The following is a 57,671-nucleotide window of genomic DNA, read 5'->3' as shown; positions in this document are numbered from 1 at the left end:
GATCTGGATCGGCAAGACCCTGGTCGATCAGGTACTTAACACCATCATCCTTGTCGTCCTGCATGGCTAGTCCGTGCTCGCCAAAGCCGGCGTCAAAGTGCTTTTGTCCCCAACCGGTCGAGATCCGGTTTTGCGGGTAGAACACCATGTATCCTGCGCTGGCCAGCATCTGGCTCATTTCCGAATAGCCCTGCACCGCGTTCACGTGCGGCCCGCCATTGTGCTGTACGACCAGTGGGAACGGCCCCTCGCCTTTCGGAATGGTCACATAGCCAGGAATCTCTAGGCCGTCGCGGGCTTTGTACCGAATGTACTTCACTTCAGCGAGGTTCTGCTGAACCAGCTGGGGGTTTCGGCTGCCAAGCTTTACCATCTTTCCTTCTTTGATGAGCCAGAAGGAACCTGGATCCTGCGGACCGCTGTTCTGAACGATCATGGTGTTGCCATCCATAGAACGGCTTGTGATCGAGACCTGGTGCGCGAACGGAATCTGCTGCTCAAGCGCTTCGTAAAGCGCCTTCTCATCGTCGTCGAACCAGTGACGCTCATACTTCGCACCAGGATAGACCGCTGCAACCAGCTTTTCGTTGCCGGGGATCGAGTGCGTCATGATGTTCATCACGTCAGCGTTGGGGTTTTCGTAGAGTTTCTCTACATACTCGCCAGTGCGCGCGTTGAACTTCCACAAAGCGGCTTTGTCATCGCCATCGCGGTAGTCGAGCATGTAGACGATTTCAGGATCGGTGTCGGAAAAACCAACCGGACCCCAGGGGCCGCCGAGTGATTTGTACAGATCATCGTATTCGTCCTGATCAAATGAGATGCCGTGGTCACGCCACTGGCTCTCACCTGGAAGACGGAACTCAAGTGAGATTTCGTTGGTCGTCCCATTGAAGCTGGTGCGCACACGCGGATTGCCTTCATTGTCGAATGACATGCGTGGGTTGGACGTTGTACCCTTGGTCACCAGTTTACGAGTGCCTTTTTCAAGGTTGACTTCGTAGTAGCTGCGAGGGCGGAAAGCCTGGAAAGGATCGACTTCAGAGCTTTGCCCGGTAACGGCACGTCCCGTCGAAATCAGGATTGAATTCGGCTTGCCAGGCAAGCGATTTTCGAGCCCGAAGCTGCCGCGGATCTGGTTAAATTTGTTGGCTTCAAGATTGTAGGTCAAAAGGGCGTATTCACGCACATCATCTTCTGGCCCATTCACTTTCTTGCGCTTCACCTGCCACGCATTGCCGAGAATGACGTTGTTGCTGACCCATTGCGCGCCGATGATTTCCATCGGGTCTGCATTCAGAGTGCGGAAGGGCTTGCTCAGATCATCCGTCTTATAGATCATCAGAAGGTATTCACCTTCTTTTGACGGGTTGATGTGAACGAGGATGTGTTTCCCGTCGGGTGAGACTTGAACGGCGTTCACCACATTGCGCAGTGCCCATACGTCGACAGGAACAGGCGATTGACCAGCTTGCGCCTGAGTCTCTGAAGGAATGGCGACGCTGAGTCCAAGTGCGGACACCCCAGCCATTGCCGCCAACAAGGGAGCTTTAAAAATCTTCATAGGTGTGGACCTTGTGAGTTATTGAATTTCTGACCCAATGAACCGCGCGTCCTCCTCGCTCGGTTCACCTGTGCAGTAGATAAACAAAAAAGCGGCCTCTCGACAAGTGCGAGAGGCCGCCTTTTTTAGCTCAACTGAGCAGATCGTGCTCGCTTAGAAGCGGTAAAGCAGCTGAGCGAAGAATTCACGACCGTCGAGGTTGTAGCCGTTACCGATCGGAATGTTGTTGATGCCGAACACTTCGTTGGTGTCCACCAGTGGTGGAGCGGTGTCGAAGATGTTGGTCACACCAGCGATGATACGGATCGTGCCGTTGTCCCAGCGCACCGATGCGGTGTGCTCGAACCACTCATCTGCGAAACCTACGTCGCGGCAGAAGACACCGTCGCCAGTCACATTGGCGGAACCGCCACCCGTACAAGTATCGCCGATGAAGCCTGTTGGAGTGCCGTCAGGGCCGTTGCCGAACGCATCCGAAAGCGGATCGATACCGATCGGATCCTGCTCAACATCACCGACATAACGAGTCTGCCAGGTGAAGCGGAAATCTTCGTAATCGGCGGAGAAGGTGATCCGACCGGTCCAGCTTGGGAAACCGAATTCACCGGCAAAATCAGCGGTCGCAACTGAACCGTCATCGTTGGTAAACAGGCTTGAACGTTCGATCAGGTGATTAGCCCGAATGTTCAGGCCGAGATCAATCGTGCTGCTGCCAAGCTGCAGTGGATAGCCCATCGACGCGTTTATATCGATACCACGGACCGATTCCTGATCGAGGTTGAGGAAGCCCTGGAAGATGTCACTAACAAGGTTACGCTCACCACCGACCTGGATACGGTCACAGAATTGGCTGCGGGTCCCGTCCTGACGCGTGTAGCAGTCATTGACGATAAACTGTGCGCTCGGCTCGATGATCGAGTCCTTCAACAGGATGTCGTAGTAGTTGAAGTTAAACGCAAAATCGAAGCCACTCGGGAAGCTTTCTTCAAAAGCGAGGCCAGCTGTCAGCGAAGTCGACGTTTCAGGATCTAGTTCCAGGCCATTGGTGATCACACCGCCGGAGAAGACTTCGACACTTGGACTTTGGAGCGTACCGAGGCCTTGAGCGTCAACGCCGTCAGCAGTTGGGTCACGCCCTTCACGGATACAGTTCTGAAGTGTGACAGGATCACGCTGGTCAAGGTTCGGGTCATAGCCGCCTGCAAGCGAGTTGAACGCCACATCGGGAACTGCACAAGGGTCAAACACGCCGGTAAAGCCCGACTGACTGCCCAGGAAAAGTTCGCGAAGGTTTGGAGCGCGGAACGACGTACCGTAGCTGATCTTGAGAAGCAGTGACGGAACCGGACGCCAGCCACCCTTGATCGAGTAGGTACCATTGGTGCCATAGAACTCGTCATTGGTAAGACGACCCGAAACGTTGACGGTCAGCTCTTCCACCCAAGGCTTACCAGCCATCAGCGGAAGATCGACCTCGGCAAAGCCCTCGAAAATATCGCGCGAACCGGTTGCACCAGTGTCCGAGAAGAACGCGAACAGCAGGCCATTTGCCGCAGCAACGTTCGGTGTCGATTCAATCGTGTCATCACGATACTCAGCACCAAGCACGACACCAACCGGACCGGCAGGAAGTTCAAACAGATCGCCGGTTATGTACGCATTGATGACCGTCTGCTCGTAAGTCGTTTCAAAGCTACGCGTTCCGAACACATAGTCGCGTTCGGCCTGAGTGGCGAAGTCGCCAACGGCGCCGGTAAGCACGCTCGGAGCGAACGGGTTCACAGGAACACATTGATCCGCGTTCAGATCGGGGGCAGCTGCACCAGGGTTGGCAAGGCCAGCACCGTTACAAGCACCGATGTAAAGAGGGTTTCCGAAGAAGCCGAAGATGTTGGCGTTGGGATCGTAATCGTCCGCAACACCATCGCCGCTGTCGTCGAAGATACCGTCGCCGTCAAAATCGCCCGTAGGGTCAATACCCAAGGCAAGCGCAAGACGGTCTTCGCGGATCGCGTTACGGGTCGAAGTACCGACCGAACGCGAATAAACGCCCGAAATATCGAAGGTCCACGACGAGCCGATGAACGGCAGGTCGCCACGGACACCGAGCACACCGCGATACTGCTCTTGCAGGACTTCGAAGTTGTTACGGTCACCACGGATGGACGCAATCGGTTGAACCGGAAGCGGGAGACCGACGTTAGGGTTAAACGCGCCTCCTTGAAGTGCGTTATCCGCTGCCGGACAGTCAACACCAGTACCGGTCACAAAGTTACACGGGTTGAAGGCATTGAGATCGGGTACAGTAGGGAAGATCTGCGGGTTGCCGGCTTCCGGGTTGCGAATTTCAGCGCGGCTGTAGTTCGCTTCGAAATACGGCGTGATGTTCGCTTCGCCCGGGAAGGTGTATTCACCATAGGCAAAGACGTTGATCAGCTCCTGCTCGGAGATGATCGCACGACGCAACTCGTCAGGCGAACCGTTAACGTTCACGTTACGGAAGTCGACGTCGCGGATGCCGTCGTTGTTCGTATCGAGATCAACACCGAAAGCGTTGGTCGATTCGCCGAAGTTCAGACCCGGAATGTTGGCGATGTTGCCGTTAGCCGGGAAATAAACCGAACCAAGGTTGGTGAACGGAATGAAGACGCGGCCAGAAATACCGGCGACCTTACACTCGTCCTCGGCAACACTCACGCCTGGCGTACGGTTCTGAATAAACGCGTTGTCGGAACGGTCGGTCTGCAGGATATTGCCATTTTGATCGACTTCGTAGTGCGTGTTACAACGGTTAAAGAAGTCACGATCCTGCAATTGAACAAGGTCGCGGAAAGCGTATTCCGCGCCGATGCCGAAGAAGCCGCGGTCCGTGTTCAGGCCCCATGCGCCGCTAATCTGGTAGTCGTCGCCACCACCTTGCGGGTTGATGTTGCCGTTTACCTGAAGCTCAAGACCGTCAAAGTCCTTGCGCAGAACAAGGTTACCCACGCCAGCGACAGCGTCCGAACCGTAAACCGACGATGCACCGTCGAGCAGAAGGTCATAACGGTCAACGAGCGTCGACGGGATCAGGTTCAGCGACGGCACAGTCGGCGCGCCCTCCACACCCGAAGGTGCAAGGCGACGGCCGTTAAGAAGGAGCAGCGTGCGGTCTGCACCAAGGCCACGAAGGTTCAGCGTCTGCGAACCCGGGCCGTTGTCGAGCACGAAGCCCTGGAAGGTTGCGTCGATCTGCTGACCGGCGGCGCTTTCCGAGCGCTGAAGGATCTGCGCCGGGTCAAATGCACCAACCGACTGCTGGTTCTCGGTGCTGAGAACCTGAAGCGGTGAAATCGAGCTGTAGGTGTCACGAACAATACGCGAACCGGTAACGGTGATACCGCCCTGCTGCTGGTTGCCCGATGCATCGTTGGCGACTTCAACCTGCTCTTCGTCTTCATCGTCCTGGCCTTCTTCACCCTGATCTTGGGCGTGAGCCGGACCAGCAACGACAAAAGCCAGTGCCGAAGCGGAGAAGGCGAGCGCCTTCATAGAATTACTGTGAAACTTTTTCATGATCACTCCAGTTGCGACAACCGAAGCTCACCACACAAAATCCTCTAGCGCGACGTTTACAAATTGCTTTGCATAACCCCGGGCACCCCTAATGATTGCGCGGCAAACCCCTGTGGTAACGTTTCTCTGCAACGAGGCAGTGTCGATGTAAATGCGGCGTTCAGGAAAGCGGGCTGGAATGGGGGACTTTTCACCCTAGTGTTGCGTGAATCCCACATGCGGTTTTTTGCTTGAGAAATATGCACCGCCAGCCGCTATCGAAAAAGAATAAGGATCGCGTCTGCTGCGCAATAAATGACCGCGCCGCCAAATTGGGCGGCGCGAATCATTAAGAATCGGACTCAAGAGATGGTCATGTCGCGACTTCAATGATCAGCTCACCGTCGCCTTCCTCAATCTTGAGCGTTGCCCCATCGGAGACTGTTCCTTCGAGGAGCTTCTCAGCCAGCGGATCTTGAAGGTACCGCTGCACCGCCCGCTTTAAGGGCCGTGCGCCATAGACCGGATCGTAACCAACCCTGCCCAGCCAGCGCAGAGCCGCTTCGGACAGATCGAGCGTGATGTTGCGATCGTTCAACAGCTTTTGAACCCGCTTCACTTGGATCGCGACAATCGGCGCCATGTGCTCCATCGCCAGACGGTGGAACAGGATGATTTCGTCCAGACGGTTAAGAAATTCAGGCCGGAAATGTCCGCGGACAACATCCATCACCTGATTCTCTACATCGGCAACTTTGCCATCATCCGGCAGGTTGGCGAGGTGCTGGCTACCAAGGTTTGAGGTGAGGATAATGAGCGTGTTGGAGAAATCCACGATGCGCCCTTGACCGTCGGTCAGACGGCCATCGTCGAGCACCTGGAGCAGCACATTAAACACATCGGTGTGTGCCTTCTCGACCTCGTCGAACAGCACCACCTGATACGGACGACGCCGCACGCTTTCGGTCAGCACGCCGCCTTCGTCATAGCCGACATATCCCGGAGGTGCGCCGATCAAGCGGGCGACCGAGTGCTTCTCCATGAACTCCGACATATCGATGCGTACCATTGCCTGATCATCGTCGAACAGGAATTCAGCCAGCGCTTTAGTCAGTTCAGTTTTACCAACGCCCGTTGGGCCCAGGAACAGGAAGCTGCCGAGCGGACGGCCCGGGTCCTGCAATCCAGCACGTGCGCGGCGCACGGCTTTTGACACCGCTTCGATCGCAGGCTTTTGGCCAATGACGCGTTTGGAGAGCAGCTCTTCCATTTGAAGCAGCTTCTCGCGCTCGCCTTCCATCATTTTGTCGATGGGAATGCCGGTCCAACGTGAAACCACGCCAGCTATGTCCTCTTCGGTCACTTCCTCGCGCAGCAAAGCATCGTCGCTCAGCTCCTCAGCAGCGGCGAGCTGCTTCTCGAGCGCGGGAATGGTGCCGTATGAAAGCTCGCCCGCCTTGGCGAGATCGCCTTCACGCTGCGCCTGTTCCAATTCCAGCCGGGCAGCATCGAGCTCTTCCTTGATCTTACCCTCGGCTTCGATCTTGTCGCGCTCGTTCTGCCAGCGAGTGGTGAGTTCGGCGCTCTCCTGTTCAAGGTTCGCCAGCTCTTCGCGCAATGCGGTCAGGCGTTCTTTGGAAGCCTTGTCATCCTCTTTGGCGAGCGCCGATTCTTCGATCTTGAGCTGGATGATACGGCGGTCGAGTTCATCGATCTCTTCCGGCTTCGATTCCACTTCCATCCGGATGCGCGAAGCCGCTTCATCCATCAGGTCGATGGCCTTATCGGGCAGGAAGCGGTTCTGGATGTAGCGGTCAGACAAGCGCGCGGCGGCAACGATGCTGCCATCGGTAATGCGCACACCGTGGTGCAGCTCGTACTTGTCCTTGATCCCGCGCAGGATACTAATCGTGTCCTCTACGCTCGGCTCTTCGATATAGACTGGCTGGAAGCGTCGCTGCAGCGCAGGGTCTTTCTCAACATACTTTTGGTACTCATCGAGCGTGGTCGCACCAATACAGTGCAGCTCGCCGCGCGATAGAGCCGGCTTTAGGAGGTTGGACGCATCCATAGAGCCTTCGCTCGCCCCTGCCCCGATCAGCGTGTGCATCTCGTCAATGAACAGGATGATGTTGCCATCTGCATGGCGCACTTCATCGAGGATCGACTTAAGGCGCTCTTCAAATTCGCCGCGATACTTCGCGCCCGCAATCAGAGCGCCCATGTCGAGGCTCATCAGTGTGCGGCCTTTCAGACTGTCCGGTACATCGCCATTGGCAATGCGCAGCGCCAATCCTTCCGCAATCGCGGTCTTACCCGTTCCGGGCTCGCCGATGATTGCGGGGTTGTTCTTGGTCCGCCGAGCGAGGATCTGCACAGTGCGGCGGATTTCCTCATCACGGCCAATCACCGGATCGAGTTTGCCGTCACGCGCTGCCTGCGTCAGATCGCGGGCGAATTTCTCCATCGCATCATATGCGCTCTCGGCGCCTGCGCTGTCAGCCTTTCGGCCACCGCGAAGCTGATCGATCGCAGAGTTCAATGCCTGCGGCGTCACGCTTGCCGCCTTCATAGCATCGCCCGCCACGCCCGATGCGAGTGACAAGGCCACCAACATCATCTCGACGGTCACATAAGAATCGCCCGCTTTCTCGGCGAGCGTCTCTGCCTGATCCAGAACGCGGACCGTGTCGTTATCGAGGCCCGGCGTATCCTGCGCTCCGCCTCCTGTAACGACCGGGATCTTGCCAAGCCCAGCATCCACCGCACTCACAGCCAAAGCCGCCTCGCCGCCCGCGCGCTGGATCAATCCGGCAGCCATGCCTTCTTCATCCTCAAGCAGCGCTTTGAGCAAGTGCACCGGTGTAATCCGCTGGTGGTTCATGCGGATCGCAACCGTCTGTGCGCTTTGCAGGAACCCTTTGGCCCGGTCGGTGAATTTTTCGAGATTCATGCGTGACCCCATAAATGCGTGAATAGGTGTGTTACTCGACTAGGTGGGTTCGGCAAGCCTAAATGCCAAGGGGCATCCCCATCCAAGGCAAACTTGCCAAGTCTTCGCCCTCTGGGCATTGATCGCGGTCAAGAGAGTTCTGGAGAGACATCTGATGAAGTGGGTGAAGCGCGGCGCGTTTGCGCTGGTGATTGCGGTGATCGCGGCATTTGTGGGTTTGGCATCATGGGAACCGTTCTTCGCGAAAACCGGCGTTGCGCCAGACACCAAGGAATATAGCGCCGAGATTGTCCGCGATGAATTTGGCGTGCCTCATATCTACGGTAAGACCGATCCGGATGTCGCATTCGGTGTGGCGATCGCCCATGCCGAAGATGATTTCTTCACTCTGCAAGATGTGATCGCCATGTCGCGGGGCCGATATGGAGCAATCGCGGGGCAGGACGGGGCCACGTTTGATTATGTCTATCACCTGCTCGATGCGCGCGGCACGGCGGAGCGTGAGTATCCCAAGCTACCCGCTGACACGCGCGCTCTGTTTAACGCCTATGCCGCTGGCCTCAACCAATATGCGGCTGACAACGCGGATGAGGTGAAGCTCGGCAGTTTGTTTCCCGTGAACGGGGAGGACGTTGCCGCCGGCTTCGTGTTGCGTCAGCCGTTCTTCTATGGCCTCGGCAATGTCATCGGGCCGCTTGTGGCGGGTGATCCGCTGCCACGCGAATTTGGCGAGGATATTCCCGGCTTCCCGCGCGATGGCTCTGTTAAGCCGGAGAAGAAGGAAGATCAGGCCAACCTGCTGCATCCGCTGCCAATGGGAGAAGATGCAGCGCTTCTCGGCTCGAACGCCTTTGCGGTCACACCCGAAAAATCAGGCGGGCCGACCACTCTGATTTCGAACTCGCACCAGCCGCTGCGTGGCGGTGTCGCATGGTACGAATTCAGCGTAGAAAGCGAGGACGGATGGCACTTTACCGGCGCCAATTTCCCCGGTTCACCCTTCCCGTTCCTTGGTCACAATCGCAATCTGGGCTGGACCAACACGGTCAACCGACCCGACATGGCCGATGTCTATGAACTGGAGGTCAATGAAGCGGGCACCCAGTACAAACTTGATGGTGAATGGAAGGACCTTTCGCGCAAGACGGTAACTCTTCCGGTCAAGCTGGGCCCGATCACCCTGCCCATCAGCCGCGAGGTTCTTCGCAGCGAGCATGGACCTGTCATCCAGAATGACAATGGCTACTTCGCGGTCCGCTATGGCGGGATGGACAGCGTGGAACAGCTCGATGCCTATTATCGTCTGAACAAGACCACCAATTTGGAAGAATGGCAGGAGCAGATCGGTCGGCTCGCGATCCCGTCCACCAACTTCATCTATGCCGATGAAGCGGGCAACATCGCCTATGTCTATAACGCTGCGATCCCCGACCGGCCCGAAGATGTGAAAGCAAACTGGCGCGGCATTCTGGATGGTTCCCGCAGCGATCTGATCTGGAATGGCGCGGTCGAATATGGCGAGATCCCCAAGCTCATCAATCCGGCGAGCGGGTGGCTGTACAACTCGAACAATGAGCCCTTCACCGCTGCGGGCGAAGGCAGCGATTTGGCCCCGACCGATTTCTCGCCGGTGCTGGGCGTAGAGCGCAAGCAGACCAACCGTTCGGCCCGCGCTTACAAGCTGCTCAGCGAAGCAGGTTCGCTCGACCGGGAGACGCTGGAACGCATCAAGTATGACACCGGCTATGAGCGGGTGAACTATATCGAGAAGCTGTTCAGTGACCTCGAAGCGCTCGAAGGCGAAGGGCAACTCGCCGAAGCGCGTGACCTGTTGCTGTCGTGGGATTTCAACGCCGATAACAATGGTTCCGCTGATGCCATCGCCTATCTGATGATCCGCGATTACATGTCGGCGGAATACCAGAACAAAGGCTACCCCGATATTGCGGAGAAGCTGTCTGAGGCCGCCGATCACTTGATGACGCATTTCGGGCGTCTTGATCCGCCCGCATCGGAACTGATCCGGTTGCGTCAGGGTGATGTTGACCTGCCGCTGGATGGTGGTTCGGATACTTTGCGTGCAGCCACAACGTGGGAATTCCACGATGATGGACGTGCGTCCTTGGTCCACGGTGACAGCTTCATCCAGTGGGTCGAATGGGTGCGAGGCAAACGGGTCTCGTCACGCTCTATCCAGCCTTTTGGGTCAGCCATCACGCGGCCAGACAGCCCGCACTACACCGACCAGATGCAGTTGTTTGTCGAGAAGAAGTTGAAGCCAGTTTACTTTTGGCGCGACGACGTGATGGCTAACGCCAAGCGGCGTTACATCGTTACAAACAAGCGCTAAATTGCGCACAATCATTTGCCTTGCGTCGCATCGGCCGAACCCGCACGATGCGGGACACGTTCGTTATAGCCACTGGAGACTTCGCATGAGCTTTCGCACCGGCCGTTTTGCCGCCATCAGCCTCGCCGCAATGGGCGCAGCGCTTGCCGCCCCTACCGCCGCTCAGGCGCAGGAAATCCGCTTTGTCAGCATTCCAGTGGTGCAGCCGCTTCCCGGCGTTGAGAAAACCAACCCGCGCGCAGCCGATGTCAAAGTGCCGATGTCTGAAGTGGATGGCACCAGTGCGGAAACCGGCGATCTCGCTGATCTCGTTGCGCAGGTCGAAATACCCTTTGACGAATTCCAGCTGGAAAACGGCCTGACCGTTGTCGTGCATGAGGACCGCAAGGCCCCGATCGTCGGCGTTGCGGTCTGGTACAATGTCGGCTCCAAGGATGAGCCCGAAGGCAAGACCGGCTTTGCCCACCTGTTCGAGCACCTGATGTTCAACGGCTCTGAAAACGCCCCTGCGGATTACTTCAAGTATCTGCAGGAAATGGGCGCGACCGATTACAATGGCACCACCAACTTTGACCGCACCAACTACTTCCAGACGGTGCCCCGCCCCGCGCTCGAACGCGCTCTGTGGTTGGAGAGCGACCGTATGGGCTATCTCCTCGGCGCGGTGACGCAGGAAAAGCTCGATAACCAGCGCGGCGTTGTCCAGAACGAGAAGCGTCAGGGTGACAACCAACCCGGCGGCCTCGTCTTCTATGAGATCCTCGACAAGATGTTCCCTGAAGGCCACCCCTATGGCCACTCGGTGATCGGTTCGATGGCTGACCTCGACAGCGCCAGCATGGAAGATGTGCGCAACTGGTTCCGAGACAAATACGGCCCCAACAACGCGACTGTGGTGCTGGCGGGCGATATCTCGGCCGAAGAAGCCAAGCCGCTAATGGAAAAGTGGTTCGGCCCAATCGCGCGCGGTCCGGTCAACACACCGGCCGCCGCCGAAATCCCGACGCTAACAGAAAACAAGCGCACGGTGATGAAGGATCAGGTCGCTGCGACGACCATCACCAAGTACTGGCCTGCTCCAGGCATCACGAGTGCGGAATTGGCCGCGTTGAACATCGGCACCAGTATTCTTGGCGGCCTCGCCTCTTCGCGTCTTGATGAAGTGCTGGTGCGCGACGAACAGTCGGCTGTCGGTGTGGGCGCGTTCAACGCCGATTTCCAGCGCGTAGGCATTATGGGTGTCAGCGCCACATTGAAGCCGGGCGGCGATCTGGCGGCGCTTGAAAAGCGTCTCGACGAATTGGTAGCGGAATTCATCAGAACCGGCCCGACCGCCGAGGAAGTAAAGCGCGCAGCCACAAGCCAGCTGGCGGGCACTATTCGCGGCCTAGAGCAGGTCGGCGGCTTTGGTGGCAAGGCGGTTGCCCTTGCGCGCGGCGAAGTGCTTGCTGGCGATCCAGGCTTTTTCAAAACGCAGCTCGACACTCTCGCAACACTGACTCCGGCTGACGTGAAGGCAGCGATGGAAAAGTGGATGACCAAGCCGAGCTTCACTCTGGTTCTCGAACCAGGCGAGCGCGACAGCACTTATGAAGAAGCGGCCAGCGTCGCAGCAGAAGGCGCAGCCGAAGATGCAGCGCCCGCTGACAACACATTGACCGTTTCGCTGGAGCGCCCTGCCCCAGCGATCGACACGCTTGCAGCGCTCGATTTCCCAGACCTGCAACGCACCACACTCGCCAACGGCATGAAGCTGACTTACGCCATGCGTGATGCAGTGCCTGCGACTTACGTGACACTCTCGTTCAATGCGGGAAGCGCGGCCGATCCGGAAAGCAAACGTGGTCTGGAAGATCTGACCATGGCTCTGTTCGACGAAGGCACAGCCGACATGAGCAGCCAGCAAATCGCCGAGGCGCGCGAGAAGCTCGGTCTCTCGATCAGCACGGGTGGCGGTTCAGACCGTTCGACCTTCACGCTGTCGGCGCTTTCATCGAACCTGACGCCTTCGCTTGAACTGCTCAGCGATATCGTGCGCAAACCGGCATTCAATGAAAGTGATCTGGAGCGCGTTCGCACCCAGACGGTGACCGGCATCAAACAGCAGATGAAATCGCCGCAGGGTCTCGCTGGCCGTGCGATCGCACCGGAAATCTTCGGCGCCAATCACCCGTATGGCGGCTCCGCCACAGTGGCGAGTGTGACCTCGATCACCCGTGACGACTTGTTCGGCTTCAAAGACAGTTGGATCCGCCCGGACAACGGCGAGGTCTTTGTGATCTCTGACAAGCCGATGGGTGAAGTCGTCGCGTCGCTCAACAATGTGTTCGGTGAGTGGAGCGCGCCTGCGGCTGCCAAAGGCAGCAAGAGCTTTGCCACGGACGGTCAGGCATCTGCGGGCAATCGCATCATCCTGATCAACCGCCCGAACAGCCCGCAAAGCGTCATCGTCGGTGCGCAGCTGACCGGTCTGGATGCAAGCGATGACAATTACATCGACTTCACCAACGCCAACAACTCGCTGGGCGGCAACTTCCTCGCACGCCTCAACATGAACCTGCGCGAGACCAAAGGCTGGTCGTACGGCGTTCGCGGCGGACCGCAAGCGCGCGAGAACGCGGTTGTCTATGCCGTGTCGGGCGGCGTTCAGGCCGACCGCACCGGCGACTCGGTGAAAGAGATGATCCGCGAAGTGAGCGAATTCCTCTCCACAAACGGTGTCACCGATGAAGAGCTGGCGCGCAACGTCGCATCGGAAGTCGGCGAACTGCCGGGTCGCTTCGAAACCTCAGGCTCGGTGCTTGGCGCGATGCAGCGCATCGCCAATTACGGTCTGGCTGACGATCACTATGAAAAGCTGGTCCCGAAATATCAGGCTCAGACCAAGGAAAGCCTTGATGCCGCAGCCCGCGCCGCGCTCAAAACGGAGAACTTCGTCTGGGTGGTTGTGGGCGATGCCAGCAAGGTGAAGGAACAGCTCGACACAGTCGGCCTTCCGGTCGAAGTGCGCGAGATGCCGGCAGAAGACTGATCTTCTTACTAACCAATCGAAGGGGGCGAAGGTGCGCGTCAAAGCCACCTTTGCCCTTTTCATATGTGCCGTAACGGAAGGCTGGAATCCGCCTTGAACACCACTGACAGGCGTGTAAACAAGCATCACGAGTTTCGAGGGCGAGAGGCCCTGTCCCGCTCGATAAACCCGCCTTCATAATACGGGCGGAACACGTGACTAAGGAGTATGAGATGTCTGTAGCAGGTACTTACAACACCACCGTCAAAAGCCCGATGGGCGACCAGAGCGGCACCTTCACCGTTGAAGACAATGGCGACGGCACCTTCGGCGGCAACATGGCCGGCGGCATGGGTTCGATGGACGTCGAAGACGGCAAAGTCGACGGCAACACCATCACCTGGAAAATGAACATGACTGTCCCGATGCCGATGACGCTCGAATGCGAAGCGACGGTTGATGGCGACACGCTGACCGGCAACGTCAATGCTGGCGCATTTGGTGCGATGCCGTTCTCGGGCACCCGCGCTTAAGCGAACCGCTTACCGAACAAAAAAGGCCGTCGGAGTTCACGCTCTGGCGGCCTTTTTTGTTGGCCCAGACTGGACGCTATCCTGTTTCATGTTATCACTTGTTTCTAGAGGGTTGAGGGAAGCGTGACGTGGTCACGAACACATTGGACGATCGCAAAGGCGCAGGTTCTTCCCGCCGCGTTGTTTGCACACTTGCTTAAGGGACGCACCATGAAATTTTTGACCACTGTCGGTTTTGCCGCAGCGCTTGCGACGACCGCATCCGCTTCTGCGCAGGATGCCGCCGAAGCAGCAGCCGAGATGGCAGCCGAAGCTGCTGCAGCAACCGCTGAAGCCGCAGAACCGACCTGTTCGCTTCACGTCTGGCCAACCATCGAAGGTCAGGCGCAGAACTTCGGATTGCTCGGCCCGGGCCTGATCAACCAGGCAATCAACAGCGGCAAGAACATGACCAACGCCGAGTATATGCGCGAAGCCTTGAGCCCGCGTTTTCAGGTCGAAGCTTTCAAGACAATCGATCTGCCCGCGGAAGTCGGATTGCCCGCTGGCACCGAGGTGATCTTTGAAGTTCCCATCGCCGACCGCGATATCACGACCAAGGCAAAGACCCGCCTGAGCGAGAGCACAGAGGATTGCTATGCCGAGCTGATCGTGACGCAGAACCTCTATCAAAAGAAGATGATCTATGGCCGTTCGCTCAACAACCGTTTCATCTTCAAGGATTTCCGCGGTGGCAAGGAAAAGACGAAGATGATCAAAGGTCGCGGCGGCAATGGCATCAAGCACTTCCCGCCAAAAACGGTTGAAGATCGTCCGAAGGCGGATGCCGATCTCCAGCGTGCGTTCATTGAAAACTTCCAAGAATATGCCAAGCGTTTCAAGTAAGCGCAGCCGGCAGGCGTTTCGTCTGGCGCTCGGTCTTCTCGCTGCATGCAGCGTCCAACCTGCCCTCGCGCAGACGGAACGCTACATTGAAGTGGAAGACCGGGTGTCAGAGCCTACTCGCCCGATCGCAGTCATCGTTCCCCAAGAAGAGCTGGCGACCAGCATTGAATTAGGGCGCATCGTTCCCAATGAAGGCGGTTTGATCGGCGCCCTGATTGATCGTCGTCCGGAAAAGATGGCGCAGAACGCGGCGGCCAAGGCGTTTAACTTCGCCAAACCGTTGAAAGACGTCATGGCCGGGTTTGATGCCAATCCACTGGTGTTGTCTGCCATGGAGCAAGCGCTGTCCGAGGCTAGCTGGTTCGCGGCGCCCTCGCCGCAACTGCTGTCTGGCACTTCGATGGCGTTGACGACCGCGAATGAAGTCGCTTCCCGCGGCGATTCCACGGTCAGCATGACCTTCGAAATCGGCTATGTCGGCAATGAAGCTAATGACACGGTCGGCGCGCTCAACTGGAACAAGGAGCGCAACCGATTGGCGAAGGAATTTGTTGCCGCAAACTCCGGCTCTCGCGAAGTTGCGATCACCAGCTGGCGCTATCAAACCTCTGCCGACTTCACCAACATTCAGGTCATAATCGACATTGAGATGGGCGGCCCACGAGCCGAAGCGCCGAAATATCGGCAGCAGCTCATCAGCCTCGTAAAGCTACGCAGACCGACCTTTGTGCCGGAAGAGAACGTGGCGATCTGGGCGGCGAATGACGGCGCTTTGGCAAAACAGGCGCTCGAAATGGCCATTGCCCGCGCGGGCGAGGTGATGCCGGCAGTGCTTTCGCTCGATAAAGCCGGACTGAAAGACGCGACCAACAAGAAGAAGCGCAAACGCGCGACCGGTGGCAACTTCTCCGGCCCGCAATTGCTGCGCGATGAGAAAGGCCCAGTGCTCTATGCCAAAGATGGCGACCAGCGTCTGAAAGCCTTTGTCGCGGTGCAGACTATTCGGAACTAACTCGACTTGGCGGGAGGGCCGCTCACGCAATCCTCCCGCCAGTCTATTCTCTCGGCAACGAGTTACATCGCGATTCTTGCGCGACCCTTACCCTGGCCCTACCCTAAGTAACTGTACGTAGGTTATGTTTGGGCCATAGGTATGCTTCGCGCTACGTGTAGTGTTGTTGCTTGGCTGCTTGTCGCTTCATTGTGGGCGACGCAGCTTGCAGCGGCTCGGCTGGAGGCGGGAACATTTACCTCCCATGACACAATCAACGGAAGCCGAGCGCCAGCAACGGTAAACTTCCAGCAACCGTTTGACGTGCCTCCCATTGTTGTCGCTATCGCTTCAACACAGGGCAATAACTCAGCGACGATCAGAATTACCAATGTCACCACAACCGGGTTTGACGAGCTGGCCATAGAGCCAGACAACTGGGATGGCCGCCACATACCGATGACCATCCGATACATCGCGCTAGAGCCAGGGCGCCATACATTGCCCGATGGCACCGTGATTGAGGCTGGCTTTGTCACAACATCAGCGACCCAGTTCGGTTCGGGCTTCACGGGAGGCACTGCAAGCTGGCAACCCGTAAGCTTCATTGGACCGATTGGACCGGGCGCTACGGTCCTGCATCAGATTCTGACCGCTAACAGCGAAACCAATAACCCCGCCAATGGTCCATCACGGCCGCACATAACCTCTATCGTACAGTCGATAAGCGGTGCCGGGTTCCAGATTGCATTGGAACGGAGCCAAGCGAACAGCGGTCCGTTTCCCAGTGCAGAAACCATTGGTTGGATCGCCTTTCCCGCCGGCGCTTCGGGAACTTTGACCGACATAGCCTCAAACACTGTCACGTGGAGTTCGGTCAATACGAGTGCCAATGTGCGAGGGTGGGATGACGGCTGCTTCTCCAACAGTCTGGGGCAGACCAGCACGACAGTGGTTGCCGTCGCCAAGAAGATATCGCGCAACAACCCCGATGGCGGCTGGTTCCGTTATTGTGCGCTCAACAGCTCGAACATCACCTTGCGCGTTGACGAGGACCGTGACCAGGACAACGAACGCAGTGTTCCCGTTGCCAATGCAGAACAGGCATCCATTCTCTCGTTCTCACGTCCGTTCCACGCTGTGCTTCTTCGCCTTGTTGACCTTACGATCACAAAGACCAACACTCCTGGTGCGAATGGTGAAGTCGATCAAACGGGCGACACTGTCACGTTTGGATCAACGACGACTTACACACTCACGGTCACAAACAATGGCCCGTTATCTGTGAATGGCGCTCTGGTAAGCGATGTGCCGGGCGCAGGGCTAACCTGCCCTCCAGCCAATCCGGTAACCATCACAGGCGCGGGGCAACCTGTGGGCAGCTTTACCATCGCGGACCTGACGGGGTCAGGCATTGCTTTGGGCAATCTTTTGGTGGGTGAGTCCACAACGCTCACTTACAGCTGCACCGTCGGCTAACCGCAGATAAAGCAGGCCCAGCCCATCTTGGAGGATGTGGTTCAGAACCAGCAGGCTGGCCTTCGCCAAGTCACCCTTCCGGCAAAACCTCGAACTTCATCAGCAGCGTGCGTTGGTTCGATGAGAAGTTGTCGTCGCTGACGATGTATAGGAAGGTGCGCTCGCCTTTCTGGCGTACAGCAAGGCCTTCAAAGTTGTCGACGGATAGCGGAGGACGGAACGTGGCAAGCTCATAGCGCTTCATGTTGGCTCCAAACCTGACAATGGCCGCGCCATTCCCATCACTGCGCGACCAGCTCCGGAAAAGAACGTAAAGGCCCTCTCCGCTGCCCTTCGCGTCCTTGGTCAACAGAATGTCGAGATCGGTAGGCAGTCCGCCTAGTCTTGCGATTGTCTTTGGCGGAACCACAGGCATACCGCTTTCGTCAGCCGCACCGGCGAGCGTGATCACATGGCAATTTGGATTGTCCTCGGTGGCCATGCGCTCGGCACAAACAAACAGCGCACGCTCATCTCCTGCCATCCCTTCAACCCCACTGTTAGCTTCCATGTCTCCCAGATGGAGTTCCGGTTCGAAGATTGTCGTCTTGGGTTTCCCTGTCAGTTCCGGATAGCGCCAGATACGGTGATCGCGTTCGAAGCCGACCAACCAACCACCCTCCGCACTGCGTGTGAGGCTTTCGGAGTCACCTTGTGCTTTACCCGTCAGGGGCTCGCCATTCATTCCAAGCAGCGGGCCAACGTCCACCCCGCCAAGCCCAACGAGGCGCTCGTCCTCCTCGGTCGGGGTCATCCAAACCCAGCGTGCATCATCAGTGATCGCCAGAAGCCGCCCGCTTTCCGCGTCCCAGCGCAGGCCCGAGAGCCCGCCAATATTCTTGCCCATCGGCGGAATGTTGATCCCGCCCATGTAAACCAGATCGCCCACGCGCGTGCGCTCTGGGTCACTCTCGTCGAGCGGGACTTGGACGATATCGGTGTCGAACTGCTCGGCGCTGTGGGCGAGCATCGCGATTCCAAAGGCCAAAGCGGCCAGCGCAATCGCCACCGTTGTGGCGCGGGTTGTGCGCGCCATCCCCATGTCAGCCGAGTTTGTCTTTCAGGATCTGGTTGACCACCTGCGGGTTCGCCTTGCCCTGCATCGCCTTCATCGTCTGGCCGACGAAGAAGCCGAACAGCTTATCCTTGCCGCCACGATATTGTTCGACCTTGTCCTCGTTGTTGGCGAGGATGTCGTCGATCGCGGCTTCGATCGCGCCGGTGTCGCTGACTTGTTTGAGGCCCTTATCCTCGGCGATCGCTTCGGGTTCACCCTCGCCTTTCAGGACGAATTCGAAGATTTCCTTGGCCTGACCGCCAGAGATCTCACCCGCATCCTGCATCTTGAGGATCGCAGCCTGACGTTCAGCGGTGGCGTGGCTCGCATCGGCTTCATCGCCCAGCGACTTGATCACACCCGGAGCCACAGAGAGCGCCCAGTTGGCGACCTGAGTGGCGACCTTGGCTTCGCTCTTGCCGATGGCGCTCGCAGCAGCGGTGAGCAGCGTTTCAAACCGCGCGAAGGTCTCGACCTCGGCGGTCAGTTCGCGCGCGTTGTACGGCGTCAGACCCAGCTCAGTTTCATACCGCACCCGCTTGGCATCGGGCAGTTCGGGCAGGCTGGCGCGGCAGTCCTCAAGGAAGTCATCCTCCAGCACCAGCGGCAGCAGATCGGGATCGGGGAAGTAGCGATAGTCATGCGCGTCTTCCTTGCTGCGCATGGTGCGCGTGGTGCCTGTGCCCGGATCGAACAGGCGCGTTTCCTGATCGACCGTCCCGCCGCTTTCGATCACATCAACCTGACGGTTCGCTTCGTATTCGATCACCTGCATGACGAAGCGCACCGAGTTGACGTTCTTCGTCTCGGTCCGCGTGCCGAATTCCTCGCCCGGTTTGCGCACAGAGACGTTCACGTCCGCGCGCATCGAGCCTTCTTCCATGTTCCCGTCGCACGAACCGACATAGCGCAGAATGCTGCGCAGCTTGCGCACATAGGCCCCAGCTTCGGCGGGCGAACGCATATCTGGCATGGAGACAATCTCCATCAGCGCAACGCCGCTGCGGTTCAGATCGACATAGGACATGGTCGGATGCTGATCGTGCATCAGCTTACCCGCATCCTGCTCGACGTGAATGCGCTCGATGCCGATGGTCTTGTCTTCGGGAATACCGGTCTTTTCGTCCGCCTCGATCAGCAGCGAGCCCTCACCCACCAGCGGGTGATACAGCTGGCTGATTTGATAGCCCTGCGGCAGATCGGCGTAGAAGTAGTTCTTCCGGTCAAAGCGCGACCATTTGTTGATCTGCGCTTCAATCGCCATGCCAGTGCGCACGGCCTGACGGATGCACTCTTGGTTCGGGACAGGCAGCATCCCCGGCATCGCCGCATCGACAAGGCTGACCTGGGAGTTCGGCTCGGCGCCAAACGCGGTCGAAGCGCCGCTGAAAAGCTTGGAATTGCTCGTCACCTGCGCGTGGACTTCAAGGCCAATCACGACCTCCCATTCGCCCGTTGCGCCCTGAATGCGGTATGTCGATGTGTTGCTCATACCTGCCCTAATATGCTGACGTCTGCGCGCTGAAAAGAGCGAAAAGGCATCAATTTTTCTCTCCTCTTTTCGTAGAAATTAGATAGTATTTACCAAGTCTTGATTCGCCAAATGGCGTTTAAGCAACGCAGTTTCACAATGGTGCGCAAACAAATGGGGTGAAACAGTGGTAAAAAGCAAAGTCATTGTAACGTCGACGATCGCTCTTTCGGCACTAACGCTCTCTGCCTGCGGCGGCGACAATGTGGTGTGTGATGGGCCTTTTGATTGCGATCCCAAACCGGGGTTCGCCTGGAAAGATCCAGGCGGTCTTAGCTACGATGTCATTTGGTTGAAGGGAACGCGTCATCCATCTGTGCCAAATATCGCAGCGGCTGATACTCCTGGTCAGTGGACGCCCGATCGCGGGTTTGGCTGGGCCAGTGACGACATAAAAACGCTTAGCGTTGTTTGGAAGCCAGGATGGCGGTCTGAGCAATATCCCAATGTTTATGCAGCTGGCACACCGCGCAATTGGTTGCCTGATCCCGGCTATCGCATCACCGATGCGACTACTCTCGCCACACAGTGGGTTCCCGGGACACGACATCCTAGGCTCGCGCGAACGGTCGCCTCGGACAAGCCGGGGATGTGGGGCATGGAAGCTGGCTTTGTTCGGGACGGGACTACAGGCGCGCGCTGGTTGCCGGGCTTGCGGCATCCCAAAATTGCCAATCTAGTTGCCGGCCGTGATCTGGGTAAGTGGTCACCTGCTCCCGGATACCGTTTCGCCGCAGCTACGGGTTTGGATGTGGAGCGCATTCCGTCTCAGCCATTTGGATTCAGCAATACGGCTAATTCAAGTTCACAACTGACACCGGGCGAACGATTCGTGCGTGGCGCCGTCATCGCATTGGCCGGACAGCTGTTCAGTGTCGACGAGAAAGACGATAGCGCTGCTGCGACATTGGTAGGACGCCCTGTCGCCCGCGAGGTGCGCAACTATGGCCTTTCAGAAATGGGCAAGGCTATCACTGAGAACTAGATCACCATAGTCGACGCGAGGTTATGCCTCGCCGCCCTTATCATCATGGTCTTTGCGCGTTTCATCGTGCTGTGTTGTGTCAAACCGCGCTTCCCCGTGGTCGATCGTCTTGGAGAGATACATCACAACCCCTCCAAGGATCACGAACACGCACAGGAAGATGGTCGCGGCGAGCATCAGTGCGTCGCCTCACGGTGGCGCGTGCTGCGCTTTTGGGCTTCTTCGCTATCGAGCAGGTTGGCTTCCACCGCCTGCAATTCAGCGCGCATCACCTGATCGAATTTCTTGGTGCCTGTGATGCTGATCTCTTCCAGAAACAGCACGCTCAGGGTGCGGTATTCCGGGTAATTCTCCAGCTCGCGGACGGTTGCCGCGAACAGCGGGCCGTTCATCACTTTCTGGGTCTTGAAATCCATCTGCCCGTGCAGCGATTTGAGCAATTCGGCGTAAGCAAAGAAGCGCTTGTTCGGCTCTGGAGTTTGCGGCCTGCGCGCCGCTGTGATGGCTGCGTATGCGGCGACCCATGCGGGGATGACTACCCCAACGAAAACCATCACCAGAATGCCGATCTCGAAGGGGGTCACCACCACTTCTCCGGCGCGTGGTCGAATCCGGCACGCTGCTGGATCGCCAGACCTGCGTCGAGCACTGTCTGCTCGTCGAACGCTTTGCCGACCAATTGCAGGCCAAGCGGCAGGCCGTCGGCGGTCATCGTTGCGGGGACGCTCATGGCGGGCAGGCCAGCGAGCGAGGCTGGCACGGCGAAGACGTCGTTGAGATACATCGTCAGCGGGTCTTCGTTTAGGCTGCCTAGCGGGAAGGAGGCTGTTGGCGTCGTCGGGGCCAGGATCAGGTCACAATCAGCCCAAGCCTGCTCGAAATCGCGCGCCACCAGTGCGCGGACCTTTTGCGCCTGATTGTAATAGGCATCATAGAAGCCCGCGCTCAAAACGTAGGTGCCGATCAGGATGCGGCGCTTCACTTCATCGCCAAAGCCCTCTTCGCGGGTGGCGGCGTACATGTCCTGCAGGCCCGCACCCTCAGGCAGATCGCGCAATCCATACCGCACGCCGTCATAGCGTGCGAGGTTGGAGGACGCCTCTGCTGGGGCGATGATGTAATAGGCGGGCAGCGCGTATTTGGTGTGCGGCAGCGAGACATCGACGATCTCTGCACCCGCATCTTTTAGCCAAGCCTTGCCCTGCTCCCACGAGGCGAGAATTTCCTCGGAGGTGCCTTCCATGCGGTATTCTTTGGGGATGCCGACGCGCTTGCCTTTAAGGTCCGCGTTCAGCGCAGCTTCCCAATTGGGCACATCCATCTGCAGGCTGGTCGCGTCTTTCGGATCGAAACCGGCCATCGCTTCGAGCATGATCGCGCAATCTTCCACGCTGCGCGCCATCGGGCCCGCTTGGTCGAGCGAGCTGGCGAAGGCGACAACGCCCCAACGCGAGCAGCGGCCATAGGTCGGCTTGATCCCGCAAATGCCGGTGAAGGCGGCGGGCTGGCGGATCGAGCCGCCGGTATCGGTGCCGGTCGCAGCAGGCGCGATGCGCGCAGCCACGGCGCTGGACGAACCACCTGAAGATCCACCGGGCGACATGGCTGCGTTGGTGCCATCCTTGCGCCATGGCGAGGCGACATTGCCGAAATAGGACGTCTCGTTCGAGCTACCCATCGCAAACTGGTCAAGGTTCAGCTTGCCCAGCATCCCAGCACCCGCATCCCACAGATTCTGCGACACGGTGCTTTCGTATTGCGGCTTGAACCCTTCAAGGATGTGGCTGGCGGCAGTGGTCTGCACGTCATGAGTGGCGAACAGGTCCTTCATGCCAATCGGCACGCCGCCCATTTTGCCCAGATCTTCACCCTTCGCGCGCTTGGCATCGACCGCATCTGCGGCGGCAAGCGCGTGATCGGGGGTGGTGACGATAAAGGCGTTGAGGCTGGCCGCCTCGGCAACAGCCGCGTTGAAGTGTTCCGCCACTTCGCGCGCGGTGAAGTCACCGCCGGCAACACCGTCGCGAATGGCTTTGACACCGAGAGAGGTAAATTCGGTCATACTATTCAATCAGCCCTATTCGATCACTTTGGGCACACCGAAGAACCCATGCTCTGCAGCAGGCGCATTGGCGAGCACATCGTCGCGGCGGCCACCTCCCGTTTTCGGGTCGGCGTCAACCACGTCATCGCGCAGACGCAACGTGTTCGGGATCACCGCGCTCATCGGCTCGATCCCATCGACGTTCACTTCGCCCAACTGTTCGACCCAGTTGAGGATGTTGTTAAGCTCGGGCACCATCCGCTCAAGCTCTTCATCGCCCATATCGATGCGCGCGAGCTTGGAGATTTTCGCCACTGTTTCTTTATCGACAGACATGATGAGCGCGTTAGCGCTGCCTGCGAGGGGCTTCAAGCGGATGTTGGGCTAAAAACACCCGTTCTGACGCAGGCTTATGGGAAGGGATCGCCCATCGGCTCGCCATCGACGTAGATCTGGCGTCCGGTCCACTCGCGAACCTCGACTTCGGAGTCCTTGGTCAAAGCGCCTTTGGTCCGCTTGGGGTCTTCATAATCAGCTGCAACACCCTCTTCCGGATCGTCCAGATTGATGTCCCAGTTGGACACCCGTGTGCCTTCGATCAGCTTGACGCCTCTCAGACCATCCTGATCGAAGCCCATATCGATCGCAAAGCAGGGTTGATTGCAGTGCCAGTCGAGATCGGCGAAGTGATCGCGGATCCGCTTTTCCCACACTGGATCGTCCGACTGGACACGCATGTTTGCGCGCCGTTCGGATGCGGGGGATGTGTCGCGCCAGCGGCTTGGCATGTTTTTCTGGTCCAAAGCGGCCTGTGCCTCCTTGCCTACCACGCCTTCGCGCTTCGCCAACTCAGTCAAAGCAGCGCGTCCCGCATCGCCAAAGTCCCAACGCAAAGCGGCATAGTCGAAGTCTTCCGCGCTCACCGCGCCGCTATCGAGCCGTGCGATCTGGTTGCTCGCTGAAATTGCGCCGAAATTGAAGATCGGCAGCGCCAGCACCAACGCCACGCCGCATGTCACCACCGCCAGATGCAGGTTCGATTGGCGCAAAAATCGCGCCACCCGTCGCGCCGACCGCGGAGCGCAGAGATGAGATAGGCAAAGCCATATCCGACCGCGACGGCAATCGCGACGAGCGCCCAGAGGCGTTCCGGGCTGAGGCCGTGCTGAGCGATGCGGGTGCCCATCGAAATCGCGGCCATCACCGCGAGCCAGAATATCCCGATTGCCAGAACAAACCCCGCAAGCCGCAGCACTTGCGACTGACTGGCATCCTCATCGCTGTCGCGCACCACGGAGTTGGCGAGCACAAAGCACCCGACCGCTATCGCAAGCAGCAGCGGCGTCGCGCTGCGCGTGGCGTTCCACAGCACATCGAGGCCGGAGACCAACACCGCGAGCAGGAACAGAACCAGCGCAATCGCCAGCGGCACAGCGAGGATCGAGAGCACAAGCAGCACAACATTTTGGAGTGTGCCGATGATCTTCAACTGGTTGCGCAACACGCCCAGCGCCGCGCCGAACGCCGTGCCGGTGAAGACAAATCCGAACCAGTCGGTTTCAATCAAATCGCGCAGCAGATTGATCTCAATCGTTGCGAATAGCTCAGAAAGCAGCAGCAGGAGCGCCCATGAAAGGCCCGTAAACGCCAACGCTCCTCCGCCGGTGATCGCGTCGGTCCAGACATGGAAGTGGGTTTGCTTGTAGCTCGTGCCCCAGCGCAGCCGATGAAAGCCCGCCTGAAACAGCGGGAGCGACAGCGTCACCGCCAACACACCGGCGGCGACCCAGAATTGCTCGTCGGAGTAGCGATCAGCCGTGTCGGTTGCGCGCCATGCAATGCCCGCCATGACGAGCGCGACAATGCCGGAGAAAATGGCAGGGGCCTTCCAGCGATCTTCGCCAAAAGTGAACACCAGCGCCAATGGCCCAAACACCAGCGCAGCAGTGATCGCCATGCGCAGCGGACTGTCTTCGGCGTCGTGGGAGACGAGGTGCACCAACAATCCGGCGAAGCCCAGAATGCCTGCACAGATCCACGGTCGAAGGGACCATTCGTGCGGCGCGCTTTGATGATCTTCGAGAATGCTGGGCGTGTCGCCAGCGGGCTCTTCTAAGGCCTGATCTGTCATGCTCCCGATTGTCGCAGCTTTGCAGCCGCGATCAACCGTGAACGGATTTGAATGACCGGATTACTGCCCAGCGCCCGGAGGCGGACCACCCTGTCCACCCGGGCCGCCAGCGGCTTCTGCAGCTTCCTGTTGCTGTTGCATCGCAGCCGCCTGCTGGATTTGCATGTTACGTTCAAACTCGGCCTTCGGCATGATGTCGACGACTTCGACTTCAAAGATCAGGTCCGAATTGGCCGGAATCTTGATCTCGCCGGTCTGCTGATCGGGCTGATCCTGATCGCCGTAGCCCTTGTCCGACGGGATGTAGAGCTCATATGTGCCGCCCTTCTTCATCTGCTGAAGCCCTTCGAAGAAACCGGGGATTGTCGCGCCTTCTTCCACCGGAAACGGCGTGCCTTCTGGGAACATGTCAGCGACCGGCCAAGGGATCGGCTCGTATTCGTCAAACTGCTCTCCGTTGGAAGCAAGCGTGCCCGTGTATTTCACAAAGACGATATCGCCCACTTCCACTTGCTGGCCATCACTTGCGGTGATCGTGTCAACACTCAGCGATTTGGGCAGAGCCGACCAGGCCAGCGCGCCGCCGAGCAGAACGGCAACGATCACACCGAGCCACAATTTGGTCAGCGAGCCTTTGGCAATCGGCTTAAGCGGCACGCGGGTAACTTCGGTCATTGAAACTTCCTGATCGAGAGGATGCGCGATTCTGCGCTTTATGAAACGCAAAAGGGCGCGGAATTGAACCGCGCCCTAATGGCTTACCCCCGTGGGGGATTCAAGCTTTCAAACAAGCTTATTTAATGCCGTCGCGTTCCATACGCTTACGCTCAAGCTTGCGAGCGCGACGAACAGCAGCAGCCTTTTCACGGGCGCGCTTTTCGCTGGGCTTTTCATAGTGGCGACGCAGTTTCATTTCGCGATAAACGCCTTCACGCTGCAGCTTCTTCTTGAGCGCGCGGAGAGCTTGATCGACGTTGTTATCGCGAACCATGATTTGCATAAAAGACCACTACCTTATTCTATCTCAAAACGCCGTCGCCCCGCTGGTGCGATTCGCAGGGAAAGGCGCGTAAATTTGACGCTAAAAACGGCGCGATTCCCGCAGGAACGCGCTTCAACTGGGGCCCGCATAGCCACGCAAAGCCAAATTGGTAAGGGTTTGTGCGGGTTTGGTACGCCCCGGCGACCACCATCTGCGCTATGCAGAGGCACCCTTGCCCGCTAAAGCGCCTCGCATGGCCGGTGACCCCTCCCCCTAATTGCCACAGTGAACGTCGCGATTGGCGGCGCTATTGGCGCTGCGTGCCGGTATCAGCTCGGCCGCGCAGTGACGCATTGGGCTGGCGCTGGAATGAGCTTTCCCTGGGCTACACTGGCAGTCAACGTGCTTGGATGTTTTGCCATGGGCGTACTGTTTGGATGGCTCGCACGCGAGGGCGGTGGAACCGAAGCCACACGGCTGTTCATCGGTGTTGGTCTTCTCGGCGGCTTCACCACATTCAGTGCATTCGGGCTTGAGATGCTACAGTTGATCCAGCGCGGCTCTGCCGGTCTCGCAGTTCTCTATGCCGGCGTCTCTGTGCTTGCAGGTCTCGCCGCGCTTTACGCAGGGCTGCTCATCATGCGAGGGGCAGCGGCATGACGAACAGCACATCGGATGAAGTCCGGCAGTTTACCATTGCCGATGATGATGACGGCATCCGTCTGGACCGCTGGTTCAAACGCAACCTGCCGGCCATCGGTTTTGCGACCATCTCGCGCTGGGCCCGCACGGGTCAGGTGCGCGTCGATGGCAAACGCGCCAAGCCCGAAGATCGCCTGACCGCTGGGCAGGTCCTGCGTGTGCCGCCCGGCGGCAAACCGAGCGGCAAGCCCCAGCGCAAGCGCCGCGAACTAACCGCGGACGACATCGCTGAGGCGCGCTCGATGGTGATCCGCGAAACGCCGAGCGCATTGGTGCTGAACAAGCCGCCGGGCCTCGCCACACAAGGCGGCAGCAAGACCCATCGCCACGTCGATGGCTTGCTCGACGCGTTTGTTGATGATGACGAAACACCGCGCCCGCGCCTCGTCCACCGTCTCGACAAAGACACATCGGGCGTCCTTTTGATCGCCAAGACACCGGGAAGCGCCGCCTCCTATTCCAAACGCTTCAGCGGACGCAGCGCGCGCAAGATTTACTGGGCGCTCGTCGTTGGTCGCCCCGAAGTGTCCGAAGGCACAATCGATGCCCCTCTCGCCAAACAGCCGGGAACCGGCGGCGAGAAAATGCATGTCGATGAGGAGAACGGCCAGACCGCGAAGACGCGATATCGCGTGGTCGACCGCGCCGGTGACCGCGCCAGCTGGGTAGAGCTCGAGCCACTGACGGGGCGCACTCACCAATTGCGCGTCCATATGGCAGCCATTGGCCACCCAATTGTCGGCGACGGCAAATATGGCGGTCAGGATGCCTTCCTGACCGGTAGCGTAAGTCGCAAGATGCACCTCCACGCGCGTCGCCTGATTATCGGCACGCCGGAGAGCAAGGGGAATGCGGGTGGCAAGCTGGACGTGACCGCCGATCTGCCGCCGCACTTCGCCGCGAGCATGGAAGCGCTTGGCTTTGAAGAGAGCCAAAGCGACGCCTCCCCGATCCGCGACGATCCGGTCGAACGCACCCCTGCCGAGAAGAAGCAGGCCGCACGTCAGCACGCCAAGCAATACCGCAAGGACCGTCGGGGCGAACGCCGCACCCGCGCGACCTCCGCCTACACTGCCAAGAAAAAGGCCAAAGCCGCGAAGAAGAAGGGCGGAAAGCCTAAGGGCCGCAAGAAGTGACCCGACTTGCCGTGTTCGATTGTGATGGAACGCTTGTCGATTCCAGCGCGGATGTTGTCATCTCTATGGAGCAGGCGTTTCAGCGCGCAGGGCTACAGGCGCCGGATAGCAACGTGGTGCGTCGTATGGTCGGGCTGAGCCTGCCGGTGGCGGTGCGCCAGCTAGCGACCCAAGCCGAAGCCGAGCAGCAGCGCGAAGTGGTCGAATTCTACAAAGCGATTTTTCGAGGTCGGCGCGAAGACGGCCTGCTCGAAGAACCGCTTTACGATGGCATGGCGGACCTGCTTCGCACACTGCACGCCGATGGCTGGGCGCTGGCCGTCGCCACCGGCAAATCGGATCGCGGTCTTCAGGCATGCCTCGACGGGCACGGCCTAACCGATTTGTTTGTCTCTTTGCAGACCGCAGATCGCCATCCGTCGAAACCGCATCCGGCGATGCTGGAAGCGGCCTTGTTTGAAGCGGGCGCGCAGCCATCTGATACGGTGATGATTGGCGACACGACCTTCGATATTCACATGGCGAACGCCGCCAATGTGCGCAGCGTTGGAGTGGCATGGGGTTATCACGAGCCGTCCGAATTGACGCAGGCGGGCGCGCAGGCTGTGGCCGATACAATGGCCGATCTGGAGGCATTGCTGTGAGCGAAGTTCCCCCGCCCACACCCGAAGAAGTGCGCGATGCCGGGCGCTTCACCATGATGAACCTGGCCCGCATTCTCTCGCTCGGACTGGTGATCATCGGGATTGCGATCGCGAATGATCGTTTGCCCGCGCCCTATTGGCTGGGCGTTGTGCTGGCGGTCGCGGGCCTGTTTGGCTTTTTCTACGGCCCTCGGCTGCTTGTGCGGCGCTGGAAGGCGATTGACGCGGAGAGTGATCCGGAATGAAGCGCTTCTATAAGGATGTCGGTCGCCAGCAGGTTGGCGATGGCTGGCAGGTGACGCTCGATGGGCGCGGGATCAAGACGCAAGGCGGGAAACCGCAGATCGCGCCCAATGAAGCGCTTGTCTCCGCGCTCGCAAGTGAATGGATCGAACAGGACGAGGAGATTGATGCCGCCGCGTTCATCCTGCGCGATATGGTCGATTACGCTATCGATGTGGTCGCTCCGCATCCCGCTGGCGTCGCACATAAGCTCGTCGCCTATGCCGACACCGATACGCTGCTCTACCGCGCCGATCCGGACGAGCCACTCTATGCGCGCCAGCAAGAAGTGTGGGAGCCGATTGTCGCCGCCTTCGAGACGCGTGAAGGCGTGACGATGAAGCGGGTAAGTGGCGTGATGCACACCGCGCAGGACGAGGCTACGCTGGAGAAATTGCGCACACGTCTGGCCGCGCTGGATCCATTCTCCCTCGCGGGACTGGAGAGCCTATCCAGCATCGCCGCTTCGCTGATTACAGGGCTAACCGCGTTGGAGCCGGGGCAGAATGCTGACGCGTTGTATGACGCCGCGCATCTCGAGGAAGAGTGGCAGGCCGAACAGTGGGGCCGCGACGAGGAGGCGGAAGACCGCAAGCGCAAGCGGCAGCACGACTTCACCCTCGCGCACAACCTTACAAGGCTGGCGCACAGCGAAGGCTAATTCGCTTCTTCAGTTAGAGGTGTCGTCCATCACAGGCGGTACGGAAGGATCGATCCCCTGGCCAGTGGCCCACCGCGCGACATCGCTGGCCACCTTATTCGCCACGCGGTTCAGGGCCGGTCCGACCGCCGCCGTCTCAGCCAACACACCACTCTCGCGCGCTTCAAAGCGTTTGGTGATGACCGCGCCCTTCTCTCCCGTGCGCACCGCGTCAAAGCGGATCACCACCGAAGAGCTTTGCGCATCATAGCCGAGCTCCCGCAGCGTCCCGCGCAAACTCATATCAGCGAGCGTCGGCGTGTCATCGCTGTCGAGCACAAAAACCCCGCCCTGTGCACGCAGCGCCTCTCCCATCAGATTGCGGAACAGGCGCGCGGGCTTCTCGACCCAAACCGCCTCTTGCAAATATGCAATCTCGGTTTCGCTGACGGTCACAGGCACCCGAACGACATTCAGTTTTGCCGGCACTTCCGGCGTCAGAACAGCGATAGATTGCGGCGCGCTTTCGCCGCCTGTCGCCGCGCCCGATCCATTTGGAGCGGTCGTCTGCGGCGTCAGCGTCAGCAGGCTGGCGGGCGGTTCGCTGGTCAAATTGAGGCTGCATCCGCCCAAAGTCAGCGCCAGTGCGGCCACGGTGAGAGTGTTCAAACGCATCATCATCGCCTTCACTTCTTCGGCTCATATTCGGGCAAAGCATGTGTGCCAACGAGTGACCCGATGCCTTCGGTTTCAAGCCGCTCTGTGATCGCGCGCAGCGATCGGCTGGTTGTGCGCAGGTCCTGCAATGTTGCCTCGGCCGCTGGCAGCGTCTGCCCGTTCAGCTTGTCCACCGCAGGCGCGGTCTTTTCCAATGTCATGGTGAGCGAGTCAGCAGCCTTGTTGGCGCGCGCTAGAGAGCCTTTCAGCTCGGTCGTGATCGCCTTACTTTCCTGCGCGACAATGCCCTCAGTCGATTCAGCAAACTGCCTCAGCTGACCAAGGGTGGAGTTAAACTCCGCAATCGCGCCCCGGAATTCGGTGAAATTCGCGCGCAGCTCCGGCATGCCAGCCGCCAGCCCCGCACTCACCTCGTTCGAATTGCGCAGGATTGAGGAAAGCTGCGCCTGATTCTCATCGCCGAACACCTGGTTGAGCCGCTCTGTAACCGTGGCCAGCCGTTCAAGCACCAGAGGCGCATCAGCCACCAGCTTACCCAGAACGCCGGTGCCCGACGGAATAATCGGCGCACCATAGGTGCAGGCGGAATTCTCGCAGGAGACCTTTGGATTTCCCTTTTGCGATCCATCAAGCAGGATCGATGCGATGCCTGTAAAGCTCGCCTGAATGGTTGCGGTGGTGCCCACATTGATTGGCACCTCTTCCTCAATGCGAATGCGCACGCGGACAAATTCCGGATCGGACACGACAATGTCATCAACTTGACCAACCGGAACGCCAGCAAACGACACTTGGCTGCCCTTGGTCAAGCCGCCAACCGATTGCGCGTAGAGGATGTCATATTCCTCTTCCGGCCCCTGTTGCAGCTGCGCCATCCAGACAATGCCAGCCGCCAGCGCCGCCAGGAGCGCGAGGGTAACAATCCCGACCCACAGATGATTTGCGCGTGCTTCCATCGTCTTATCCTATGAACCTGCCGGTATATGCCTGTCTATGGGTTTGATTGCGGGGCGCCGTATCCATGGCTTTATTCCCCGCGTTCATGCGTGACCAACGCTGCCCGCCCACGCGGACCGTTGAAATACTCTTCGATCCAAGGATGACGGGTCTCCATCAGTTCCGGAATGGTCCCCACCGCAATCACGCGCTTATCCGCCAGCACCGCCACACGGTCACAGATTTCGTACAGGCTATCGAGGTCGTGGGTGATGAGAAACACGGTGAGGCCAAGCGTCTCTTTCAGCTCCTTGGTCTGCTTATCGAAAGCCGCAGCACCTATCGGGTCTAGGCCTGCCGTCGGCTCATCCAGAAACAGCAATTCCGGATCCAGTGCGAGCGCACGGGCAAGACCGGCGCGTTTTTTCATCCCGCCGGACAATTCGGACGGATACTTCGCTATCGCTTCTTCGGGCAGGCCAGAGAGCAGCACTTTGTACCGCGCAATTTGCGCGCGCAACTCGTCGCTAATCTCGGGGTAGAATTGCTTGAGCGGGACCTCGACATTCTCACCAACCGTCAAGGTCGAGAACAGCGCCCCGCCCTGAAACAGCACGCCCCAACGACAGCGCACGCCCACATCTTCATCGGGCGCGGCAGCTGTGATGTCTGATCCCAGCACCTCGATCCGACCGGCATCGGGCCTTTGCAACCCGATAATCGAGCGCATCAGCACCGATTTTCCGGTCCCCGATCCGCCGACAACACCGATAATCTCCCCGCGGCGGACTTTCAGGTCCAGCCCGTCATGCACGGCGTAATCGCCAAATTTGTTGACCAGCCCTTCGACCACGATCGGCGGGTCATCGCAAAAACGCTCGTGCTCGTGCGGCTGAATGGTGTCGTCGGGGCCCGTCATCGCCTCACCCCCAACCCACTTCAGTGAAGAACACCGCGAAGAACGCATCGAGCACGATCACCGCAAAGATTGCTGATACCACCGCCATGGTGGTGCGCAGGCCGACCTCTTCCGAGTTACCTTTCACCTGCATTCCGTGATAACAGCCCGCTAGCGCGACGATGAGGCCGAAGACCGGTGCCTTGATCAGGCCCACCCATACATCGTGCAGCGGCACCACCGCCTGTATCCGCTCAAGGAAGGTGAAAAACGGGATGCCAAGGAAATACTCGCCGACCACCGCGCCGCCGATGATGCCGACAACAGCGGAATAGAAGCCCAGCAGCACCATCATCAGCGTGCAGGCGATAATGCGCGGAATGACCAGCACTTCGATGGGAGAAATGCCGATTGTGCGCATCGCGTCGACCTCTTCGGTCAGCTTCATCGTCCCGATCTGCGCAGCAAAGGCGCTGCCCGATCGGCCCGCGACCATGATCGCTGTCATCAGCACACCGAGTTCACGAACCGTGATCCGCCCAACGAGATTGATCGTCAGCGTTTCCGCGCCAAACTGCTCCAACTGCACAGCGCCTTGCTGCGCAATCACGATGCCAATCAGGAAGCTCATCAGGCCAATGATCGGCAGGGCAGAGACACCCACCAGCTCCATCTGTCGCACCACAGCACGCATCGGAAAATGCGATGGATGACGGATGATATTACCAAAACCGATCAGGATCTGGCCGAAAAAGCCGATGCCGCCGATCACTCCCGTGCGCGCGGTATACACTTGATCGGCGACACCATGGGGCACACGCACCCAGACAGGGGGGCGCACCGGGGTGATATCGGCATCTGTCCAAGCCCGCTCCACCGCATCGAGCAGACGCTGCGCTTCGGGACTGGCACCGGTTATCTCGCACTCGTGTTCGGACGCGAGACGGCAGGTCACCCAAGCCCCAACCGTGTCGATGTCGTCAACGCCTGAGATATCGATTGTAGAGAAGGCATCATCGATGGCGCCGAGCTCGGCTTCAACCGTGCCGATGGTGGAAACGAGCATCGATCCGGACAGCGCCAGCGTGGCACCTCCTGAACCGTCTTCCTCGATCGAATAATGCGCGGACCCGTCCATCGCGGCAAACTATGCGGGGAAACCGGGAGGCAGACAAGCGCGGAAGTGAGGCAAGTTGACCGCTGGCCACAGATTGGGGCACGGATTGGCGCAATCATGGGAGGGGATCAGTGAGCAATTGCGAGAAGGAAATCCGTGGGGGGACGTTGGTCGTCGCACTCTCCAATCCGCCATACAACACATTCACCTCGGAAATTCTGGAAACACTCGCCGGTGAGTTCGAAGCGATTGGCGCGGATGCCCCGGAGAGCGGCGTGGTGCTGACAGGCGCCAATGGCGAATTCACGCGCGGGATGGACACCAAGGTCGCGAGCGCTTTTGACGAAGCGGGCCGCGAGCGCGCTCGCCAAGCGATCAACATCTTCTTCGCTGCGCTCCACCGCATGCCCTGCCCGCTCGTCTGCGCGATCAACGGCCATGCGATTGGCGCGGGCGGCATCGCGGCTTTGTGTTCGGATTGGGTGGTGGCTTCCGACACCGATCATCGCATCGGCCTGCCCGAAGCGAAAGCAGGTCTGCCCTTCCCTAGTGTGGCGCAAGCGGTGCTCGATCATGGGCTTGATCCCGTATGGCGGCGGCGATTGGCGCTGACGTCTGTGCTGCTCGACCGCGAAGAATCGCTGGAAGCGGGGCTGGTGGACGAGATTGTGCCTGCCGAAGATCTGGTCGCCAATGCCGTCATGCGCGCCGCCGATATGGCCGCGCAACCAGGCTTCGAAGCCTGCAAAGCGCAATTGCGGGCCAAGGCCAACGCGGAAATCGACGCGCTTCTCGCCTGAAACGCTCACAATTGTTGCGCTGCACCTAATGCCTTGGCATGGGCTTGGTTGATATGACGCAACAACTCGACACCACGTTTAACCCCGCCGATATTGAAACGCGGTGGTATGCCCACTGGGAAAGCACTGGCGGCTTCCGTCCAGAGCGCCCTGACGCGGAGCCGTTCACGATTGTGAATCCGCCACCCAACGTGACGGGCAGCCTGCATATCGGCCACGCGCTCGACAATACCTTGCAGGATATCGTGATCCGTTACGAACGCCTGCGCGGCAAGGATGCTTTGTGGGTGGTCGGCACCGATCACGCAGGCATTGCGACGCAGATGGTGGTCGAACGCCAGATGGAGGAGCGTCAGGACAAGCGCACCAACTATTCGCGCGAGGAATTCGTCGACAAGGTCTGGGAATGGAAGGCCGAAAGCGGTGGCAAGATCACGCACCAGCTGCGCCGGCTGGGCTGTTCGATGGACTGGTCACGCGAGCAGTTCACGATGGACCCGCACTTTACCAAAGCGGTGCTCAAGACTTTCGTAGACCTCTACAATGACGGCCTGATCTACCGCGACAAGCGGCTGGTGAACTGGGACCCGAAGCTCAAGACCGCGATCAGCGACCTTGAGGTCGAGCAGCAGACCATTCCGGGCAGCTTCTGGCACTTCAAATATCCGCTCGCCGACGGCGTGACGCTCGATAGCGGTCAGGACTACATCGAGGTTGCAACCACGCGGCCCGAGACCATGCTAGCCGATATGGCAGTTGCGGTTCACCCGTCGGACGAGCGCTATGCCAGCGTCGTCGGCAAGCACGTTGTCCTGCCAATCACCGGTCGCCGCATTCCTATCGTCGCAGACGAGCACGCTGATCCTGAACTGGGATCGGGCGCGGTGAAGATCACGCCGGGGCACGACTTTAACGACTTCGAGGTTGGCAAGCGCGCCGGCATCGCGGCGGGCGAGATGCTCAACATGCTCGATGGCAATGCCGATGTATGCCAAACGGCGGACGGGCTGGTGCCTGACGAGTTTATCGGCCTCCACCGCTTCAGGCGTGATGGCAAGGATGGCGCACGCGAATTGGTCGTGCAGCGTCTCAAGGAACAGGGCTACCTGATCCCGCACATTGCCAAGACCAAGAAGGGCGAAGAAGTCGAGCATGACGCCGAACCGCGCCAGATCGCGACGCCTTTCGGTGATCGAGGCGGCGTGGTGATCGAGCCTTGGCTGACCGACCAATGGTACGTCGATGCGGAAAAGCTTGCCGAAAAGCCGATCAAGGACGTGCGCGATGGCACGATCGAGATCGTCCCCAAGAGCTGGGAAAAGACCTTCTTCAACTGGATGGAAAACATCCAGCCATGGTGCGTCAGCCGCCAGCTGTGGTGGGGACACCGCATTCCGGCTTGGTTCGATGATGACGGTAACGTCTATGTCGCGCCGAGCGAGGAAGAAGCGCAGGCTCAGGCGGGCGAAGGCGTTGCGCTGACGCAGGACCCAGATGTCCTCGACACATGGTTCTCATCCGCGCTTTGGCCTTTCGCCACGCTCGGCTGGCCGGAGGACAATCAGCCCCTGCTCGACAAGCACTTCCCCAATTCGCTGCTCATCAGCGGGTTCGACATCCTGTTCTTCTGGGATGCGCGGATGATGATGATGGGGCAGTATAATATGGGTGAGGCCCCGTGGCCGCGACTGTATTTGCACGGCCTTGTCCGCGCCGCCGATGGCGCAAAGATGTCCAAGTCGAAGGGCAATGTCGTCGATCCGCTTGGTCTCATCGACCAATACGGCGCGGATGCGCTGCGCTTCTTCATGGCGGCGATGGAAAGCCAGGGCCGCGACATCAAAATGGATGAAAAGCGGGTCGAGGGGTATCGCAACTTCGCAACCAAGCTCTGGAACGCCACGCGCTTCTGCCAGTCCAACGGGATCGGCAAGAGCACGACGATTAAAGCTCCCGCAGCGCGTCTTGCGGCGAACCAATGGATCATTGGCGAGGTGCAGCAATGCGCTGCCGAGATCGAAGCGGCGATGACAGACCTGCGGTTCGATGCCGCAGCCAACGCGATCTATCAGTTCACATGGAGCAAGTTCTGCGACTGGTATCTGGAACTGATCAAGCCGGTCTTTGCCGGTGATGCAGACGCGATGCCCGCGGTTGAAACCCGTGAGGTAGCCGGTTGGGCGCTCGACCAGATCCTTGTCATGCTCCACCCATTCATGCCCTTCATCACCGAAGAGCTGTGGCACGCGCAGGGCGAACGATCCTATGACCTGATCACCGCGGCATGGCCCAATCCGCGCGCCGAAGTTTCGAAAGAGGCGACCGACGCGATTGATTGGGTTATCGACCTCACCACCAATGTCCGCAGCGCCAAGGCAGAGCTCGGCATCTCACCCGGCGCGAAGCTGGCGGCGTTTCTGCCCGAGGCTAGCGTTCTCGCGGCGAGCACTATCGAGCGCAGCAGCGCGGCCATCGAACGGCTTGCGCGCCTGACGCCAGTGACCGTTGGCGAAGCGCCTTCGGGCCCTGCGATGCAGGTCACCGCGATTGGCGATGTATTTATCATCCCGCTCGAAGGCGTGGTCGATATCGACGCCGAGAAGGCTCGCCTCGAAAAGGCGCTGGCAGCTTCCGAGAAAGAAGCGAAATCGCTCGAAGGGCGGCTGTCCAACGCCAACTTCGTCGAACGCGCAAAGCCCGAGGCGGTGGAGAAGGCCAAAGCAGACTTCGCCCACCATTCGGGCGAGGCACAGCGGTTGAAAGCAGCGCTGGAGCGGCTGGGTTGAGGCGCTGATTCCACCAGAGCAAGTCAACAAGACGGGTCTGGTTTCGTCGACTCCGTAAGGGAGGGGCAAAGACGTTTCTCGGGGGTGAAAGCGGACGTACTAAGTCAAACTTTGAGGCAGACGACCTGCTCTTGGCATTTAGGAAGGCAAATACGGCACCATGTCCAAAAATTGCCGGTGGCTAATCCTCCACGAATCGCCGATACTTGAGATAGAAAGCAAAGCGAATTGCTAGGGGATCGGAACGCATCAGAGGTTTGCCCAGACCGTGACAAGTGAAGATGAAGCACAGTTTCTAAAACTGCTGGAATCGCGTGAGCCGGACGAAGATCCTACGAGGTCAGAACGCAGAATGCTTGCTCGAAAGACCGTGCGGGCGCGGATTGACTACATCTTCACCTGGCATCTGAACCGCTACACGGTGTTCGAGGAGGAGACAGACGCCGCTCTTGTGAAACAGGGTGTGTTTTTTCGGCGCGTGGGCACAAGCGATGGTGCACGGCTGACCGAGAGTGAGATCGCGGCACACGAGGAGCGTCTCGGCGTTCGCCTGCCGCAACCATGGCGTTCGGTGTACCGCCACTTCAACGGAGGTTGGAGCAACAATCTGTTATGGGGAGACTTGGACGATCCGCGCTGGTCGGACATCGAACCGATCCCTCAGCACAGTCACGAATATCTTGCCCTCGAAGATGTCGTCCCTTTGCGAGAAATTATGGCAATCGAGATGGAAGGCTTCGATTGGCAGAGCCTTGACCCGCGCCTGATCGCAATTGCTTGCTCGGAAAACGAAGCGGTCATCCTCGACTACCGCGATGGAGATGATCCGCGCGTATGCTGCGCGTACTTCGATGACTGCTCGGAAAATCTCTTGCCCGATGGATGGGAGCGGGACGAATTCAACCACTGGTTTCCGAATATGAGGGTGTTCTTCCGCGGTTTATATCTGCAAGACCGTGTGAGATGATCAGGCGTAGAGCACCGATTCATCGTTTTAATGAGCCAGGCAGACTGCAGCTGATCGAACTTCCGACAATTGGGTCGAATTCGGATGGTCAGCTTTCGGTTCTCTTCAAAGCAAGGCGTCGACGTCACATGCTCCTGCGCGCGGACGATTTCCTACGGTCTTATTTGATGGCATAGGGAACGCATGTTTGCCTTCAAGCTCAGTTTTACCCACCACAATCGCCCAATTCGATCAGATGACGCACCTGTGATCAATTGGTTTTTGGGCTTGGACACTGTCTCACCTGTTTCAAGCGTGCTTGGCGAGCGACGAGATGAGCGAGGTGAGGTATGGCTGACCTGATTTGCGCCACCGACGATCATGGCGACGCGGAGGTCTTCGCATCGCTACAAGGCGAAGGCCCGAGCGCGGGCACGCCGGTTGCCTTTATCCGCCTGTCGCGCTGTAACCTCGCCTGCACTTGGTGCGACACCGCCTACACCTGGCGGTTCGAGGGTGACAATCGCCCTCACCGTGACGACACCACGTTCGAGCGTAAGGCCAATCAGGTTGCGCTGTCGCCTGAAAAGGCCGCCGCAAAGGTCGCCGCGCTGGGTCAGAGACGTCTGGTAATCACAGGCGGCGAGCCATTGATGCAATGCGGGCCTCTCGCAGACATGCTGGCGATCCTGCCCGAACTCGAGGTTGAGATTGAAACCAACGGCACGACCCAAGCCAGCGCCCATGTCGATATCCGTGTCGATCAGTACAATGTTAGCCCCAAGCTTGCCCATTCAGGCAACGTACCGGAGCTTGCTCTGATCGAGGAGCGGTTGGACTTCTACGCCAGCGACCCGCGCGCGTTCTTCAAATTCGTGATCGCCAGTCCGGGCGATGTGGACGAAGTGCTGGCGCTGCAACGCAAACACATGATCCGTGCCGACAAGATTTTCCTGATGCCCGAAGGCACGACCAGCGAAACGCTGCGGGAAAAGCAGGGATGGCTTTCAGACTTGTGCCTCAAGCACGGCTTCCGAATGTCGGACCGACTGCACATCCACCTTTATGGTGATGAACGCGGCACGTAAGATCAGATGCAAATGGGAGAAAGCAGATGCGAGCGAAAACAAGCGTAATGGCGATAACAGCCTCCTGTCTGATTCTGGCAGGTTGCAACGAACGGACGAGCGAGGCGGTTGAAGACGCAGACGTTCAAAGCCTGTCCGCTGATGACGGCGACAGCTTACCCGTGGAGAACACAGCAAACCCGCCTGCACCTCCGGCGCCAGTCGACACCACTGCCGCAGATGAGGCTGCGGCGCAGGCTTTCGTTCGAGAGGTTTTTGATCCCTATGTCGCCGACCGTTCGATCGACCTTTTTGGTAATCCCAACGAGTACTTTGACCCGGAATTGGCAGGGGCAATTGCGGCCCTGGGCTCTCAATCGGAGCGGACAGGCGAAATGCACGACGCCTTTAGCGCCGATCCTGTTTGTGGATGCCAAGACTTCGGCGACTTCACATACACGATCAACTCACTGACTGTGGACGGTACCCGCGCCGTAGCGAAAATTGGCATCAGCAATTTCGGCTCGCCAGACACGCGCACGCTAGAGCTCGCCAAGACAAACGAGGGTTGGCGTATCTACAACATCGATGGCGGCTTTAGAGGGATCGTCTTTTAGCCCCTTTTCAGAGGCTCAACCCTGCGATCTCCAGCGGAGCACGACGCGCTCGACCAACTCGTCTTCGCCGCCGCTCTTGTTCCATAGGTCGACGAAGCTGGGGTCTTCCGAAGCCGGGCGCTTGTGCTCTTCGAGGTTGTCAAAGCTGACACGGATCGGAATCGCGACACCCTCGCCGCAGACGATGCACTCTCGGTTGCGCAGGGCAGGAATGGAGTCGAGGAAGCCGCGCGAACCTTCCGGCATTGCGGATCGGACAAAGGCTTGGTCACGATCGTTGTTGAGACGCATCGAAATGATCGTACCGCACTGTGACAGCACGCCTTCGGCCAAGTCCGACGGACGCTGTGTGATCAGGCCAAGCGAGATGCCGTATTTACGACCTTCCTTGGCGATACGGCTGAGGATCTTGCCGACGGAAGAGCCGTCCGAGTTCTTCTCGTTCGGAACATAGCGGTGGGCTTCCTCGCATACGAGCAGGATCGGGCGCTGCTGTTCCTCGCGCCCCCAGATCGCAAAGTCGAACACGAGGCGGCTCAGAACCGCGACAACAGTGGAGGTGATGTCGGAAGGAACGCCAGAGACGTCGATGATCGAGATCGGTTTGCCGTCGCTGGGCATGCGGAACACTTTGGAGATGAAGTCCGACATCGAGTCCGCCACCAGCATGCCAGAGAACATGAACTGATAGCGCGGATCGGTTTTCAACTCTTCGAGCTTCTGCTTGATACGCATATAAGGCGCCGAGGACGTAGCCTTGTCGAGCTGACCCATCTCGTCCTGAAGTTTGGTCGACAGGTCGGAAAGGAGATACGGAATGGGCGAGTCGACTGTGATCTTGCCCATCGTCTCGGCCAACCGGTTCTTGCTGCGGGCATGCAGCAAACACTTGGCGAGGATGTCCATATCGACCTGACGCTCATTGCCGTCGCTGGTCAGGATGACTTCGCAATGCTCTTCGAAGTTCATCAGCCAGTACGGCATTTGCAGGTTCGAAACGTCGAGAATCTGACCGGTCTGCTTGAACGCTGCAGAATATTCGCCGTGCGGGTCAATCATCACGATGTGGCCCTGCGGGGCGGCTTCGCAGATGCGGTGCAGGATCAGCGCGGCGCTGGTCGATTTACCGGTACCGGTCGATCCCAGCAGAGCAAAGTGCTTGCCCAACATTGCGTCGATGTAGAGACCGGCGCGAATATCTTTGGTCGGGAAAACCTTGCCGATCTGAATGTTGGCGCGGCCATCACTGGCATAGATTTGTTCAAGGTCCCGAGTGGTGGCCGGATAGACCATCGCACCGGGGACGGGATAGCGTGTCACACCGCGCTTGAAGCCGTGAATACGGCCGGTCAGCTTTTCCTCGCTGCCCTCGCCGAGAAAGTCGATATTGGCGATAATGCCACCATTCGCACGGCGATCTTTGCGCTGGTCACGAACGTTGGCGAGCAGCCAAGCATTGCCAACGCGAATTTTGATCTGACTGCCAACTTGTCCCGCCAATTCAATTGAGGGATCAGAATCTTCCATGCATTCATTCAAGCGCTGCGGATCAAAGGCAACTTGAGAGCCCGAGCCAGAGATTTCGAGCACAACACCAATGGGCGCGCCCGCATTGTCGAGATCGTGTTCTGGCTCATGTGCCGGTGCAGGCGCGGCTTGCGGCGCATCGCTAACCGATGCTGCGCCAACCGGTGTGCCTTCGAAATTCTGGTTGCCCATATCGCCCATATGCGGCCTCTAGTCCCTTGTTCGAGCACGCCAGACCGATTTTCGATCCGGCTTTTTGCTTAATTCAGGACTGCCAGAGTTCGGTTAAGAACGCGTCAACGCTGTCAAGGACGCTGCGCCTTGCGAGGCTATTGGAAGCGGGCAAACAAACGGCCAGCGAGAAGTCCCATACTCACCGAAAGGAGGATGGCACCAAGACCATAGAACAAGGACCAGCGTTGGGATGCCGATACGACTTGACCCTCTAGACCAACCTTGACCACCTCAATCTCTGCCGTCGCACTGGCCAGCACGCGGCCGTTGGCGATTGCGAAAGTTTCTGCGGTGTATGGTCCGGTGGATACGTTTGAAGGCAGTGCAATCCGCGCCTGGTACAGCACCTTTTCCTTAATTCGGACGCCTTCGGGGTCTTGCTTGTAAAGCCCAAGGCGTTGCCGCAGATCGACCAGACCCGTTGCAAAACGGCGCTGTTCCTCGGTGTCGATCACGCCGCTGGGCGAGAGCTGAATGAAATCGGTGCCGAGCTCGTAAATTGCAGCGGTACGCTCGTCGACAATCTGGTCGATCGGGCTGGAGGAGGCGACGGCAAAAAAGGATGGGACGGATCGGAAATCGCTTGATGCCGCGTTCATCCAGATGCCGGCGATCCGCTCTTTCTCTCGCAAACGAATGGGCTCGGCAGGTCCTTTGAGCACCACGACAATATCGTACTCGGTCCCGTCGCTGTTGCTCAGCGGGTCAAACACTGCGCCATAGAGCAGCAGGTTGGCCCCCGTGAAGCCCTGCCGCACCTCAATCCGGGACTGGTTCACTTCGGGCACCAACACAGGCTCACGCTGCGCTGAACAAACCAACGCGGCAACAAGCACAAATGCGAGGCGCCAAGGTGATCTCACAGCGGTGTCACCGTGTAAATCTCATCGGGCTGAACCCCGAGCCCGTAAAGCATGCGCAGCGCCACCGCGAGGACAATGGCAGCCAAGACCAAACGCAAAATCTCTGGTTTCAGCTTGAGCGCAATCTGCGTGCCGAACTGCGCGCCCATCACAGAACCGAGCAGCAAGAGACCAGCAAGCACAATGTCCACCGCCTTGGTCGTCAGCGCGTGGGTCATCGTGGTGACCATGGTCACAAACAGGATCTGGAACAGCGAAGTGCCGACCACCACATTGCCGCTCATCCCGAACAGGTAGAGCATGGCTGGCACCAGAATGAAGCCACCGCCCACACCCATCAGCATGGTGAGGATGCCGACAATCACGCCAAGGATCAGCGGGGCCAAGGGTGAAATGTAGAGACCTGAGCCGTAGAATCTCCACCGGAACGGGAGGCTGGCCACCAACGGGTGATGCCTTCGCTTTCGCGGCTGCGCGGCCTTGGCGGCCATTGATGGCCGCAGCGCCTCTAGTGCTTCTTTGAGCATTAGTGAGCCAATCGAGCCCAGCAAGAGCACGTAGAGCACGTTGATGACAACATCGATCTGTCCGATGGATTGGAGCAGGCTGAAAAGACCCGCGCCCATCAGCGCACCGATTACACCGCCGCCCACAAGGACACCGCCCATGCGGAAATCGACCCCCTTCCGGCTCGAATGCGCGATCACGCCGGAGACGCTGGCGCCCGTCACCTGCGTCGCCGCAGAAGCCGCGGCGACGGTTGGCGGAATGCCATAGAAAATCAGCAGTGGTGTGGTCAGAAATCCGCCGCCAACGCCGAACAGACCGGAGAGAATTCCGGTCAGCACACCGAGCAGCACAATGAACAGACCATCCACCGAGAGATTCGCAATGGGGAGGTAAACGTCCATGATTTTGCGAGTAGCTTACCCTAGCGATGGATTAAAGGCACGGTCTGCGCTGAGTCCCCGTATTGGCGCTGGCTGTTGCGTCAGAAACGCGTTGATAGCGTGGCGGCGACACCGGACTCCGGAGCTGCATCGCCGACAACCTGCTCTCGCCAATCGACCGAGAGGCGTGCGGGGACTTTGCCAATGGTCAAATCCAGCCGCAGCGTCGGTCCCAAATCCATGCGGTTGGCATCTTTCTGAACCCCGCCCCAAGCGCCCGCGCCCACACTCAAACGAGCGCTCTTTGTGTCGGTGAGATCAAATTGCTTCACTTCGCGGGTCACGGCGACTTGGCCATCCGCGAATCCGGTCGCCGTATTGCCGCCAACATACCCGCCTTGCCCATACATCTCCGCCGTCAGGCCCAGGGGTAGGCGTTGGGGGGCGATTTCGGTGACGACAAAAGCCGCAGGGCGCACTTCTGTCCCGAAAGGTGTGCTGGTCAATCGCGCTTCCGTCTGTGCGCGTAGTGGAAGCGAGGGAACCGGTTTAAGCGATACGCCAACGGATACCTCGTTCTCACCACTGCGCACCAGAGCGCGGTAAGCACGCGCGTACAATCGCGGATCCCGGCGCGAGGACGGCGCGAGCCGGTATTGCAAGTTAGCACCCAGCTGGCTGGCTCCGTAAATAGGCACGCGCCCTTGCGAGATCAGCGAAGAATTGGAACCCTGACGCCAGAAAGCCCAGCTGTCGAGCGACCAGCGATCCGGATTTGGCCGATCAGGGGCAGTGCTGCTTTGCGGAGGCGCGAAAGGCGGCTGGAGAAGCCCGGGTTGGAACGTCGCCCGTTCAGATAAAGGGCCTCTCGGAGTGAATGAAAGGGCCTTCGACCACAGAAGGCTATGAGATGTTGCAATGCCTGGCGCCAGAATCGACGACCGTGCAGGCAGCTGTGCGAATGGCACCGAAGGTTTTGCTTTGGTAGCTCCAATCCTGAAGAAACCGCGCTGAACGGTAGGATAGGTGATTGAGGCTACCTGCTTCTCAGTTCTCGGAGATTGTGTTGCCGGTTGAGTGGGTTCTGAGGGAGCTTCCACCAATAGGCGGGGGAGGTTGTCGACAATCTCGGTAAACGGATTCTCCCAGACCGCCGCGCGGGTCCCAACCCATGCCAGCATGATGACCCCGATCACCAGCAAGGGGCTTCCGCGTCTCTTTGTGCTTTCGGTCACAGTCATACAGCTCCCGCAGGTAGCGCGTTCGCCTTGATCGGCTGCAGGCTGTGAGGTGTTTTGTCCCAGATGGTCGCGCCACCAAACAGCGTGCGCGCATAGGCCATGATCGCCCGGCGACCTGCCATGATTGCAATGGCGTTGGCTACCGGAATTCTCAGCAGCGCCCGAAATCCCTCCGCCACGCCGTAAACCCGAGCCGTGAATGCAAAACGCATCGCCACACGCCAAGCAAAAGCGGCGAGGTTGATCGTGAGCAAAGCAAAGAGCACCGGCGTAAGCGCAAGCGGCTCACCCGTCCCGATCGCCCGCGCCGTCCAGCCAAGAAGCGTTAGGGCGAGCAGAGTGTAGCCAACCACCAAGACCAGCGCCGTGAATGGCCCCCTCCGGTCCCGCGCACGCATCCACGCCTCGACCCAGCCTTTCGACCATCCGGTCCGATCCCAACCTTGAAGCGCGATGCCGTGAAGCCAGCGGGTTTTCTGACGGACCGCTAGATCAAGCCGATGCGGGAAGTGCGCGCGTGTGGCGATCAAGCGGCCATCCTCACCCTTGGCTCGGACAAAGCGGCACGTGCCGCCGGCTTCGGCCACAGCAAGGCCAAGCTCGTAATCCTCGGTCAGCGAATCTTCGGAGAACGGTTTATTGGTGGTGGTGCGACCGGCGAGTGACCGCAAAGCAGGGCGCGAAACGACGCAGCCTACGCCCGCCCCAGGCAGCCCCGCGCCCAGAGCATCACGGACCACCATGGTTTTGCCATGCGCCTCAGCAAATTCCTCGCAATAGTGGCTACCGATCCAGCGGCTGCGCGGTTGCGCAAACGGCTCCACCGGCAATTGCGCGAAGTCGACACCGTCGGCCACGGATTCAGCCAGCAGTCCAAGCGCAGCTGGGTCTACAACGTCTTCGGCGTCATGGAACACCACACCCGCAAACTGGCCGCCCATTCGCCGCTCATCATCGCGCATCGCCGCATACAACCGGTTAAGGCAATCGGCTTTGGTGGTGGGGCCATCGCGGTCATGGATCACCAACCGAATTCTCGCATCGCCTGCCGCCGCCGCGATAATGGCGGCCATTGTATCGGGATCATTGCGATAACACCCAACATAGAGGCGCATCGCAGATTGCGGCCATGTCTTGAGCATATGGGACACGGTAGAGCCAATGATCTTCGCCTCGTCCCATGCGGGAATGAAAACCGCCAAGGGCTTGGCCAATTCGTTGCTCTGAAGTGCATGCCGATTGAGAACGGGCGTTGCCGCTCGGCCCGAAGCTTTCAGCCACATCCAAATGCCATCCACCGCGATGTCATCCAGCGCGCCGATCAGGAAAAAGACCCCTGCAAACAACAGCATCTCGTGCTGAAGCAGCGATAGCCACTGCCACAAAGTGATATCCAAAATTGCCAAGGCGCCCCTATCCTTTGCAAAAAACAGGCTAGCGTGCCCGGATTGGACTTGCAACGGGGCAAACTTTTCTCAAAGACGCCCGACAACATGTCTGATCCGCTTTCTCCCCTTCCCCGCCCGATCCGTTCTATCTTTGCACCGGTGCGCGCGCTGTTTGTCGGCGATGCCTCGGCTGGTGTGCTGCTGATCATCGTTGCGGCTGCTGCGATGCTCGCTGCCAACTCGCCATTTTACGGCGAGTATCGCGAGCTTTTCTATGGCGAGTTGTCGTGGACGCCGATCGCGAAGCTCGATGATCTGCACCTTTGGATCAACGACGGCTTGATGGCGATTTTCTTCTTCGTCGTCGGGCTTGAAGTGAAGCGAGAGATGGTAAGCGGGCAGCTATCCGATCCATCCGCCCGCACATTGCCGATGGCAGCAGCTGCAGCGGGTATGGCGTTTCCAGCGCTCGTTTACATCGCTGTTTCAGGTGGTGGTGAATACTCAAATGGCTGGGCGATTCCAGCCGCGACCGACATTGCCTTTGCGATGGGTGTTCTAGGTCTGCTGGGCAACCGTGTGCCTGCGTCGCTGCGACTATTCCTGCTGACAGTTGCGATTGTCGATGACATCGGCGCGGTGTTGGTCATTGCAGTGTTCTACACACCGACGATCAAGCTCGCTTGGCTGATCGCTGCGATGGTCGTTCTGGCAGTGATGATCGGCCTCAACCGTGCGCGAGTGAGCATCTTCACGCCGTATATTCTGCTATCGCTGGTGCTGTGGTATTGTGTGCTCAACACTGGCGTGCACGCGACGATTGCCGGCGTGCTCGCGGCTCTCACTATTCCGCTGCACCGACGTGACGGTAATTCCATGCTTGAAAAGCTGGAGCACGGTTTGGCGCCTTGGAGCGCCTATCTGGTGGTGCCAGTCTTTGGCTTTGCCAATGCGGGCGTTTCACTGCAAGACATGGGTCTGGAGGCATTGCTTGACCCGCTTCCCTATGCGATCGCAGCTGGCCTTGTGGTCGGCAAACAGGTCGGCATCTTCACCACCGTATTCATGCTGGACAAAACCGGCCTGGCCAAACGCCCCGAAGGCGCGAGTTGGCCAGAGATTTGGGGCATTTCGATCCTCTGCGGCATCGGCTTCACCATGAGTCTGTTTATCGGCGGCTTGGCATTCCCGGATCAGCCAATGCTCGTTGAAGAGGCCAAGATCGGCATTCTTATGGGATCAGCAATCTCGGCGGTACTCGGCTTCATCGTCTTGCGTCTGACCACTTCGCATCCCGCTGAGGATTGCGATGATCAGGGCGTCCAGCCCAGCAACACCTAAGACTTGATTTGCGCGAGTAGCGCGATTTACCAGCTGCCGGAATTTTCCATGCTCGCCCATGGCTCCTGCGGTTCAAGATAGCCTTCCTGCAGCAGCTCGATTGAGACGCCATCGGGTGTTTTGACAAACGCCATATGGCCATCGCGCGGCGGGCGGTGGATCGTATGCCCAGCATCCGCAATCCGCTGGCATGTCTCGTAGATATTCTCGACCCGGTAGGCGAGGTGCCCAAAATTGCGACCGCCATCATAGTCTTCTGGCTCGCTGCCATCTTCGGGCGGCCAGTTGTAGGTCAGTTCAACCTCGGCCAGCCCCTCTTGCCCCGGCGCGGCGAGAAAGATGAGCGTGAATCGCCCTGCTTCAACATCGAAGCGGCGCACTTCCTCCAGCCCGATCAGTTTGAAAAAATTCACTGTCGCATCGGGATCGGTGACCCGGATCATGCTGTGGAGATATTTGACCATAGGGGAGCCTCGCAGATTTCGATTCGTAGATCCCATATCAGCCCAAGGGCCAATACGAAAAGGCGCGAGACTGACTAGCAGCCCCGCGCCCTGTTCCACCTGCTTCTACGGCAGGAAATCGTGCTTTTACTTAGAAGCTCGCTGAGACTGTCGCGACAAAAGCGTCACCGGTGAAGACTTCGCCCGGATCAATCAGAGGATCGCCATCCACACCCGTCACAGCGGCGCTGATTGTGAACGTGTCGTTGAGCGCGAGATCTGCGCTGATCGACCAGTCAACAGCGGTGCTGTCATTGGTGAAGGTCAGGAAACCTTCGGTGTAACCGAGGTGACCGTTAAGCGTGATCGGCGTGTTCGGAATGCCAACGCTGATATCGCCGTAAAGATACAGGTTGTCTGTACCGCCAAGCGAATCCTGGTCTGGTGCATAGGCGATGCCAGGCGTCAGCGAGACAGGACCAAGCGAGAATGACACCGAGCCATAGAACTCGACATAGTCAAAATCGCCAGGGCCAGCGTCCGGATACAGATATCCGATAACACCGACATCTGCCGAAAGACCGTCTGTCAGGTCACCGCTCCAGCCGCCATAAAGATCGACCTCGGTCGAGCCAAAACCTACAGTCGTTTCATCTAGGCTCGAAGCCCAGGTGCCGACGTAAAAGCCCGATGAGTGACTAAGGTCGAGACCGCCCTGAACAGCAAAACTGCTGTCACTCAGGGTGACACCGCGGAAGCGATAGTCGGTGGTGAAAGCCACGTTTGCCGAGAAAGAGAACGGGCCATCGCCGCCAACCGAGTTGGCTTCTTTGGAATCAACCGGCTTGGTTGCGCGATCGATTTCGGACGAAAGAACAATGGCCGCATCTTCGGATTTGGCATTGGTAAGAAGCGCTTCGGCTTCGATGAGTTCATTGCTTGGGGCAATAGTTTCCGACGATCTCGTCAGATGCAAATGCGGGCGCCGCTGAGAGGAACAGACCCGCCGAGAGTGTTGCGGCGGTGAGGCCGCGGATGGACGTGAGCATTACAACTTCCTTGTTTATGTTGTTGCTTCGTCCCGCCTGCGCGATCAGTGGTCGCCTTTTTTTGGTCGCGATCTCACTGATAACGAAACTTTCGTGCCCCCTGACCCTGTCAGACGCAAGAGAAATTCCGCGCCCGCACACAAATTCGTAATTCTATAGCTGGATTGTAACATTTTTGCTGCACTGCAGCGACCGGTTGCCGTTCACCTACAGCATTAGTATGGCGGTATGAAATTATCTCCGATTGTGCAGGCCATGCCAAACCCCCTCAGCAAACTCTTCAAGCCGAAAGCCAAGAAGAAGCGCATGCGCGCCTCTGTTCCTGAGGCTTCGCGCTATTACGTTATCGGCGACATTCATGGACGGCTCGACCTCTACAAGGCGCTGATCAAAGCCATTGAGAAGGACGATGCAGAGAGCGCTTCTGCAGACACGCAGGTGATCTTGCTGGGCGATCTGGTTGATCGGGGCCCGGATAGCGCTGGCGTCATTGCCAAAACGCGCAAATGGCAGAAATCGCGCGCTGTCAGAGTGCTTGCGGGGAACCATGAGGAAATGTTCCTCAGGTCCTTCGAAAAGACCGATGTATTGCGGCACTTCCTCAAGCATGGCGGGCGGGAGACAATCCTCAGCTACGGCATCACCAAGAAGGCGTTCAACGCGCTGACCTTGGAAGAACTGTTTGCGAAGCTGCCTGATCTTGTGCCGATGAAAGACCGCGAATACCTAGAGGCGTTCGAGGAAATGATCATCGCTGGTGACTATGCCTTCGTCCATGCGGGGATCGATCCGGCGGTGCCGATCGACACCCAGAAGCGCAGCGATCTGCTGTGGATCCGCGAGCGCTTTCTCGATCATGACGGGCCACTGGAAAAGGTCGTGGTGCATGGGCACACGATCTTTGACAAAGTCATCGACTGCGGAAACCGGATCGGGATTGATACGGGCGCATTTCGCTCCGGGGTTTTGTCGGCACTGGTTCTGGAAGGCGATACCCGCCGCGTTATCCAGGCTTGCGACAATGATGATGGCATAGAAATTCTGCAGAGCAATAGCGCGAGCTAGCTTCCAACAGTAAGACATGTCGGGGTGTAGACACGCGCCAATCCTCAGCGCAGTGTAACTGTCGGAGCGCCTGCTTCGTATTCGAGGCAACAGGCAATTTCGGGAGGACACGCCATGACCGCTATTCTTAACGGGCTAACCACGGCATTCATTTTTGTGGTCGGGCTTGCAGCGCTGGCGCTCGTCGTCCTCTTTTTCATTGATCGTTATCAGACCGCCGACACGGTGCGCCGCAACTATCCGGTGATCGGACGGATGCGGTACATCCTGAGCGAGCTGGGCGAGTTCTTCCGCCAGTATTTCTTCGCCATGGACCGCGAGGAAATGCCGTTTAACCGCGCACAGCGGGACTGGGTGAACGATGCGGCCAAGGCGCATTCGACCAATGTCGCGTTTGGCTCCACCCGCAATCTGGAACCGGTCGGCACACCAATCTTCGTCAATTGCCCTTGGCCGACATTGGAAAAGGATGCGGTTGATGCCGGACCGATGATGATTGGCGAAGGCGCAGCGCGCGTGCCTTATTACGCAACGTCGATCTTCAACATCTCCGGGATGAGTTATGGCGCGCTGTCGACGCCTGCCATCCGCGCTCTATCCAATGGCGCTGCCAAGGCCGGATGCTGGTTGAATACGGGTGAAGGCGGATTGGCCCCACACCATCTGGAGGGCGGTTGCGACATCGTTTTCCAGATCGGCACAGCCAAATACGGCGTGCGCGATGAGGCTGGCAATCTCTCAGACGAGAAGCTGCGCGAAGTCGCCGCACACGAACAGGTCCGCATGTTCGAGATCAAACTCTCACAAGGCGCGAAACCGGGTAAAGGCGGCATTCTGCCTGCTGCGAAGGTCAACGCAGAGATCGCCGCCATTCGCGGGATCAAGGAAGGCGAAGCCTCGATCTCGCCCAATCGCCACCCCGAAATCGGCAGCGTATCGGAGTTGCTCGATATGATTGCCCGTATTCGCCAGGTGACAGGTAAGCCGGTTGGAATGAAAACCGTCGTTGGCGCCTATGGCTGGCTTCAGGAGCTGTTTGCCGAGATCAACAAACGCGGCATCGAAAGCGCCCCTGATTTCATCACGGTCGATGGCGGCGATGGCGGGACCGGCGCCGCGCCTATGCCGCTAATCGACAATGTCGGTCTGACCTTGCGCGAGGCGCTGCCAATGCTTGTCGATCTGCGCGATGCAGCCGGACTCAAAGACCGCATCCGCGTCGTCGCCAGCGGCAAATTAGTCACGCCGAGCGAGGTGGCGTGGGCGCTTTGTGCAGGCGCCGACTTCGTGATTTCAGCACGCGGTTTCATGTTTGCGCTGGGCTGTATTCAGGCAATGAAGTGCAACAAGAACACCTGCCCAACTGGCATCACCACGCATGACCCATCGCTGCAACGCGGGCTTGACCCGGCGAACAAGGCAGTGCGGGTGGCCAACTTCGTCGAGCAGATGCGCAAGGAAGTGGGTGTGATCGCGCATAGCTGCGGCGTGCCCGAACCGCGTCGATTGAAGCGATACCACGTGCGGCTGGTATGCCCCGATGGCCGCTCGCGTCCCTTGGACGAACTTTATCCGCCCGCAACCGTCGCGGCCTAAACACCGATCCAGTGCTTGCGGTAATCAGCCTTTGACAGGCCCGAAAGCAGCGTAAGGATGACGAGCGCCGCGGCGGCGATGCAGGCATAGGCGATGCTCTGCGCCTCTTGTCCACCACGGAAATAGATCGCAAGCAACGCCCAGCAGAAAACCAGCGCGTACCAAGGGTTGCCCCGCGAACCCAAAACCGCAAGCGCCGCAATACCTCCGCCAACCGCGACCATCGCCGCCGTCCACATCGGATAGGCGAAGTCACCGCCGAAGCCGTGATAGACCAGTGCCGCCGACACATTGACGATGCTCGCGGCAGTGAGCCAAGCGGCCAGCGCGCTAAGCACAAGCGCCGCAAACCACCGCTCGCCGGAGCTGAGTTTTGATTGGCTAGACAGCGTGCGAAGACACATCAGAAGTCCGCCGAGCGATGTCAGGATGATCACCACAGACACCCAGGTCAGATTGTTGAACTGCGTGTAGATCGCCCAGACACCCTGCGCGGCCAAAGCGACTGCCGCGGGCCATGCGATGCGGTTGAGAAGCAGACTCTCCCGCTGCGCCGGAAGCGCCTGCCAGATCGCGAAGATCGCCGACCCCAAGAACAATGGCCCCCAGATCGCAAAGGCCCAACCAGAGGGTGTAATCAAAGTGCGTATACTGTCCGATCGTTCACCAATCGGATCACCCATCCCCAGAGCAGGAAGGAAGGTTGCACCGATCTGGACAAATACGGCGAGAACAATAGCTGCTCGCTGAAGCGGCGGGCGGGTGGCGAGGGAAGGTGATTTCATAAACAACCCAACTCACAGCTTCCCGCAAAGTTTCGCCGCCAATTCGGCCCTAAGGGAGCCGGGTGCCCGACCAGGATGCGGAAAACGAAAGCGTCAGGGGGCATCATAAGCCGGGTTCTGTCTCCGCAACCGGTATCTTGCGACCAGCGCTGCGGCGGCAGCCATTCGTCTAGGCGACCTGTTGCCAAGCCGCTCAAGCAGCCAACCCGGGTCTCTCGCGGCGAAGCGCCACTGCCTTTCGGCGCGAGACCCCTATTTGGCCTTGCTCCGGGTGGGGTTTGCCATGCGGGCGCTGTTACCAGAGCCCCGGTGCGCTTTTACCGCACCCTTTCACCCTTGCCTGTGAGCTTTAGGCTCCATCGGCGGTATACTCTCTGTGGCACTTTCCCTGAATGCATCTCCGAAGAGAAGCACCCGGCGGGCGTTACCCGCCACCCTTGCTTCGTGGAGCCCGGACTTTCCTCGGTATCCTAAGATAACGCGGCCGCCTCAGCCCCCTGACAATAGGTCACATATAGAAAGGGCCGGCATTAGGAAAGCCGGCCCTCTCGATTTCACATTGGCAGGTGGGGCTTACGCGCCGTCACCGCCGATATTGTCGATTGTCTCGTCGGGCGACAGAAGCAGCTTCCAAATCAGAGCACCGATGGCTGCACCAATCAGCGGCGCGACCCAGAAAAGCCAGAGCTGCGAGACGTAGCCCGCATTCTCGGCATAGAACGCCACGCTGGTTGAACGGGCCGGATTGACCGAGGTGTTGCTCACCGGGATCGAGATCAGGTGGATCAGCGTCAGGCCAAGACCGATTGCGATTGGCGCAAAGCCAGCCGGGGCCTTGGGCGATGTCGAACCCAGAATGATGATCAGGAACAGCGCGGTCAAAACAACCTCTGCAATCAGAACCGCAAGCATCGAATAGTTGCCCGGCGAGAGATCGCCATAGCCGTTCGAAGCGAACCCGCCGGCGCTGAAATCTGGCGCACCGCTGGCGATCACAAACAGGGTGCCCGCTGCAACGAATGACCCGATGACTTGCGCCACCCAATACGGAACCAGTTCATTCCAGCTGAAGCGTCCGCCAAGCGCAAGACCAAGCGAAACCGCAGGGTTGAAGTGTCCGCCCGAAATGCCGCCAACAGCGTAGGCCATAGTCAATACGGTCAGGCCGAACGCCATCGACACACCGACAAACCCAATGCCCAATTCTGGATAAGCCGCGGCAAGAACAGCCGAACCGCAACCTCCGAAAACCAGCCAGAATGTGCCGAAGAATTCGGCGCCAAGTTTCTTCATCATCATTGATCCCTCCGCGAATGCTAAATGTAACTTGCGTGCTTAAAGCAGGAATCTCCTCCCCCTGCTGTAAGACCTTGTAACGCGCGTCATCGTGACACGCCCCTGTCGCGATCGAGCAAAAGCTGGAACAGGATCGCACCGACCTGCTGGTCCACCTGCCCGTCAATGATCTCGGGCCGCCAACGGCGCTGGAACGCTTCGACCGCCTTTTCAGCGTCCGTGATGTCATAGCCGAAGCGCTCCATGGCGAGCATAAAGGCACCATCGTTGTCGAACGGATCCCCCAATTCGAGCTTTTCAGGCTTTGCGAGACACAATCCGTATTCAGCCAGCCGATCCCAAGGGAATTTTTCGCCCGGATCGATTTTGCGCGCGGGCGCAACATCGGAATGCGCAACCACGTTGGCGCGCGGGATGTCATAGTCTTTGACGATCCGCGCCAACAGCGGGATCAGCGCGTCAATTTGCGCCTTCGCAAATTCGGGATTGCCGCCAGCGTGCCCCGCATGATCAAGCTCGATCCCCACGCTCGCCGAGTTCACATCGGTCACACCGCGCCAGAAGCTTTTGCCCGCATGCCACGCGCGCATGTCTTCGGTCACGAGCTGGATAACCTCGCCTTCTTCCGTGATGAGGTAATGCGCAGAGACGCCCGCCTCGGGATCGGTCAACCGATCCAGCGCCGTCTCCATCGGCTTCATTTCGGTGTAGTGCAGCACTGCCATCGTGATGGGCAGCTTGCGCTCATTGCAGTTGGGGGAAAGCTGCGTGCGATGGATCAGCTCATCCGCCATGCTTAGCCAATCATCCCTTCCGGTTCAGGGATCACCGCGCCGAGCACCAGCGCACCCTCGCCCATTTGGTACTGCAACCCGCCGCCGCTCTCTTGGGCCAGCAGGTTGATCATGTGTGCGGCGGCTGTGCGACTGGTCACTTCGTCAGCGCCCAACTCGCCCTGCAACGCACGCCCGATCACTTCGTCAAAGGCGATCTTGTCCGCTGTCGCGCGGGCAACAATTTCGACATTGCCGTCTCGCCGTTCTGCACCGATATCCAGCGTCCCACCGCGCACCAGCGCATCCAGCGCGATTTGCGACAGGTTGAGCATCACCTTTACGGCCGGTTTGGGCAGGCTGTTCTCCATCACGGCCCAATTCAGCACCACGCGTTTGTTGTCGCTCGCTAGCGCAGAAATCACCTCCTGCGCCTCCTCAATCGGAACGGCATCCCCGAAACCACCAGCGGCACCGAACGCAAGGCGGAAGAACTTGAGCTTATCCGTGCTGATCTTGGCGCTTTGCTCCAGCAATTCCACGCAGCGCTTTTGCATTTCAGGGTCTTGCTCTTCAGCCAGCAGCTCCAGCCCATTGGAAAGCGCGCCCACGGGCGAGAGCAGATCGTGGCAAAGCCGCGAGCAAAGGAGGGCAGCAAGATCGGTTTGGGAAGTCATCTGACGGTCGAGTTTCCTGAACAGGTGTTACACTTGATACGCGGTCCTAAGACCAAAAAGGCGACGCATCCACTGGCCAAGTGAATTAACGGACAAAAAGCAGGGTAAAGGGCGGTCAGCCTGTTTCATAGCTTGGTATGATTACGACCCGATCACTTCGTAGGAAAGCGCATCGAAGCCTTCCGGATTATCCTGCCAGAACCTCAGTTGATCACTCCCAGCGATAGCCCAAACCTTTCCGTCCTTGGCAGACATCGCCCTGTCCGTATCTGACGGAGATGGCTCGCCGCTGGGGTGCGAATGGAAATAGCCCAGAATCTGAGGGCCACCTTCACGCTCCTCGCGATGCGCATCGATCAACGCCTGCGGGTCGATGTCGAAGTGGTGGTCAGGATCTGGGTGGACGTTGGAAGTTTCACGGGCCTCGATGACACGACCGGCACGTCCCAATAAGAGCCCGCAGGCCTCACGCGGATGGGCATTTCGAGCCGCATCGAGGATCTGCCTGCAAACCTTCGCCGGAACGGGCAAATCGCCAGATTTTGTCATGTCCAACCGCATCGTGGATTTTCTAGCCTCGCCTGTAATACTTGTCACTCGCAAGGGCTTGGCCCATGGCGCAGGCTATGTCTGATCCGCAGATCATATCCGGGGCAGTGGAAACCCCTGCCCGCCTGGATAAAGCGCTGGCGGACGCGACCGAGCTTAGCCGCGCGCGGGTTCAGGCTTTGATTGCTGATGGGCGTATCACAGTCGATGGCGTCTTGGCGTCATCGGCAAGCGCCAAAATCTCTGCCGGGTCGCAATTCCAGATCAGCGTCCCACCTGCCGCAGAGGCCGAGGCGCAGCCGCAGGATATCCCGCTCGATATTGCGTTCGAGGACGAGCACCTAATCGTCGTCAACAAGCCTGCGGGCATGGTTGTGCACCCCGCTGCAGGAAATCCCGACGGCACACTTGTCAACGCGTTGCTTTATCACTGCGGCGGCTCTCTATCCGGCATTGGAGGAGTTGCGCGCCCCGGTATCATCCACCGCATCGACAAGGACACATCCGGCCTGCTGGTCGTGGCCAAATCCGACGCAGCGCATGAAGGGCTCGCCGCGCAATTTGCCGAGCACAGCGTTCACCGCCGATACCTTGCGATTTGTGGCGGGCATCCGAACCCGTCCGAGGGCACAATTCAGGGTCGAATCGGGCGATCAGATGCCAATCGAAAGAAAATGGCTGTGCTCGACAAGAATTCCTCACGCGGAAAACATGCGGTTACCCATTACAAGCTTCTCCAACGGCTCGCGCATTCGGCTTTGATCGAGTGCCGGCTGGAAACCGGGCGAACCCATCAGGTGCGCGTTCACTGTGCGTCAATCGGGCATGCTCTATTAGGAGATCAAGTCTACGGCAGCGCTCCGAAGCCGCTGAAACCCATACTCAAATCGCAAATGTTCGCGCGACAAGCGCTGCATGCTGCTGAACTGGGCTTTAAGCATCCTGTGACACGAAAAAGTGTTCATTTCGAAGCATCTTTGCCCGATGACATGCGGGAACTAATCGACGAACTTACCCGTTGTAATCGATGAAAGCGCACCCAAATGCGTTATTCTCGCGTATAAGTAACCGAGTGGCCCAGAATCACGGATGCCCATCAGGGGTCCCGATCAGTCGGTCGACACTAGAAAGGTTAGGAAAAGAGTGAGCAAAGCAACCGTCCCGGCCCTTAGCGGCGAGCAGAGCCTCAACCGCTATCTGTCCGAAATCAAAAAATACCCTGTGCTGACCGCCGAGCAGGAATACATGCTCGCCAAGCGGTATCAGGAGCACGAAGATCCCGAAGCCGCTTCGCAGCTGGTTTCGAGCCACCTGCGGCTCGTCGCCAAGATCGCGATGGGTTATCGCGGATACGGCCTGCCCGTTTCGGACCTGATTTCCGAAGGCAATGTCGGCCTGATGCAGGGCGTCAAGAAATTCGAACCCGATCGCGGCTTCCGCCTCGCGACCTACGCGATGTGGTGGATCAAAGCTTCGATGCAGGAATTCATTCTGCGCAGCTGGTCTCTCGTTAAGATGGGCACCACCGCGGCACAGAAGAAGCTGTTCTTCAACCTTCGCCGGATGAAGAAGCAGCTCGAAGCCTACGAAGACACCGACCTCTCGCCAGCGGATGTGACCAAGATCGCGACCGACCTCGGCGTGCCCGAGCAGGAAGTGATCAACATGAACCGCCGGATGATGATGGGCGGCGACGGGTCGCTCAACACGCCGATGCGTAATGGTGAGGAAGGTTCTGGCGAGTGGCAGGACTGGCTGACCGATGATCGTCCACTTCAGGACGAAACGGTCGCTGACGCCGAAGAGGCGCAGGTGCGACACGAAATGCTGGTCGAGGCGATGGACAGCCTTAACGAGCGTGAGCAGCACATCCTGACCGAGCGCCGTCTGACTGAAAAGCCGCAGACGCTCGAAGAGCTGTCACAGGTCTATGACGTATCGCGCGAGCGCATCCGTCAGATCGAAGTGCGCGCATTCGAGAAGCTGCAGAAAGCTATGCAGCGGATCGCTGGCGAGCGCCTTTTGCCGGGTATGGCTTAAGCGCTAATCAGGCAAACGCTCAACCAAAGCGTCGAACGCAGAAACATCGAAACGCCGGGGGTTTTCCTCCGGCGTTTTGTTTTGGAGCTCGCTCAGCAGGGAGCTGTGATAAGGGAATTGCCACCGCACCCGGCCCGGAAAGACCTGCTCCATCGTCTCAAACCATCGGATTAGATGCGGCTGCAGCGCGAGATGCTGGTCGAAATTGCCGCGCCTGCGCGTGGCATCACCTTCCTTCTGCGCTCTCGCCACGTCTGGTTCGATCTTCTTGACCAGATAAAGATCGGCAAAGCCCAGCCGCTGCTCCGCGATCGCCTTGCGAACGAAACCCTGCGCATGGGAGAACTTGTCAGGCCAATGAAATCCGACGCGCTCCATGCACCATGAATAGTGGATCTTCATCGGATCGGTATCGCAGATCACGAAACCGTGCTCGCGTTCAATGGCGAGCGCCATCTGGAACTTCCGAACATTGTGCTCGGCCCAGAAATGGGCGTGCTCATCAAGCGAGGCATCGGCGCGCGGCAATGTGCCTTTGGCCGGGATTTCCGGCACCCAAAGGCCATCGCCAAATTGGCGCGCAAACGTGGTCTTACC

General features: G+C 58.8%; 52 protein-coding genes and 1 other RNA gene (2 of these 53 cut by a window edge). 22 read left to right on the top strand and 31 right to left on the bottom strand.

The annotated features are described in order from the left end of the window. The 3 genes from AC0V6K_RS10315 to clpB all read right to left on the bottom strand — a co-directional run. On the bottom strand, positions 1–1,564 hold the 5' portion of the coding sequence (locus AC0V6K_RS10315; protein WP_486172629.1) for an alpha/beta hydrolase family protein. 455 nt of this gene lie to the left of the window's left edge; 1,564 of the gene's 2,019 nt are visible here — the first part of the coding sequence; the start codon lies at positions 1,562–1,564; its stop codon lies off the left edge, out of view. A gap of 153 nt (positions 1,565–1,717) precedes the next feature. Then, the gene (locus tag AC0V6K_RS10310; RefSeq protein WP_472621917.1) at positions 1,718–5,119 is read right to left on the bottom strand and encodes a TonB-dependent receptor; all 3,402 of its coding nucleotides are present in this window, start codon (positions 5,117–5,119) and stop codon (positions 1,718–1,720) included. A 352-nt stretch (positions 5,120–5,471) separates the two neighbouring features. After that, positions 5,472–8,051, bottom strand: coding sequence for an ATP-dependent chaperone ClpB (clpB, locus tag AC0V6K_RS10305; protein WP_472621915.1), 2,580 nt, complete (start codon positions 8,049–8,051; stop codon positions 5,472–5,474). A gap of 154 nt (positions 8,052–8,205) precedes the next feature. On the opposite strand from clpB, the gene AC0V6K_RS10300 reads away from it, so the two are divergent. The 6 genes from AC0V6K_RS10300 to AC0V6K_RS10275 all read left to right on the top strand — a co-directional run bounded on the left by AC0V6K_RS10300 (position 8,206) and on the right by AC0V6K_RS10275 (position 17,299). Then, on the top strand, positions 8,206–10,401 hold the full coding sequence (locus tag AC0V6K_RS10300) for an acylase (RefSeq protein ID WP_472621913.1): 2,196 nt from the start codon (positions 8,206–8,208) through the stop codon (positions 10,399–10,401). Positions 10,402–10,486: 85 nt separating this feature from the next. Beyond that, on the top strand, positions 10,487–13,432 hold the full coding sequence (locus AC0V6K_RS10295; protein ID WP_472621911.1) for a M16 family metallopeptidase: 2,946 nt from the start codon (positions 10,487–10,489) through the stop codon (positions 13,430–13,432). A gap of 212 nt (positions 13,433–13,644) precedes the next feature. Beyond that, positions 13,645–13,944 carry a hypothetical protein gene (locus AC0V6K_RS10290; protein ID WP_472621909.1) on the top strand — a complete coding sequence of 100 codons (300 nt, stop codon included), beginning with the start codon at positions 13,645–13,647 and terminating at the stop codon, positions 13,942–13,944. A gap of 210 nt (positions 13,945–14,154) precedes the next feature. Then, a complete protein-coding gene (locus tag AC0V6K_RS10285) occupies positions 14,155–14,829 on the top strand; it encodes a hypothetical protein (RefSeq protein WP_472621907.1) in 675 nt (224 codons plus the stop codon). Further along, a complete protein-coding gene (locus tag AC0V6K_RS10280) occupies positions 14,810–15,841 on the top strand; it encodes a hypothetical protein (protein WP_472621905.1) in 1,032 nt (343 codons plus the stop codon). The genes AC0V6K_RS10285 and AC0V6K_RS10280 overlap by 20 nt, the downstream gene beginning before the upstream one ends. A 141-nt stretch (positions 15,842–15,982) precedes the next feature. After that, complete coding sequence (locus tag AC0V6K_RS10275) at positions 15,983–17,299, top strand: H-type lectin domain-containing protein (protein ID WP_472621903.1); 1,317 nt, start codon at positions 15,983–15,985, stop codon at positions 17,297–17,299. 70 nt (positions 17,300–17,369) lie between these two features. Here AC0V6K_RS10275 and AC0V6K_RS10270 read toward each other — a convergent pair whose 3' ends face one another. Further along, positions 17,370–18,374 carry an esterase-like activity of phytase family protein gene (locus AC0V6K_RS10270; RefSeq protein ID WP_472621901.1) on the bottom strand — a complete coding sequence of 335 codons (1,005 nt, stop codon included), beginning with the start codon at positions 18,372–18,374 and terminating at the stop codon, positions 17,370–17,372. 7 nt (positions 18,375–18,381) lie between these two features. Next, on the bottom strand, positions 18,382–19,887 hold the full coding sequence (gatB, locus tag AC0V6K_RS10265; protein WP_472621899.1) for an Asp-tRNA(Asn)/Glu-tRNA(Gln) amidotransferase subunit GatB: 1,506 nt from the start codon (positions 19,885–19,887) through the stop codon (positions 18,382–18,384). A 166-nt stretch (positions 19,888–20,053) separates the two neighbouring features. Between gatB and AC0V6K_RS10260 the strand changes: the two genes are divergently transcribed. Continuing rightward, entirely contained in the window at positions 20,054–20,911 is an 858-nt protein-coding gene (locus AC0V6K_RS10260; RefSeq protein ID WP_486172628.1) for a hypothetical protein, read from the top strand. 21 nt (positions 20,912–20,932) lie between these two features. Here the strand turns inward: AC0V6K_RS10260 and AC0V6K_RS10255 are convergent, their stop codons facing one another. The 8 genes from AC0V6K_RS10255 to rpsU form a co-directional block, all read right to left on the bottom strand. Then, on the bottom strand, positions 20,933–21,088 hold the full coding sequence (locus AC0V6K_RS10255; RefSeq protein WP_472621895.1) for a hypothetical protein: 156 nt from the start codon (positions 21,086–21,088) through the stop codon (positions 20,933–20,935). Then, positions 21,088–21,495, bottom strand: coding sequence for a hypothetical protein (locus AC0V6K_RS10250; RefSeq protein WP_472621893.1), 408 nt, complete (start codon positions 21,493–21,495; stop codon positions 21,088–21,090). The genes AC0V6K_RS10255 and AC0V6K_RS10250 overlap by 1 nt, the downstream gene beginning before the upstream one ends. After that, complete coding sequence (gatA, locus tag AC0V6K_RS10245; RefSeq protein ID WP_472621891.1) at positions 21,492–22,973, bottom strand: Asp-tRNA(Asn)/Glu-tRNA(Gln) amidotransferase subunit GatA; 1,482 nt, start codon at positions 22,971–22,973, stop codon at positions 21,492–21,494. The genes AC0V6K_RS10250 and gatA overlap by 4 nt, the downstream gene beginning before the upstream one ends. A gap of 15 nt (positions 22,974–22,988) precedes the next feature. Next, on the bottom strand, positions 22,989–23,291 hold the full coding sequence (gene gatC, locus AC0V6K_RS10240; RefSeq protein ID WP_472621889.1) for an Asp-tRNA(Asn)/Glu-tRNA(Gln) amidotransferase subunit GatC: 303 nt from the start codon (positions 23,289–23,291) through the stop codon (positions 22,989–22,991). A gap of 74 nt (positions 23,292–23,365) precedes the next feature. Then, a complete protein-coding gene (locus AC0V6K_RS10235) occupies positions 23,366–24,004 on the bottom strand; it encodes a hypothetical protein (protein WP_472621887.1) in 639 nt (212 codons plus the stop codon). Continuing rightward, a complete protein-coding gene (locus AC0V6K_RS10230; protein ID WP_472621885.1) occupies positions 23,971–25,086 on the bottom strand; it encodes a hypothetical protein in 1,116 nt (371 codons plus the stop codon). Before AC0V6K_RS10230 ends, AC0V6K_RS10235 begins: the two co-directional genes overlap by 34 nt. Before the next feature lie 60 nt (positions 25,087–25,146). Further along, entirely contained in the window at positions 25,147–25,761 is a 615-nt protein-coding gene (locus tag AC0V6K_RS10225) for an FKBP-type peptidyl-prolyl cis-trans isomerase (RefSeq protein ID WP_472621883.1), read from the bottom strand. Between the two features lie 118 nt (positions 25,762–25,879). Next, the gene (rpsU, locus tag AC0V6K_RS10220; RefSeq protein ID WP_006834591.1) at positions 25,880–26,086 is read right to left on the bottom strand and encodes a 30S ribosomal protein S21; all 207 of its coding nucleotides are present in this window, start codon (positions 26,084–26,086) and stop codon (positions 25,880–25,882) included. Positions 26,087–26,353: 267 nt separating this feature from the next. On the opposite strand from rpsU, the gene crcB reads away from it, so the two are divergent. From crcB to AC0V6K_RS10195, 5 genes are read left to right on the top strand one after another with little or no spacing between them, the layout of a single operon-like run. Continuing rightward, positions 26,354–26,728, top strand: coding sequence for a fluoride efflux transporter CrcB (gene crcB / locus AC0V6K_RS10215; RefSeq protein WP_472621880.1), 375 nt, complete (start codon positions 26,354–26,356; stop codon positions 26,726–26,728). After that, complete coding sequence (locus AC0V6K_RS10210; protein ID WP_472621878.1) at positions 26,725–27,906, top strand: RluA family pseudouridine synthase; 1,182 nt, start codon at positions 26,725–26,727, stop codon at positions 27,904–27,906. The genes crcB and AC0V6K_RS10210 overlap by 4 nt, the downstream gene beginning before the upstream one ends. After that, the gene (locus tag AC0V6K_RS10205) at positions 27,903–28,550 is read left to right on the top strand and encodes an HAD-IA family hydrolase (RefSeq protein ID WP_472621876.1); all 648 of its coding nucleotides are present in this window, start codon (positions 27,903–27,905) and stop codon (positions 28,548–28,550) included. The genes AC0V6K_RS10210 and AC0V6K_RS10205 overlap by 4 nt, the downstream gene beginning before the upstream one ends. Next, positions 28,547–28,795 carry a hypothetical protein gene (locus AC0V6K_RS10200; RefSeq protein WP_472621874.1) on the top strand — a complete coding sequence of 83 codons (249 nt, stop codon included), beginning with the start codon at positions 28,547–28,549 and terminating at the stop codon, positions 28,793–28,795. Before AC0V6K_RS10205 ends, AC0V6K_RS10200 begins: the two co-directional genes overlap by 4 nt. After that, positions 28,792–29,493, top strand: a complete 702-nt coding sequence (locus AC0V6K_RS10195; protein ID WP_472621872.1) for an ATP12 family chaperone protein — start codon at positions 28,792–28,794, stop codon at positions 29,491–29,493. Before AC0V6K_RS10200 ends, AC0V6K_RS10195 begins: the two co-directional genes overlap by 4 nt. A gap of 9 nt (positions 29,494–29,502) precedes the next feature. Here the strand turns inward: AC0V6K_RS10195 and AC0V6K_RS10190 are convergent, their stop codons facing one another. From AC0V6K_RS10190 to AC0V6K_RS10175, 4 genes are all read right to left on the bottom strand, one after another. Next, positions 29,503–30,150 carry an ABC-type transport auxiliary lipoprotein family protein gene (locus AC0V6K_RS10190; protein WP_486172627.1) on the bottom strand — a complete coding sequence of 216 codons (648 nt, stop codon included), beginning with the start codon at positions 30,148–30,150 and terminating at the stop codon, positions 29,503–29,505. Between the two features lie 8 nt (positions 30,151–30,158). Next, positions 30,159–31,106, bottom strand: coding sequence for an MlaD family protein (locus AC0V6K_RS10185; protein WP_472621868.1), 948 nt, complete (start codon positions 31,104–31,106; stop codon positions 30,159–30,161). Between the two features lie 71 nt (positions 31,107–31,177). Continuing rightward, complete coding sequence (locus AC0V6K_RS10180; RefSeq protein ID WP_472621866.1) at positions 31,178–32,005, bottom strand: ABC transporter ATP-binding protein; 828 nt, start codon at positions 32,003–32,005, stop codon at positions 31,178–31,180. 4 nt (positions 32,006–32,009) lie between these two features. Next, the gene (locus tag AC0V6K_RS10175) at positions 32,010–33,122 is read right to left on the bottom strand and encodes an ABC transporter permease (protein WP_472621864.1); all 1,113 of its coding nucleotides are present in this window, start codon (positions 33,120–33,122) and stop codon (positions 32,010–32,012) included. A 110-nt stretch (positions 33,123–33,232) separates the two neighbouring features. Between AC0V6K_RS10175 and AC0V6K_RS10170 the strand changes: the two genes are divergently transcribed. The 5 genes from AC0V6K_RS10170 (at position 33,233) to AC0V6K_RS10150 (ending at position 39,317) form a co-directional block, all read left to right on the top strand. Beyond that, positions 33,233–33,901: an enoyl-CoA hydratase/isomerase family protein gene (locus AC0V6K_RS10170; protein WP_472621862.1), complete on the top strand. Its 669-nt coding sequence runs from the start codon at positions 33,233–33,235 to the stop codon at positions 33,899–33,901. 53 nt (positions 33,902–33,954) lie between these two features. Next, positions 33,955–36,687: a valine--tRNA ligase gene (locus tag AC0V6K_RS10165; protein WP_486172626.1), complete on the top strand. Its 2,733-nt coding sequence runs from the start codon at positions 33,955–33,957 to the stop codon at positions 36,685–36,687. A gap of 268 nt (positions 36,688–36,955) precedes the next feature. Further along, a complete protein-coding gene (locus AC0V6K_RS10160) occupies positions 36,956–37,654 on the top strand; it encodes an SMI1/KNR4 family protein (RefSeq protein WP_472621858.1) in 699 nt (232 codons plus the stop codon). Between the two features lie 329 nt (positions 37,655–37,983). After that, the gene (locus AC0V6K_RS10155) at positions 37,984–38,721 is read left to right on the top strand and encodes a 7-carboxy-7-deazaguanine synthase QueE (RefSeq protein WP_472621856.1); all 738 of its coding nucleotides are present in this window, start codon (positions 37,984–37,986) and stop codon (positions 38,719–38,721) included. A 26-nt stretch (positions 38,722–38,747) separates the two neighbouring features. Further along, positions 38,748–39,317: a hypothetical protein gene (locus tag AC0V6K_RS10150; RefSeq protein WP_472621854.1), complete on the top strand. Its 570-nt coding sequence runs from the start codon at positions 38,748–38,750 to the stop codon at positions 39,315–39,317. Positions 39,318–39,332: 15 nt separating this feature from the next. Here the strand turns inward: AC0V6K_RS10150 and AC0V6K_RS10145 are convergent, their stop codons facing one another. The 5 genes from AC0V6K_RS10145 to AC0V6K_RS10125 all read right to left on the bottom strand — a co-directional run bounded on the left by AC0V6K_RS10145 (position 39,333) and on the right by AC0V6K_RS10125 (position 45,478). Further along, positions 39,333–41,045 carry an ATP-binding protein gene (locus AC0V6K_RS10145; RefSeq protein ID WP_472621852.1) on the bottom strand — a complete coding sequence of 571 codons (1,713 nt, stop codon included), beginning with the start codon at positions 41,043–41,045 and terminating at the stop codon, positions 39,333–39,335. 128 nt (positions 41,046–41,173) lie between these two features. Continuing rightward, positions 41,174–41,941, bottom strand: coding sequence for a TIGR02186 family protein (locus tag AC0V6K_RS10140; RefSeq protein ID WP_472621850.1), 768 nt, complete (start codon positions 41,939–41,941; stop codon positions 41,174–41,176). Continuing rightward, the gene (locus tag AC0V6K_RS10135) at positions 41,938–42,852 is read right to left on the bottom strand and encodes a sulfite exporter TauE/SafE family protein (RefSeq protein WP_472621848.1); all 915 of its coding nucleotides are present in this window, start codon (positions 42,850–42,852) and stop codon (positions 41,938–41,940) included. Before AC0V6K_RS10135 ends, AC0V6K_RS10140 begins: the two co-directional genes overlap by 4 nt. Before the next feature lie 80 nt (positions 42,853–42,932). Continuing rightward, on the bottom strand, positions 42,933–43,451 hold the full coding sequence (locus AC0V6K_RS10130; RefSeq protein WP_486172625.1) for a hypothetical protein: 519 nt from the start codon (positions 43,449–43,451) through the stop codon (positions 42,933–42,935). 617 nt (positions 43,452–44,068) lie between these two features. Beyond that, on the bottom strand, positions 44,069–45,478 hold the full coding sequence (locus AC0V6K_RS10125) for a glycosyl transferase family protein (protein WP_472621844.1): 1,410 nt from the start codon (positions 45,476–45,478) through the stop codon (positions 44,069–44,071). Between the two features lie 87 nt (positions 45,479–45,565). Between AC0V6K_RS10125 and nhaA the strand changes: the two genes are divergently transcribed. Next, entirely contained in the window at positions 45,566–46,801 is a 1,236-nt protein-coding gene (nhaA, locus tag AC0V6K_RS10120) for a Na+/H+ antiporter NhaA (RefSeq protein WP_472621842.1), read from the top strand. Positions 46,802–46,827: 26 nt separating this feature from the next. Here the strand turns inward: nhaA and AC0V6K_RS10115 are convergent, their stop codons facing one another. Then, positions 46,828–47,265, bottom strand: coding sequence for a VOC family protein (locus AC0V6K_RS10115; RefSeq protein WP_472621840.1), 438 nt, complete (start codon positions 47,263–47,265; stop codon positions 46,828–46,830). Positions 47,266–47,395: 130 nt separating this feature from the next. Next, positions 47,396–48,220: a TorF family putative porin gene (locus tag AC0V6K_RS10110; protein WP_472621838.1), complete on the bottom strand. Its 825-nt coding sequence runs from the start codon at positions 48,218–48,220 to the stop codon at positions 47,396–47,398. Between the two features lie 328 nt (positions 48,221–48,548). Between AC0V6K_RS10110 and AC0V6K_RS10105 the strand changes: the two genes are divergently transcribed. Beyond that, positions 48,549–49,358 carry a metallophosphoesterase family protein gene (locus AC0V6K_RS10105; RefSeq protein WP_472621836.1) on the top strand — a complete coding sequence of 270 codons (810 nt, stop codon included), beginning with the start codon at positions 48,549–48,551 and terminating at the stop codon, positions 49,356–49,358. Between the two features lie 114 nt (positions 49,359–49,472). Then, positions 49,473–50,954: an FMN-binding glutamate synthase family protein gene (locus tag AC0V6K_RS10100; RefSeq protein ID WP_472621834.1), complete on the top strand. Its 1,482-nt coding sequence runs from the start codon at positions 49,473–49,475 to the stop codon at positions 50,952–50,954. Here the strand turns inward: AC0V6K_RS10100 and AC0V6K_RS10095 are convergent. The 6 genes from AC0V6K_RS10095 to AC0V6K_RS10070 form a co-directional block, all read right to left on the bottom strand. Beyond that, entirely contained in the window at positions 50,951–51,739 is a 789-nt protein-coding gene (locus tag AC0V6K_RS10095; protein WP_472621832.1) for a hypothetical protein, read from the bottom strand. The genes AC0V6K_RS10100 and AC0V6K_RS10095 overlap by 4 nt on opposite strands. Positions 51,740–51,829: 90 nt before the next feature. Then, an RNA gene (gene rnpB / locus AC0V6K_RS10090) (RNase P RNA component class A) lies at positions 51,830–52,239 on the bottom strand. A gap of 73 nt (positions 52,240–52,312) precedes the next feature. Beyond that, entirely contained in the window at positions 52,313–53,035 is a 723-nt protein-coding gene (gene aqpZ / locus AC0V6K_RS10085) for an aquaporin Z (protein ID WP_472621830.1), read from the bottom strand. A gap of 86 nt (positions 53,036–53,121) precedes the next feature. Continuing rightward, the gene (locus tag AC0V6K_RS10080) at positions 53,122–53,829 is read right to left on the bottom strand and encodes an N-acetylmuramoyl-L-alanine amidase (protein WP_472621828.1); all 708 of its coding nucleotides are present in this window, start codon (positions 53,827–53,829) and stop codon (positions 53,122–53,124) included. Between the two features lie 2 nt (positions 53,830–53,831). Further along, the gene (locus tag AC0V6K_RS10075) at positions 53,832–54,485 is read right to left on the bottom strand and encodes a histidine phosphotransferase family protein (RefSeq protein ID WP_472621826.1); all 654 of its coding nucleotides are present in this window, start codon (positions 54,483–54,485) and stop codon (positions 53,832–53,834) included. A gap of 141 nt (positions 54,486–54,626) precedes the next feature. Beyond that, positions 54,627–55,034: a M67 family metallopeptidase gene (locus AC0V6K_RS10070; protein ID WP_472621824.1), complete on the bottom strand. Its 408-nt coding sequence runs from the start codon at positions 55,032–55,034 to the stop codon at positions 54,627–54,629. A 77-nt stretch (positions 55,035–55,111) separates the two neighbouring features. On the opposite strand from AC0V6K_RS10070, the gene AC0V6K_RS10065 reads away from it, so the two are divergent. Both AC0V6K_RS10065 and rpoH read left to right on the top strand, forming a co-directional pair. Then, positions 55,112–56,065: an RluA family pseudouridine synthase gene (locus AC0V6K_RS10065; protein ID WP_472626112.1), complete on the top strand. Its 954-nt coding sequence runs from the start codon at positions 55,112–55,114 to the stop codon at positions 56,063–56,065. Positions 56,066–56,123: 58 nt separating this feature from the next. Then, positions 56,124–57,074, top strand: coding sequence for an RNA polymerase sigma factor RpoH (rpoH, locus tag AC0V6K_RS10060; RefSeq protein WP_486172624.1), 951 nt, complete (start codon positions 56,124–56,126; stop codon positions 57,072–57,074). Positions 57,075–57,077: 3 nt separating this feature from the next. Here the strand turns inward: rpoH and AC0V6K_RS10055 are convergent, their stop codons facing one another. Beyond that, positions 57,078–57,671 carry the 3' portion of a hypothetical protein gene (locus AC0V6K_RS10055; RefSeq protein WP_472621822.1) on the bottom strand. The gene runs 33 nt beyond the window's last position, so only the last 594 of its 627 coding nucleotides appear in the window; its start codon lies off the right edge, out of view; the stop codon is at positions 57,078–57,080.

The sequence above is a fragment of the Erythrobacter sp. S43 genome, from assembly GCF_057364955.1.
Note: the sequence above shows the minus strand (reverse complement) of the source record. Positions and strands in the feature narration are given on the sequence as shown.

Coding starts and splice junctions, on each gene's coding strand:
- AC0V6K_RS10115 (WP_472621840.1), bottom strand. CDS start 47,265: ATGGTCAAATATCTCCACAGCATGATCCGGGTCACCGATCCCGATGCG.
- AC0V6K_RS10175 (WP_472621864.1), bottom strand. CDS start 33,122: ATGGACGGGTCCGCGCATTATTCGATCGAGGAAGACGGTTCAGGAGGT.
- AC0V6K_RS10230 (WP_472621885.1), bottom strand. CDS start 25,086: ATGACAGATCAGGCCTTAGAAGAGCCCGCTGGCGACACGCCCAGCATT.
- AC0V6K_RS10150 (WP_472621854.1), top strand. CDS start 38,748: ATGCGAGCGAAAACAAGCGTAATGGCGATAACAGCCTCCTGTCTGATT.
- AC0V6K_RS10100 (WP_472621834.1), top strand. CDS start 49,473: ATGACCGCTATTCTTAACGGGCTAACCACGGCATTCATTTTTGTGGTC.
- AC0V6K_RS10270 (WP_472621901.1), bottom strand. CDS start 18,374: ATGGCGCGCACAACCCGCGCCACAACGGTGGCGATTGCGCTGGCCGCT.
- AC0V6K_RS10180 (WP_472621866.1), bottom strand. CDS start 32,005: ATGACGGGCCCCGACGACACCATTCAGCCGCACGAGCACGAGCGTTTT.
- gatA (WP_472621891.1), bottom strand. CDS start 22,973: ATGACCGAATTTACCTCTCTCGGTGTCAAAGCCATTCGCGACGGTGTT.
- AC0V6K_RS10225 (WP_472621883.1), bottom strand. CDS start 25,761: ATGACCGAAGTTACCCGCGTGCCGCTTAAGCCGATTGCCAAAGGCTCG.
- AC0V6K_RS10275 (WP_472621903.1), top strand. CDS start 15,983: ATGCTTCGCGCTACGTGTAGTGTTGTTGCTTGGCTGCTTGTCGCTTCA.
- AC0V6K_RS10280 (WP_472621905.1), top strand. CDS start 14,810: ATGCCAAGCGTTTCAAGTAAGCGCAGCCGGCAGGCGTTTCGTCTGGCG.
- rpsU (WP_006834591.1), bottom strand. CDS start 26,086: ATGCAAATCATGGTTCGCGATAACAACGTCGATCAAGCTCTCCGCGCG.
- AC0V6K_RS10145 (WP_472621852.1), bottom strand. CDS start 41,045: ATGGGCGATATGGGCAACCAGAATTTCGAAGGCACACCGGTTGGCGCA.
- AC0V6K_RS10295 (WP_472621911.1), top strand. CDS start 10,487: ATGAGCTTTCGCACCGGCCGTTTTGCCGCCATCAGCCTCGCCGCAATG.
- gatC (WP_472621889.1), bottom strand. CDS start 23,291: ATGTCTGTCGATAAAGAAACAGTGGCGAAAATCTCCAAGCTCGCGCGC.
- AC0V6K_RS10185 (WP_472621868.1), bottom strand. CDS start 31,106: ATGGAAGCACGCGCAAATCATCTGTGGGTCGGGATTGTTACCCTCGCG.
- AC0V6K_RS10105 (WP_472621836.1), top strand. CDS start 48,549: ATGCCAAACCCCCTCAGCAAACTCTTCAAGCCGAAAGCCAAGAAGAAG.
- AC0V6K_RS10255 (WP_472621895.1), bottom strand. CDS start 21,088: ATGCTCGCCGCGACCATCTTCCTGTGCGTGTTCGTGATCCTTGGAGGG.
- AC0V6K_RS10135 (WP_472621848.1), bottom strand. CDS start 42,852: ATGGACGTTTACCTCCCCATTGCGAATCTCTCGGTGGATGGTCTGTTC.
- AC0V6K_RS10075 (WP_472621826.1), bottom strand. CDS start 54,485: ATGACTTCCCAAACCGATCTTGCTGCCCTCCTTTGCTCGCGGCTTTGC.
- aqpZ (WP_472621830.1), bottom strand. CDS start 53,035: ATGATGAAGAAACTTGGCGCCGAATTCTTCGGCACATTCTGGCTGGTT.
- nhaA (WP_472621842.1), top strand. CDS start 45,566: ATGTCTGATCCGCTTTCTCCCCTTCCCCGCCCGATCCGTTCTATCTTT.
- AC0V6K_RS10080 (WP_472621828.1), bottom strand. CDS start 53,829: ATGGCGGATGAGCTGATCCATCGCACGCAGCTTTCCCCCAACTGCAAT.
- AC0V6K_RS10285 (WP_472621907.1), top strand. CDS start 14,155: ATGAAATTTTTGACCACTGTCGGTTTTGCCGCAGCGCTTGCGACGACC.
- gatB (WP_472621899.1), bottom strand. CDS start 19,887: ATGAGCAACACATCGACATACCGCATTCAGGGCGCAACGGGCGAATGG.
- AC0V6K_RS10065 (WP_472626112.1), top strand. CDS start 55,112: ATGTCTGATCCGCAGATCATATCCGGGGCAGTGGAAACCCCTGCCCGC.
- AC0V6K_RS10310 (WP_472621917.1), bottom strand. CDS start 5,119: ATGAAAAAGTTTCACAGTAATTCTATGAAGGCGCTCGCCTTCTCCGCT.
- rpoH (WP_486172624.1), top strand. CDS start 56,124: ATGCCCATCAGGGGTCCCGATCAGTCGGTCGACACTAGAAAGGTTAGG.
- clpB (WP_472621915.1), bottom strand. CDS start 8,051: ATGAATCTCGAAAAATTCACCGACCGGGCCAAAGGGTTCCTGCAAAGC.
- AC0V6K_RS10190 (WP_486172627.1), bottom strand. CDS start 30,150: ATGATGCGTTTGAACACTCTCACCGTGGCCGCACTGGCGCTGACTTTG.
- AC0V6K_RS10095 (WP_472621832.1), bottom strand. CDS start 51,739: ATGAAATCACCTTCCCTCGCCACCCGCCCGCCGCTTCAGCGAGCAGCT.
- AC0V6K_RS10070 (WP_472621824.1), bottom strand. CDS start 55,034: ATGACAAAATCTGGCGATTTGCCCGTTCCGGCGAAGGTTTGCAGGCAG.
- AC0V6K_RS10165 (WP_486172626.1), top strand. CDS start 33,955: ATGACGCAACAACTCGACACCACGTTTAACCCCGCCGATATTGAAACG.
- AC0V6K_RS10195 (WP_472621872.1), top strand. CDS start 28,792: ATGAAGCGCTTCTATAAGGATGTCGGTCGCCAGCAGGTTGGCGATGGC.
- AC0V6K_RS10290 (WP_472621909.1), top strand. CDS start 13,645: ATGTCTGTAGCAGGTACTTACAACACCACCGTCAAAAGCCCGATGGGC.
- AC0V6K_RS10155 (WP_472621856.1), top strand. CDS start 37,984: ATGGCTGACCTGATTTGCGCCACCGACGATCATGGCGACGCGGAGGTC.
- AC0V6K_RS10210 (WP_472621878.1), top strand. CDS start 26,725: ATGACGAACAGCACATCGGATGAAGTCCGGCAGTTTACCATTGCCGAT.
- AC0V6K_RS10300 (WP_472621913.1), top strand. CDS start 8,206: ATGAAGTGGGTGAAGCGCGGCGCGTTTGCGCTGGTGATTGCGGTGATC.